This window comes from Neisseria canis (assembly GCF_900636765.1).
Taxonomy (GTDB): domain Bacteria; phylum Pseudomonadota; class Gammaproteobacteria; order Burkholderiales; family Neisseriaceae; genus Neisseria; species Neisseria canis.
On the sequence record NZ_LR134313.1, the window covers coordinates 1952059 to 2009395 of the forward strand.

The 57337-nt window shown below is 51.7% G+C and carries 58 protein-coding genes and 1 pseudogene (1 of these 59 cut by a window edge); 29 read left to right on the plus strand and 30 right to left on the minus strand.

The genetic code is table 11. The features are described 5' to 3' along the window. Positions 1-1235 carry the 5' portion of an efflux RND transporter periplasmic adaptor subunit gene (locus EL143_RS09280; RefSeq protein WP_085415880.1) on the minus strand. Its footprint begins 61 nt before the window's first position, so 1235 of the gene's 1296 nt are visible here — the first part of the coding sequence; its start codon is at positions 1233-1235; the stop codon falls past the left edge of the window. 229 nt (positions 1236-1464) lie between these two features. On the opposite strand from EL143_RS09280, the gene mtrR reads away from it, so the two are divergent. Together mtrR and EL143_RS09290 are read left to right on the plus strand one after the other, a co-directional pair. Next, positions 1465-2097, plus strand: coding sequence for a multidrug efflux system transcriptional repressor MtrR (gene mtrR, locus EL143_RS09285; protein ID WP_085415881.1), 633 nt, complete (start codon positions 1465-1467; stop codon positions 2095-2097). 84 nt (positions 2098-2181) lie between these two features. Beyond that, the gene (locus tag EL143_RS09290; RefSeq protein ID WP_126326724.1) at positions 2182-3189 is read left to right on the plus strand and encodes an IS5 family transposase; all 1008 of its coding nucleotides are present in this window, start codon (positions 2182-2184) and stop codon (positions 3187-3189) included. A 182-nt stretch (positions 3190-3371) separates the two neighbouring features. Here EL143_RS09290 and EL143_RS09295 read toward each other — a convergent pair whose 3' ends face one another. Continuing rightward, entirely contained in the window at positions 3372-3818 is a 447-nt protein-coding gene (locus EL143_RS09295; RefSeq protein WP_085416199.1) for a universal stress protein, read from the minus strand. Between the two features lie 136 nt (positions 3819-3954). Here EL143_RS09295 and EL143_RS09300 point away from each other — a divergent pair, with 136 nt between their 5' ends. The 6 genes from EL143_RS09300 to EL143_RS09325 all read left to right on the plus strand — a co-directional run bounded on the left by EL143_RS09300 (position 3955) and on the right by EL143_RS09325 (position 9411). Beyond that, positions 3955-4383 carry an acyl-CoA thioesterase gene (locus EL143_RS09300; protein WP_085416209.1) on the plus strand — a complete coding sequence of 143 codons (429 nt, stop codon included), beginning with the start codon at positions 3955-3957 and terminating at the stop codon, positions 4381-4383. A 48-nt stretch (positions 4384-4431) separates the two neighbouring features. Then, entirely contained in the window at positions 4432-4842 is a 411-nt protein-coding gene (locus tag EL143_RS09305; protein WP_085416198.1) for a hypothetical protein, read from the plus strand. Positions 4843-4865: 23 nt separating this feature from the next. Then, positions 4866-5756, plus strand: a complete 891-nt coding sequence (locus EL143_RS09310; protein WP_085416197.1) for a tyrosine-type recombinase/integrase — start codon at positions 4866-4868, stop codon at positions 5754-5756. 180 nt (positions 5757-5936) lie between these two features. Beyond that, on the plus strand, positions 5937-7265 hold the full coding sequence (locus tag EL143_RS09315) for a paraquat-inducible protein A (RefSeq protein ID WP_085416196.1): 1329 nt from the start codon (positions 5937-5939) through the stop codon (positions 7263-7265). Then, the gene (pqiB, locus tag EL143_RS09320) at positions 7258-8886 is read left to right on the plus strand and encodes an intermembrane transport protein PqiB (RefSeq protein ID WP_085416195.1); all 1629 of its coding nucleotides are present in this window, start codon (positions 7258-7260) and stop codon (positions 8884-8886) included. The genes EL143_RS09315 and pqiB overlap by 8 nt, the downstream gene beginning before the upstream one ends. Then, complete coding sequence (locus tag EL143_RS09325; RefSeq protein ID WP_085416194.1) at positions 8887-9411, plus strand: PqiC family protein; 525 nt, start codon at positions 8887-8889, stop codon at positions 9409-9411. It abuts the gene before it with no gap. Positions 9412-9596: 185 nt separating this feature from the next. Here EL143_RS09325 and dcd read toward each other — a convergent pair whose 3' ends face one another. The 3 genes from dcd to EL143_RS09340 all read right to left on the minus strand — a co-directional run bounded on the left by dcd (position 9597) and on the right by EL143_RS09340 (position 11740). Further along, complete coding sequence (dcd, locus tag EL143_RS09330; RefSeq protein ID WP_085416193.1) at positions 9597-10163, minus strand: dCTP deaminase; 567 nt, start codon at positions 10161-10163, stop codon at positions 9597-9599. Positions 10164-10378: 215 nt separating this feature from the next. Next, entirely contained in the window at positions 10379-10756 is a 378-nt protein-coding gene (locus tag EL143_RS09335; RefSeq protein WP_085416192.1) for a hypothetical protein, read from the minus strand. A gap of 84 nt (positions 10757-10840) precedes the next feature. Beyond that, a complete protein-coding gene (locus tag EL143_RS09340) occupies positions 10841-11740 on the minus strand; it encodes a recombination-associated protein RdgC (protein ID WP_085416191.1) in 900 nt (299 codons plus the stop codon). A 188-nt stretch (positions 11741-11928) separates the two neighbouring features. On the opposite strand from EL143_RS09340, the gene lpxK reads away from it, so the two are divergent. The 6 genes from lpxK to EL143_RS09370 all read left to right on the plus strand — a co-directional run bounded on the left by lpxK (position 11929) and on the right by EL143_RS09370 (position 15940). Beyond that, the gene (gene lpxK, locus EL143_RS09345) at positions 11929-12969 is read left to right on the plus strand and encodes a tetraacyldisaccharide 4'-kinase (RefSeq protein ID WP_085416190.1); all 1041 of its coding nucleotides are present in this window, start codon (positions 11929-11931) and stop codon (positions 12967-12969) included. Between the two features lie 2 nt (positions 12970-12971). Beyond that, positions 12972-13505: a DUF2059 domain-containing protein gene (locus tag EL143_RS09350; RefSeq protein ID WP_085416189.1), complete on the plus strand. Its 534-nt coding sequence runs from the start codon at positions 12972-12974 to the stop codon at positions 13503-13505. Positions 13506-13518: 13 nt separating this feature from the next. Beyond that, on the plus strand, positions 13519-13701 hold the full coding sequence (locus EL143_RS09355; protein WP_085416188.1) for a Trm112 family protein: 183 nt from the start codon (positions 13519-13521) through the stop codon (positions 13699-13701). Further along, on the plus strand, positions 13698-14456 hold the full coding sequence (gene kdsB / locus EL143_RS09360; protein ID WP_085416187.1) for a 3-deoxy-manno-octulosonate cytidylyltransferase: 759 nt from the start codon (positions 13698-13700) through the stop codon (positions 14454-14456). The genes EL143_RS09355 and kdsB overlap by 4 nt, the downstream gene beginning before the upstream one ends. A gap of 108 nt (positions 14457-14564) precedes the next feature. Beyond that, entirely contained in the window at positions 14565-15212 is a 648-nt protein-coding gene (gene adk / locus EL143_RS09365; protein ID WP_085416186.1) for an adenylate kinase, read from the plus strand. Positions 15213-15385: 173 nt separating this feature from the next. Continuing rightward, positions 15386-15940 (plus strand): YbhB/YbcL family Raf kinase inhibitor-like protein, encoded by a 555-nt coding sequence (locus tag EL143_RS09370; protein ID WP_085416185.1) that lies wholly within the window; start codon positions 15386-15388, stop codon positions 15938-15940. Between the two features lie 20 nt (positions 15941-15960). On the opposite strand, the gene EL143_RS09375 is transcribed toward EL143_RS09370, so the two are convergent. The 3 genes from EL143_RS09375 to EL143_RS09385 form a co-directional block, all read right to left on the minus strand. Continuing rightward, complete coding sequence (locus tag EL143_RS09375; RefSeq protein WP_232001277.1) at positions 15961-16773, minus strand: AraC family transcriptional regulator; 813 nt, start codon at positions 16771-16773, stop codon at positions 15961-15963. A 338-nt stretch (positions 16774-17111) separates the two neighbouring features. Next, positions 17112-18527, minus strand: coding sequence for a threonine synthase (gene thrC / locus EL143_RS09380; protein ID WP_085416183.1), 1416 nt, complete (start codon positions 18525-18527; stop codon positions 17112-17114). Between the two features lie 41 nt (positions 18528-18568). Next, entirely contained in the window at positions 18569-18949 is a 381-nt protein-coding gene (locus EL143_RS09385) for a hypothetical protein (protein WP_085416207.1), read from the minus strand. Between the two features lie 116 nt (positions 18950-19065). Here EL143_RS09385 and EL143_RS09390 point away from each other — a divergent pair, with 116 nt between their 5' ends. Together EL143_RS09390 and EL143_RS09395 are read left to right on the plus strand one after the other, a co-directional pair. Continuing rightward, complete coding sequence (locus tag EL143_RS09390; protein ID WP_085416182.1) at positions 19066-20370, plus strand: replication-associated recombination protein A; 1305 nt, start codon at positions 19066-19068, stop codon at positions 20368-20370. 106 nt (positions 20371-20476) lie between these two features. Further along, positions 20477-21565 (plus strand): endonuclease/exonuclease/phosphatase family protein, encoded by a 1089-nt coding sequence (locus tag EL143_RS09395; protein WP_085416181.1) that lies wholly within the window; start codon positions 20477-20479, stop codon positions 21563-21565. Between the two features lie 214 nt (positions 21566-21779). Here the strand turns inward: EL143_RS09395 and EL143_RS09400 are convergent, their stop codons facing one another. Further along, complete coding sequence (locus tag EL143_RS09400; RefSeq protein ID WP_085416180.1) at positions 21780-22037, minus strand: hypothetical protein; 258 nt, start codon at positions 22035-22037, stop codon at positions 21780-21782. A gap of 247 nt (positions 22038-22284) precedes the next feature. On the opposite strand from EL143_RS09400, the pseudogene EL143_RS09405 reads away from it, so the two are divergent. Together EL143_RS09405 and EL143_RS09410 are read left to right on the plus strand one after the other, a co-directional pair. Beyond that, positions 22285-22479, plus strand: a pseudogene (locus EL143_RS09405) (IS1595 family transposase); the annotation flags it as partial. Between the two features lie 89 nt (positions 22480-22568). Further along, entirely contained in the window at positions 22569-23546 is a 978-nt protein-coding gene (locus EL143_RS09410) for an IS30 family transposase (RefSeq protein ID WP_126326726.1), read from the plus strand. Positions 23547-23584: 38 nt separating this feature from the next. On the opposite strand, the gene lpdA is transcribed toward EL143_RS09410, so the two are convergent. The 7 genes from lpdA to metX form a co-directional block, all read right to left on the minus strand. Beyond that, on the minus strand, positions 23585-25375 hold the full coding sequence (gene lpdA / locus EL143_RS09415; RefSeq protein WP_085416178.1) for a dihydrolipoyl dehydrogenase: 1791 nt from the start codon (positions 25373-25375) through the stop codon (positions 23585-23587). A 93-nt stretch (positions 25376-25468) separates the two neighbouring features. Beyond that, a complete protein-coding gene (gene aceF, locus EL143_RS09420) occupies positions 25469-27106 on the minus strand; it encodes a dihydrolipoyllysine-residue acetyltransferase (protein ID WP_085416177.1) in 1638 nt (545 codons plus the stop codon). A 118-nt stretch (positions 27107-27224) separates the two neighbouring features. Then, positions 27225-29897, minus strand: coding sequence for a pyruvate dehydrogenase (acetyl-transferring), homodimeric type (aceE, locus tag EL143_RS09425; protein WP_085416176.1), 2673 nt, complete (start codon positions 29895-29897; stop codon positions 27225-27227). Positions 29898-30350: 453 nt separating this feature from the next. Next, a complete protein-coding gene (locus EL143_RS09430; protein ID WP_197719590.1) occupies positions 30351-30980 on the minus strand; it encodes a Smr/MutS family protein in 630 nt (209 codons plus the stop codon). Between the two features lie 62 nt (positions 30981-31042). Beyond that, the gene (locus EL143_RS09435) at positions 31043-31768 is read right to left on the minus strand and encodes an SDR family NAD(P)-dependent oxidoreductase (RefSeq protein WP_085416174.1); all 726 of its coding nucleotides are present in this window, start codon (positions 31766-31768) and stop codon (positions 31043-31045) included. Positions 31769-31770: 2 nt separating this feature from the next. Beyond that, positions 31771-32352, minus strand: a complete 582-nt coding sequence (metW, locus tag EL143_RS09440) for a methionine biosynthesis protein MetW (protein WP_009116745.1) — start codon at positions 32350-32352, stop codon at positions 31771-31773. Then, positions 32349-33488, minus strand: a complete 1140-nt coding sequence (gene metX / locus EL143_RS09445) for a homoserine O-succinyltransferase MetX (RefSeq protein WP_085416173.1) — start codon at positions 33486-33488, stop codon at positions 32349-32351. The genes metW and metX overlap by 4 nt, the downstream gene beginning before the upstream one ends. 104 nt (positions 33489-33592) lie before the next feature. Between metX and EL143_RS12390 the strand changes: the two genes are divergently transcribed. From EL143_RS12390 to EL143_RS09455, 3 genes are all read left to right on the plus strand, one after another. Then, the gene (locus EL143_RS12390) at positions 33593-33769 is read left to right on the plus strand and encodes a protein MIGRI (protein WP_169709815.1); all 177 of its coding nucleotides are present in this window, start codon (positions 33593-33595) and stop codon (positions 33767-33769) included. Between the two features lie 165 nt (positions 33770-33934). After that, positions 33935-34123, plus strand: coding sequence for a ribosome alternative rescue factor ArfA (locus tag EL143_RS09450; RefSeq protein WP_085416172.1), 189 nt, complete (start codon positions 33935-33937; stop codon positions 34121-34123). An 82-nt stretch (positions 34124-34205) separates the two neighbouring features. Then, a complete protein-coding gene (locus EL143_RS09455) occupies positions 34206-36119 on the plus strand; it encodes an ATP-binding cassette domain-containing protein (RefSeq protein WP_085416171.1) in 1914 nt (637 codons plus the stop codon). Between the two features lie 51 nt (positions 36120-36170). Here the strand turns inward: EL143_RS09455 and alr are convergent, their stop codons facing one another. The 4 genes from alr to EL143_RS09475 all read right to left on the minus strand — a co-directional run bounded on the left by alr (position 36171) and on the right by EL143_RS09475 (position 39211). Beyond that, positions 36171-37229 (minus strand): alanine racemase, encoded by a 1059-nt coding sequence (alr, locus tag EL143_RS09460; protein WP_085416170.1) that lies wholly within the window; start codon positions 37227-37229, stop codon positions 36171-36173. Between the two features lie 45 nt (positions 37230-37274). Continuing rightward, the gene (locus EL143_RS09465) at positions 37275-37835 is read right to left on the minus strand and encodes a pseudouridine synthase (RefSeq protein WP_085416169.1); all 561 of its coding nucleotides are present in this window, start codon (positions 37833-37835) and stop codon (positions 37275-37277) included. 135 nt (positions 37836-37970) lie between these two features. Beyond that, positions 37971-38453, minus strand: a complete 483-nt coding sequence (locus EL143_RS09470) for a DUF3465 domain-containing protein (RefSeq protein WP_085416168.1) — start codon at positions 38451-38453, stop codon at positions 37971-37973. A gap of 14 nt (positions 38454-38467) precedes the next feature. Further along, positions 38468-39211 carry a hypothetical protein gene (locus tag EL143_RS09475; protein ID WP_085416167.1) on the minus strand — a complete coding sequence of 248 codons (744 nt, stop codon included), beginning with the start codon at positions 39209-39211 and terminating at the stop codon, positions 38468-38470. Between the two features lie 83 nt (positions 39212-39294). Between EL143_RS09475 and EL143_RS09480 the strand changes: the two genes are divergently transcribed. The 3 genes from EL143_RS09480 to EL143_RS09490 all read left to right on the plus strand — a co-directional run bounded on the left by EL143_RS09480 (position 39295) and on the right by EL143_RS09490 (position 41389). After that, positions 39295-39546 (plus strand): NGO1151 family protein, encoded by a 252-nt coding sequence (locus EL143_RS09480; protein WP_085416166.1) that lies wholly within the window; start codon positions 39295-39297, stop codon positions 39544-39546. A 126-nt stretch (positions 39547-39672) separates the two neighbouring features. Next, complete coding sequence (locus EL143_RS09485) at positions 39673-40452, plus strand: basic amino acid ABC transporter substrate-binding protein (RefSeq protein WP_085416165.1); 780 nt, start codon at positions 39673-39675, stop codon at positions 40450-40452. Positions 40453-40543: 91 nt separating this feature from the next. Then, positions 40544-41389 (plus strand): 23S rRNA (adenine(2030)-N(6))-methyltransferase RlmJ, encoded by an 846-nt coding sequence (locus EL143_RS09490; protein WP_085416164.1) that lies wholly within the window; start codon positions 40544-40546, stop codon positions 41387-41389. Between the two features lie 58 nt (positions 41390-41447). Here EL143_RS09490 and ftsX read toward each other — a convergent pair whose 3' ends face one another. Next, the gene (gene ftsX, locus EL143_RS09495; protein ID WP_085416163.1) at positions 41448-42371 is read right to left on the minus strand and encodes a permease-like cell division protein FtsX; all 924 of its coding nucleotides are present in this window, start codon (positions 42369-42371) and stop codon (positions 41448-41450) included. Beyond that, positions 42371-43021 carry a cell division ATP-binding protein FtsE gene (ftsE, locus tag EL143_RS09500; protein ID WP_085416162.1) on the minus strand — a complete coding sequence of 217 codons (651 nt, stop codon included), beginning with the start codon at positions 43019-43021 and terminating at the stop codon, positions 42371-42373. The genes ftsX and ftsE overlap by 1 nt, the downstream gene beginning before the upstream one ends. Before the next feature lie 130 nt (positions 43022-43151). Between ftsE and EL143_RS09505 the strand changes: the two genes are divergently transcribed. The 5 genes from EL143_RS09505 (at position 43152) to rarD (ending at position 46804) form a co-directional block, all read left to right on the plus strand. Beyond that, positions 43152-43400, plus strand: coding sequence for a BolA family protein (locus EL143_RS09505; protein ID WP_085416161.1), 249 nt, complete (start codon positions 43152-43154; stop codon positions 43398-43400). Positions 43401-43415: 15 nt separating this feature from the next. Beyond that, positions 43416-43691 carry a hypothetical protein gene (locus EL143_RS09510; RefSeq protein ID WP_085416160.1) on the plus strand — a complete coding sequence of 92 codons (276 nt, stop codon included), beginning with the start codon at positions 43416-43418 and terminating at the stop codon, positions 43689-43691. Between the two features lie 165 nt (positions 43692-43856). Beyond that, positions 43857-45107: a UDP-N-acetylglucosamine 1-carboxyvinyltransferase gene (gene murA, locus EL143_RS09515; RefSeq protein WP_085416159.1), complete on the plus strand. Its 1251-nt coding sequence runs from the start codon at positions 43857-43859 to the stop codon at positions 45105-45107. 60 nt (positions 45108-45167) lie between these two features. Beyond that, positions 45168-45785, plus strand: a complete 618-nt coding sequence (locus EL143_RS09520; protein ID WP_085416158.1) for an NAD(P)H-hydrate epimerase — start codon at positions 45168-45170, stop codon at positions 45783-45785. Positions 45786-45892: 107 nt separating this feature from the next. After that, on the plus strand, positions 45893-46804 hold the full coding sequence (rarD, locus tag EL143_RS09525) for an EamA family transporter RarD (RefSeq protein WP_085416157.1): 912 nt from the start codon (positions 45893-45895) through the stop codon (positions 46802-46804). Positions 46805-46840: 36 nt separating this feature from the next. On the opposite strand, the gene trxA is transcribed toward rarD, so the two are convergent. The 8 genes from trxA to EL143_RS09565 form a co-directional block, all read right to left on the minus strand. Continuing rightward, positions 46841-47170 carry a thioredoxin TrxA gene (gene trxA / locus EL143_RS09530; protein ID WP_009116303.1) on the minus strand — a complete coding sequence of 110 codons (330 nt, stop codon included), beginning with the start codon at positions 47168-47170 and terminating at the stop codon, positions 46841-46843. 107 nt (positions 47171-47277) lie between these two features. Continuing rightward, positions 47278-48819 carry an ABC transporter ATP-binding protein gene (locus EL143_RS09535; RefSeq protein WP_085416206.1) on the minus strand — a complete coding sequence of 514 codons (1542 nt, stop codon included), beginning with the start codon at positions 48817-48819 and terminating at the stop codon, positions 47278-47280. After that, positions 48819-49841, minus strand: a complete 1023-nt coding sequence (locus EL143_RS09540; RefSeq protein WP_085416156.1) for an ABC transporter permease — start codon at positions 49839-49841, stop codon at positions 48819-48821. Before EL143_RS09540 ends, EL143_RS09535 begins: the two co-directional genes overlap by 1 nt. Positions 49842-49875: 34 nt before the next feature. Continuing rightward, positions 49876-50928 (minus strand): ABC transporter permease subunit, encoded by a 1053-nt coding sequence (locus tag EL143_RS09545; RefSeq protein WP_054619432.1) that lies wholly within the window; start codon positions 50926-50928, stop codon positions 49876-49878. Between the two features lie 66 nt (positions 50929-50994). Next, positions 50995-51204 (minus strand): DUF2788 domain-containing protein, encoded by a 210-nt coding sequence (locus EL143_RS09550; protein WP_085416155.1) that lies wholly within the window; start codon positions 51202-51204, stop codon positions 50995-50997. A gap of 5 nt (positions 51205-51209) precedes the next feature. Next, on the minus strand, positions 51210-52406 hold the full coding sequence (locus tag EL143_RS09555) for a CynX/NimT family MFS transporter (protein ID WP_085416154.1): 1197 nt from the start codon (positions 52404-52406) through the stop codon (positions 51210-51212). 94 nt (positions 52407-52500) lie between these two features. Next, positions 52501-53667 (minus strand): O-succinylhomoserine sulfhydrylase, encoded by a 1167-nt coding sequence (gene metZ, locus EL143_RS09560; protein ID WP_126326727.1) that lies wholly within the window; start codon positions 53665-53667, stop codon positions 52501-52503. Between the two features lie 413 nt (positions 53668-54080). Beyond that, positions 54081-57194, minus strand: coding sequence for a DNA translocase FtsK (locus EL143_RS09565; RefSeq protein ID WP_085416152.1), 3114 nt, complete (start codon positions 57192-57194; stop codon positions 54081-54083). Positions 57195-57337: the final 143 nt, after the last annotated feature.

Sequence of the window (57337 nt, forward strand, 5' to 3'; positions counted from 1 at the left end):
GATGCCGCCTGCGGCATTTTTTGCTGGTTGCCCGGTTGCCATTCCTTCGGCGTGACCTTCTTGGCCTGCATCATGCCTGCAATCGACAAGCCGTCCACAATCACTTTATCTCCCGCTTTCAAACCTGCGGTGATAATCCAATTGCTGCCATCCCTGCCGGACACGGTTACCTCGCGCGGTTCCATGCCGCCTTGGGCGTTCACTATCATAACCGTGTCTTTCTGTCCGCGCGTTACCGCCTGCTGCGGCACCACAAACGAATTGGCGATATTGGCTTGAGGAAGTTTCACGCGCACATACAGACCCGGCATCAACACATCGTCGGGATTGGGTACTTCCGCCCGGATGGTTACTTGTCCGGTGGTTTCGTTTACAGTCGGATCGGCAAAAATCAAACGCCCTTTATGCGGATATTCCGTACCGTTATCCAACAACACAGTTACCGGCACACTGCCTTCGACCATCTGGATTTTGCCGTCTGCCATCTGCTGCTTCATCTTCATAACGGCATCTGCAGACTGGGTAATGTTCACATACATGGGATCGGTTTGCTGAATGCGCGCTAAAACCGTAGCATCGCCTGCATTAACCAAAGTACCTTCAGAAACCAGAGCTTGGCCGACATAACCTGAAATCGGCGCAGTAATGCGCGAATAATTCACATTAATTTGGGCAGACTTAATCGCCGCTTTCGCAGATTTCACACTGGCTTGAGCCGCACGCTGCGCAGCCACGGCCGCATCAAATTCCTGTTTGCTTACCGCATCGGCCTGCACCAGCGGACGGTAACGCGACACATCCGAATTGGCTTTGGCCAGCGAAGCCTGAGCCGAAGCCAATTGCGCCCGCGCACTTTCCAAGCCTGCCTGGTAAGTGGCATCGTCTACCTGATAAAGTGCCTGCCCTGCGCGCACATAGCTGCCTTCTTTAAACAGGCGTTTTTTAATGATGCCGCCCACTTGGGGGCGCACTTCCGCCGAACGGCGCGATTCCAAGCGGGCCGGCAAATCTGTGCTGATGGTTTCGGTGGACGGCTGGACGGTTACTACGCCCACTACCGGGGCAGGCGGTTGCCCGCCTTTACCTTGCTGGACACCCTTATCTTGGCCTTTTGCCGTTTCTTCTTGCCCGGCATCCTGTCCCTGCTGGCCGCTGCAAGCGGAAACTGCCAACGCAACGGCCGCAGACAGTACTGCGATATGCTTGAGCTTTGTTCGTGTTTTATTTGAAGTCATGTATATATCCTGCCGTATAAATAAACCTAATTAAGCGCTTCTGTATTTGATAACAATAAGCATATAGTTGATTCGCATAAACCCACAAAAGGTTTAAAGGTTAATTTATGCAATATAATTAAAATTAATTTCCGCATTATACATACATGCTTGCATGTAATAAAGTTATTTTTTATAATCCCTCCCAGTCGCACCCCTACCTTTCTATTTTTCAAACAAAGTTTATTTCATGAAAAAAATCAAAGCAGAAGCCTTAAAAACCCGTGAGTATCTGATGCTTTCCGCGCTGGATACTTTCTATCAAAAAGGTGTATCGCGTTCTTCTCTCAACGAAATCGCTCACAACGCAGGCGTTACCCGCGGTGCGCTCTACTGGCATTTCAAAAACAAAGAAGATCTGTTCGATGCCCTTTTCCAACACATTTTCTCCGACATCAACCGCGAGCTGGAACAAGACATCCAAAACGGCTCCGTAGATATCTGGGCTTCCTTCCGCACGGCTCTGCTCAACGTATTCGACCGCATCGAAAACAACGAAATGCACAGAAAATTTTGCAATATCCTACACTTAAAATGTGAACACACCGAGCAGAACCAAGCGATTGTCAGCCTGATGAAAAGCTATCAGGATATGTGGCGGATCCAGCTTTCCGATACGCTCAATGCCTGTCTGAAACAAAAATCGCTGCCCGAAAACTTAAACATCGAACTGGCCGTTATTTACCTGAAATCCGTTATTTCCGGCCTGATCGACCAATGGCTGTTTTCTCCCGACAGCATCAAAATCAACGACATTGCTCCGGCAATCATAGACATCAGCCTGAGCAACCTTAAAGAAAACCCTTTGCTGCTCCGCAAATAAACCGCCAAAAAACAATGCCTGAGACCTTTGCAAAATTCCCCCAAATCCCCTAAATTCCCCACCAAGACATTTAGGGGATTTTTCATGAGCACCTTCTTTCAGCAAACCGCACAAGCCATGATTGCCAAACACATCGACCGCTTCCCCCTGTTGAAGCTGGAGCAGGTGATTGATTGGCAACCGATCGAACATTACCTCAACCGTAAAAGAACCCGCTACCTTCGAGACCACCGCGGTCGTCCCGCCTATCCCCTGCTATCCATGTTCAAAGCCGTTCTACTCGGCCAATGGCACAGCCTTTCCGATCCCGAACTCGAACACAGCCTTATTACCCGCATCGATTTCCATCTGTTTTGCCGTTTTGACGAACTGAGCATCCCCGATCACAGCACCTTATGCCGCTACCGCAACTGGCTGGCGCAAGACAACACCTTGGCCGAATTACTGGATCTGATTAACCGCCAACTGACTGACAAGGGTTTAAAAGTAGAGAAAGCATCCGCCGCCATCGTTGACGCCACCATTATTCAGACGGCCGGCGGCAAACAACGTCAGGCCATAGAAGTGGATGACGAAGGACAAGTAAGTAGCCAAACCACACCGAGTAAAGACAGCGATGCCCGTTGGGTGAAGAAAGACGGGCGATACAGGCTGGGCTACAAACAACATACCCGTACCGATGCGGAAGGCTACATTGAGAAACTGCACATCACTGCCGCCAATGCCCATGAGTGCAAACACCTGCTGCCTTTGTTGGAAGGCCTAGCCAAAGGCACGACTGTCTATGCCGATAAAGGCTACGACAGTATGGAAAACCGGCAACATCTGGAAGAACATCAGCTGCGGGACGGCATCATGTGCAAATCCCACCGCAACCGGCCGCTGACGGAAGCGCAAATCAAACGTAACCGACATTTATCGAAAACCCGATATGTGGTCGAACAAAGCTTTGGTACTCTGCACCGTAAATTCCGCCATGCCCGGGCAGCCTATTTTGGTCTGAGCAAAGTGAGTGCGCAAAGCCATCTGAAGGCGATGTGTTTGAATCTGTTGAAAGCAGCCAACAGGCTGCGTGCGCCTGCTGTTGCCTGAATAGCAGCTCGAATACCCGATAATCGGGTATCTGAGAAGAATAAAGGGTATTTAGGATGAAAAACAGCCGAAATTCTGTGTTTGGGTTTCGGCTGTTGGACAAAGGGGCTATTTTGCAAAGGTCTCTGCCTGTCTGAAAGCTTTTTCAGACAGGCATTTCTCTATAATAAATCACTACACACTTACTCAGGCATACGCACCAGCAATACCGGCACATCGGCCTTGCGCAACACTCCTTTCGCCACAGAGCCCAACAGCAGGTTCATCATGCCCGTATAGCCGTGCGTACCCATAGCGATCAGGTCGCATCCCGAATCTTCCACTTCATCCAGCACTATATCCTCGATTTTCTCGCCCGCATTCGACAGCACTTTGCTTTCAAAAGACACGCCCGAACCGGCTACCGCACGTTTCGCATCATCCAGTATTTGCCGGGCGGCTTCGCGCACTTTCTCGTTCAGCGCCTCGCCTTCCCAAACCATCACTTCTTCACGTTCCATCCTAAGCAGATCCACCACATGCAGCGCCAGAATCGAAGCGCCGCTCATTTTCGCAACCTTAACCGCCTCTCCCAAAGCATGCATAGAAGCAGCGCTACCATCCACCAAAGCACAGATTTTACGATACATAGCAAACCTCCTTTACAGTTAAGCACATGAAAAACTAATTCTTATGAAATTGAGCTTAACACAAAACTACCCTCACACCCCCCACTTAACTCAAATAAATGCTAATATTTCGGCCAAAATCACCTTGGAGCCGCAAATGCGCGTCATAACCATTGATTTACCGGCAACTTTTTCGTTTCAAACCCGCATTACCGTACAAGTCGGCGACCTGAACTACGGCAACCACCTCGCCAACGACGCCGTTTTGCGCCTATGCCACGAAGCCCGTATCCGCTGGCTGGCAGCGCACGGTTTTACCGAACTTGATGCGGGCGGCGCAGGATTGATTATGAACGAAGCTGCGGTGCAATATACCTCGCAGGCACACCACGGCGACGAACTGCTGGTTGAGCTTACCGCCGCAAACATAAGCCGAAGCGGCTTTACCCTGTTTTACCTGATCAGCCGCCCGACCGACGGCAGCACCATAGCCAAAATTCAGACAGGCATGGTGTGCTTCGATTATGCCGCACAAAAAGTCAGCCGGCTGCCCGAGCCGCTCCGCATGATTCTGATGCCTGTCTGAAAAATTTAAAACACAACACGCATACCTACGTACATAAGGAATACCATCATGAGAACCTACACCCCCGACAGCCCCGAAGCCATGGCCCGCATCGTGTGCATGTGCATCATGGCCGACAGCGACATCGACACCAGCGAATTCGCCGAGCTGCAGCCCGCGCTTTACGAAGCCATCGGGCTTAACCAGCAAGAGTTTATGACCGTGCTCGCCCATTATCTGGAAGACATCGTTTCCGATGCACAAGGCCAACGCATCAACCTGCTGCAACCCGAGCGAGTAAATGCCTTGCTGCAAGAAGTAAACGGCCGCAGCGAGCGCATCAACACACTGGCCACCGCACTGCGTATCTGCAAAAGCGACAATGCGCTCAACAACGCCGAACTCGCCCTGTTCCGCCACATCATGCAGCATTGGCAGCTCGATCTGACCGACCTCGAAATCGAAGTCAGCCTCGCCTAAATATTTTCAGACAGGCATTGTTTATGTCCCAACCCCTGCTCGATTATCAAGATGCCTACCTGAAAATCCTGCAACAGGCAGGTAAATCGGCGCACACACTCGATGCCTACCGCCGCGATTTGGCGCAGCTTGCGGCCTTACTGCCCGAAGATGCCCCCGCCGGGCTGCCAAGCCGCCGCCATTTTGTGGCCGCACTCAAAAAACTCTCCCGGCAAAACAGCCATCCGCGCAGCATGGCACGAAAACTTTCCGCTTGGCGGCAATATTGCGGCTGGCTGGTTCGGCAAGGCTTGCTGGAAAACGACCCTACCCACAGCCTCAAAGCGCCCAAACCGCCGCAGCGGCTGCCCAAAGCGGTGGAACAGGAAACCCTCAACCACCTGCTCGACAGCGACAGCGGCGACCAAACCCTCAAACTGCGCGACAAAGCCATATTTGAATTGATGTACGGCAGCGGCTTGCGCTTGAGCGAAATCAGCGGCCTGAATCTGGAAGACATCATGCCGGAAGCCGGCTGGGTGCGTGTGCTCGGCAAAGGCAGCAAAGAACGCAGCGTGCCTTTGGGCAACAAAAGCATCGCCGCATTACAAGCCTACCTTGCCTGCCGCCAAGCCGCTGCCGGCGAAACCGCCCTTTTCACCAACCGCAACGGACGCCGGCTCGGCCGCAGGCAAATCCAAAACCGGCTGCGCGACTGGGCGGCCGCACAAGGCAGCCCGCAGCATCTGTCGCCCCACATGCTGCGCCACAGTTATGCCAGCCACATCCTGCAATCCTCACGCAATATCCGTGCCGTGCAGGAATTGCTGGGGCACAGCAACCTTTCCACCACACAAATCTATACCAAGCTGGATTTCGACCATCTGGCGCAAATTTATGACGAGGCACACCCCAGAGCCAAACGCAAAAAATAAGCATAATGAATGCCTGTCTGAAAAAGCTTTCAGACAGGCATTCGCACGCTGTCAAAACCGAAGATGACTGTGTTGCTACCATGTAATTTGATTGGCCATCCCTCTCAAAACTGCCGCTATAAAAAGCCCCTTATACTGATTTAAGTTATAATACACGTTCATTTTTACCCACCCGCCGACATGTTGCGATACCGAAAAGTCGAAACTTACCAGCGTTTATGGCGGCTCAGAAGCTTCAAGCAACACGCCACGCTGCCCGAACACATACTGGACTGCCCCGAATGCGGGCTGCGTGTCGATGTGCCGCAGCTGCTGCAAGGGCAGGAATGCAGCTGCCCGCGCTGCGGCTACCGGCTGGCGCGCGTAGAGGCCAACCCTTTTCTTGCCCCGTTGTGTTTTGCCGTCGGCGCCCTGATCATCATGGCCGTTGTCTACACGCAGATGTTCATCACTGTAGAAATGCCAGGCGTGGGCGTATATTCGGCACTGTCGTTTCCCGAGATGGTGAAAACCCTGATTCTGCAAGACTTCGGCATATTGGCCGAAATCATGTTTATCTTAACTTTCGGCACACCTTTACTGTTCCTGCTGCTCTGCACCTACGTTTTTACCGCGCTGCACCTGCAAACCCACGTACCTGCCCTGCTCTACGCCACGCGCACCATGGTTCGCCTGCGCGAATGGATTATGGTGGATGTGTTTTTCATCTCCACATTGGTTGCCTACATCAAGCTGAGAAGCGTTGCGCTGGTTACTTTCGGCCCTTCGTTTTGGCTGATGCTGATATTCGCCATCCTGCTGATACGCACTTCCGTATCCGTACCCCAGCATTGGGTGTATTACCAGATTCACCGCTTAATCGGGCGCTCTCCGATTGAACCGCCGGACGACAGCCGGAACATTTGTTGCAGCCGCTGCCACTATTTCCGTCCTGTCGAAGAGCAAGAATGCGGCGTATGCGGCACTTCGCTTTTTACCCGCCGCCCCAAAAGCCTGAGTGTATCCGGCGCTTTTTTATTGGCTGCCATCATTTTATATATTCCGGCCAACACATTTCCGATTATGATTTCCTCCAACCCGACGGCATTGGAAATCAGCACCATCATGAGCGGCATTATCTATATGTGGGAAGACGGCGACCGCCTGATTGCCGTGATTATTTTCAGCGCCAGCATTGTTGTGCCCATCTTAAAGATAGTCAGCATGGCGGTATTGATTTTATCGGCCCGCTTCGGGTTGCCTGCCTCTATTAAAAAAATGTCGGTTGCCTACCGGATTACCGAATCCATCGGCCGCTGGTCGATGATTGATATATTTGTCATCATTATCCTGATGAGTGCGTTCCACACCCCGATGGCACGGGTTCTGCCCGGCCCTGCTGCAATTTATTTCTGCCTGGTCGTGCTGCTCACCATGCTTTCGGCGCATTTTTTCGATTCCCGCCTACTGTGGGACAAATACCGTCAGGACCAAACCGATTTATCCAGATTGAAACACGCTCATGAATGAACAATCCCCCAAGCCCATACCGGCCCGAGTGAAAAGAAACACCACATTTTCCTCTTTCGTGTGGATCGTACCGCTGCTTGCGCTGCTTACCGGCTCGTGGCTTCTCATCCAAAACATCCGCAAAACCGGCCCCGAAATCACGCTGTTGATGGACAGCGCCGACGGTATTGAAGTCAACACCACGGTAATTAAAGTGCTCAGCGTGGATGTCGGCCGCGTAACCCGCATCCGCTTAAGCGAAGACCGCAAAGGTGTGGAAATTACCGCACGGCTTAACGCCGATGCCAAAGACATGATGCGTGAAGACACACAATTCTGGGTGGTCAAACCGCGTATCGACCAAAGCGGCATTTCCGGCTTGAACACTTTGGTATCCGGCTCGTATATCGCATTTACTCCGGGCTCGTCTGAAAAAAGCGAAAGCGTATTTAAAGTATCCGATATTCCGCCCATCAGCGCTATCGGTCAAAACGGCCTGCGCCTGCATTTGGTGGGCGACAACAGCAAAATGCTGAACGTGGGCAGCCCGATTCTGTATGAAGGCTTCAATGTCGGCCAAATCGAAACCGCCAAATTCGATCCCGCCACCCAAACCGTTGACTATACCATTTTCGTATACAGCCCCAACGACAAACTGATCAATGCCAACAGCCAATTCTGGCTGGAAAGCGGCGTCAACATCCAAACCACCGGCAGCGGCATCAAAATCGACAGCGCGCCGATTTACACTTTATTATCCGGCGCCATCGCTTTCCGAACGCCCAAAGGTACCGGCCAGCCCGTATCGAACGAAGACACCTTCGAGCTTTACAACGACCTTGCCCAAATCGAAAACCTGCCTGACGAGCGCGCGATTTACTATGTCGCCTTTTTCAAAAACTCCGTGCGCGGCCTTAGCGCAGGTTCGCCGGTCGAATATAAAGGCATCAATATCGGCAGCGTAACCGACGTGCCCTATTTCGCACACAACGACAGCACCCGCCTGTTTCAAAACGGCTGGATTCCCGTGCGCCTGCGTATCGACCCGTCGCGCATCGAGACCAATGCCGAGCCGCAAAGCAGAGCCCATTGGCAAAGCCAGCTCCAGCAGGCACTCAACAAAGGGCTCAACGCCACATTGTCGAGCAATAACCTGATTCTCGGCAGCAAAATGATAGAGCTTACCGACGCGCCCTCCGATACCAAACTCAAGCCGTTTGCCGACTACAACGGCAACATCGTGATCGCCACACAAGGCGGCGGCGGTCTGGACGACCTTCAGGCCCAAATCGGCAAGCTGCTCGACAAATTCAACAAACTGCCGCTGGAAAACACCGTGGGCGAACTCAATACCAGTCTGAAAGAATTGAAGGCCACCCTCAATTCCGCCAACAAGCTTATCAGCAAGCCGCAAACCCAGCAGATTCCGGCAGAATTGAACAAAACGCTCGGCGAATTGCGCCAAACCCTGCAAGGCGTATCGCCGCAATCGCCTGTTTACCAAGATGTACAAAACACGCTGCGCAGCCTCGACAAAACCATGCGCGAAGCCCAGCCTGTGCTCAACACCTTGAAAGAAAAACCGAATTCATTGATTTTCAATCAAAATGTAAAAGACCCAATCCCGAAAGGAAGCCGCTAAATGAACAAACTGCTCGCCGCCGCACTTACCGCATTCATGCTGGGCGCATGCAGCACGCCCGTGGCCAGCCAATATTACACCCTGCCCGACAGCCAGTTCGAGCTGCCCTTGGGCAGCGGCAATGAAATTGCCGTGCAAGTTATCCTCGCCGAGCCGTTAAACAACGGCGGCCTCGTTTATCAAACCGATGCACTCAACCTCAATTTCGCCCGCAACAACCTGTGGGCCGCTCCGCTCGACCAGGCACTCGCCGCCAGCTTTGCCAACAAACTGAACCGGCAAAACCCGCAGCACCGCTATATCCCCGCCCATCGAACCAACAGCAGCCAAATCCTGAAAATCTACATCGAAGCTTTCAACGGCTCATACCGCGGCCACACCGTAGTGAAAGGCTACACCGTATGGCCCGACGGTAAAGGCCGCAACTTCAATATAGAAACCCCGCAGCAAGGCGACGGCTACCCTGCCATGATTCAGTCGCTCAACGAAGGGCTGCAAAACGCCGCCACGACTTTGGCTTATTGATATTGACGCAGACGCAAATATACAAATGCCTGTCTGAAAACCGTTTTTCAGACAGGCATTTGTTTGGCGGGAAGATAAGTTATGGTGAATCGACTAAAAACAGTACACCCGTCATGCTCGGGTCAAGCCCAAGTATGACGGTGTTGTTATGTAAGTGAGTTGATTACAGTCAGTTACCACATCAATCATGTTTTCGGCAAAGTTACACCCGTTTGCCCCATATATTTGCCGTTGCGGTCTTTATAGGACGTTTCGCACACTTCGTCGCTCTCGAAAAACAGCACTTGCGCCACGCCTTCGCCCGCGTAAATTTTGGCAGGCAGCGGCGTGGTGTTGGAAAACTCCAGCGTTACATAGCCTTCCCATTCCGGCTCAAACGGCGTAACGTTCACAATGATGCCGCAGCGCGCGTAAGTGGATTTGCCCAAGCAAACGGTTAACACATTGCGCGGAATACGGAAATATTCCACCGTGCGCGCCAATGCAAAAGAATTCGGCGGGATGATGCAGCAATCGTCTTCCACGGTTACGAAGTTTTTCGGATCAAAATTTTTCGGATCGACGATGGTGCTGTTGATATTGGTGAAAATCTTGAATTCGTTGGCGCAACGGATATCGTAGCCGTAGCTGGATGTGCCGTAAGAAATGATTTTCTGGCCGTTGACTTCTTTAACCTGATTCGGCTCAAACGGCTCAATCATACCGTGTTGCTCGCTCATACGGCGTATCCACTTATCCGATTTAATACTCATAATGCTTCCTTGTTTTCAAGCTCCGTATTAAGTTTACAACTTAATCGCAGCCTTTGTTCGGTTATTCAAATCGCAACCTGCCCACATTAAAACACGCTTCCGAAAAAAGCCCATAACGCACCCGCCAAAAGCATCAACGGAAAGCCGGATATGCTGAGCGCCGCCGCACCAAGCGCAGCAGAAAGCGGCGATCTTTTGAGGAATTGCGGTTTCCGCTAAACCGCAACCAGCGTCGCAATAAAAGCAATCAGGCTGGTCGTATAACTCACCATCACAGCAATGCCTTGCCCCATATCTCCGCAACACTCCTGAGGAGTCAGCAGCTGATACCAAAACAGCATCAAAACCTGCCAGCATGTAGCAATCACGGATGCCGCGGCAATTGCCGCCGGGCGCACCGAAGATTTGGCAAAACAGTAGGCAATATAGGCAGAAACCACCCACACAATGCTGATTGCGGAAAGCCAAACAATATCACTGATGCCGTATCCAGCGGGCGAGAGCACAAAAAAATGTACAACCGGCAAGAGGATAAAAGGCGCCCAAACGGCAATCCGGGCAATCTGTTTTTCAATGGGTCGGATATCCGGCATGGCTTACTCTAACACGGATTGTTGGGAACATTTTCCGCCGAAACAGGCAGTATGGCGTACAGCCTGATTCACGCACCTGCAATGCTATTCCTGCCAGCCTCCCAAATAGCCCACCAGCTCATCCAACATCGTGCTGACGGCTTCCGTCATCAAAATCTGCGAAGCAAAAGTAAGGCTGGCGGCATCATCGCCGTGACTTTCCGCTTCTTCCTGCATCACATCCAGATATTGAATCCGCTTGAGCGCGAAATCCTGCGTGAGGATAAAGGCGATTTGCTCACGCCACACCAAGCCGAGCTGGGTAACGGTTTTGCCGTTTTTCACATGCTGCACCACTTCATCCGCGGTCAAATCCTGTTTCGACACCTTTACCGTAGGCGCCACATCGCCCGTGCCTTTCAATTCGCAATCGCTGTCCAATTCAAAGCCGCCTTCGCAAGCCCCGCGCAAAAGCCATTCCGTCATCAGGCTGGAGGGCGATTGTTTGGTGTTCGGCAAACTGGCTTCCAAACCGCCCAGCGCCTCGCGCAATTTGGTTAACATGCTTTCGGCTTTGGCGGCAGAAGCGTTATTAACCAACAGATAGCCGTGTTTCGTGTCGAAAATTGCCTGTGTGCGGCTCGAACGGGTAAATGCGCGCGGCAGCAAATCATCGGTAATCTGTTCTTTTAATTCCTGTTTTTCTTTTCGGCCGACATTGCGTGCTTCATTGTTTTGAATTTCGGCTACTTTTTCGTCCAAAATATCGCGAATCACACCCGCGGGCAAAACTTTCTCTTCTTTTTTCAAAGCCACCCGCCAAGTGTAATCGGCAGGGAACACGGCTTCCGGCGAAAACGAAACCGGCGCGGCAAAGCCTTCGCTAAACCAGTCCAACCCCGTACAAGGCGCAAACCCTGCTTCCTCAAGCTTGGCCTCAAGCGTTTCCAATTCGGGCAACTTGTCTTGATTAAGGGGATAAAAACTGATTTGTTTGAACCACATGGCGCAGATTTCCTAAATAAAAGGGTTTATAAAATGCGCAATTATATAGCGAATCAGCTCCATCGTTCCAGCGCACGCCTGTCTGAATGTTTTCAGACAAGCATTCCTACCGGCAAGCCGCGCATAACATTGCCATTGCTCCAACCCGCGTTTAAAATTTGCCACCATCTTGTCAAACGCGAACCGTTATGCCGAAACTGCATCAGATTATCGAACACCACTGGCAACGCCCCAAACCGTGGCTCAGCTTCCTGCTAAGCCCTTTGTCGCGTCTGTTCGGCCTGATAGCGGCGCGCAGGCGGCAGCGCTACCTTTCCGCGAAAACCGCCAACGAAAAATTGGCCGTGCCGCTGGTAATTGTGGGCAATATCCACGCGGGAGGCGCCGGCAAAACACCCGTGGTTGCCGCTTTGGTAACCGAGTTACAACAGCGCGGTTTTCAGACAGGCATTATCAGCCGAGGCTACGGCAGGCAAAACAACGCAGTGCATGTGTTAACCCCCGACAGTACCGTCCAAGACGCAGGCGACGAGCCGCTGCTGCTCTACCGCCAAACCGGCGCGCCCACCGCCGTAGCCGCCAAGCGCGCCGAAGCCGGAAAAGCTTTATTGGCAGCTTATCCGAATCTCGATTTAATCGTGGCCGACGACGGCTTGCAGCACTATGCCCTGGCGCGCGACATGGAAATCATCGTGTTCCCCGCCGCCGATGCCGGCCGCCGTGATTTGGATCTGCTGCCCAACGGCAACCTGCGCGAACCTTTGTCCCGCCTTGCTTCGGCTGATGCCGTATTAATCAGCGGTGGCAGCGTACACACCCGTTTGCCATGCCTGTCTGAAAACCATCCTTTATTTTTCAGCCGCTTGGAAACACAGCCGATTTACCGCTTGGGCAATCCGCAGCAAAAGCTGAACCCCGGCGACACGGCAAACGCCAAGATCATCGCCGCCGCAGGCATCGCCAAACCCGAGCGTTTTTTCAACACCCTTACCGGCATGGGCCTGAAACTCAGCCAAACCCTAGCCCTGCCCGACCATGCCGATATTTCGCAGTTTGAATTTCCAAAAGCAGATATAATTGTGATTACCGAAAAAGATGCCGTAAAACTTTCAGACAGGCATTTGGAAAATGTGTGGGTTTTACCTGTTTGTGCGATAATCGAACCCGACTTGGCATCATTTGTGATCCAGCATCTACAATTACAACCATCCGGAGAGAGAGAGTTATAACCATGAAAAAAGCATTAGCCTTAACCACTTTTTTATTCGCCGCCAACTTCACTTATGCCGCCACCCCAAGCGATGCCTCGCTGGAACGCTTATTGGAAGTGCAGCAATTCGATAAGCTGATGGATGATTCGTTCAAAAGCATACCTGCAATCGCTTTCAATACCCCAATATTCAAACAAGCTCTTGCGAAAGTGCCTGTGGAAAAACAAGATGCAGTAAAAGCCAGAGCAGATCAATATATCCAACAAATGGTTAAAGATTTGGACAACAAAAAAACGCGCACCGAAATCCGCCGCCTGACCGTCCAAAACATCCGCACCATCTACACCCAAGAAGAAGTCGACACCCTGATCGCCTTTTACAGCACACCCATCGGCCAATCCATCAACGCTAAAACATCCCAATATATGGAAGCCGTGATGACCGCTGTTCCCGCCGTTTTCGAGCGTGATTTGGCCAAATTCGACCAAAAATACGGCCCGAAACTAAAACGCGACATCAGCCAAATCGTCTGCGGCAAAAACGTTTGTAATTAAGAAAGCAATCTCAATGGAAAAAAAATTCCTCGACATCCTAGTCTGCCCCGTCAGCAAAGCGCCCTTGGAATACAAAGCCGACTTGCAGGAATTGTGGTGCCGCCAAAGCAAGCTGGCCTACCCGATTAAAGACGGTATCCCCTACATGTTGGAAAACGAAGCTCGCACCCTAACCGAAGAAGAGCTGCACGCATGACCGAGTTTGTCGTTATCATCCCCGCCCGCCTTGCCTCTTCCCGCCTGCCGAACAAGGCCTTGGCCGACATTCACGGCAAACCCATGGTCGTACGCGTGGCCGAGCAGGCGCGCAAAAGCGCGGCAGGACGCATTATCGTCGCCACCGACCACCCCGACATTCAAGCCGCCTGCCAAGCGCACGGCATAGAAACCGTGATGACGGCCGCCAGCCACGAAAGCGGCACCAACCGCTTGGCGGAAGCCGCCGAAAAACTCGGCCTGCCACACGACACCATCGTCGTAAACGTGCAGGGCGACGAGCCCCTGATAGTGCCGGACCTGATTAACCGCACTGCTGAAATCCTGTTGGAAAACAATGCACAAATGGCGACCGCCGCGCATGAAATCCACAATTTTGAAGAATTCACGAACCCGAACGTCGTGAAAGTCGTCCTCGATAAAAACCACAACGCGCTTTATTTCAGCCGCGCCCCGATTCCCTATCCGCGCGACAGCATGCGCGAAGGCTCAACCGCCCTGCCGCAAGCCGCACCGCTGCGCCATATCGGTATTTACGCCTACCGCGCCGGCTTCTTGCAAAGCTACGCCCGAATGTCCGATTCGCCGATTGAGCATATCGAATCGCTGGAGCAGCTCCGCGTATTGTGGCACGGGCACCAGATTGCCGTAGGCATTACAAAAGAAGCACCCGCCGCAGGCGTTGATACGCAAGAAGATTTGGACCGTGTGCGCGCCGTGTTCGCAGAAAATTAACCCCTGATAGCCGTAAACCCGATAACACGGGCTTAAAAGCCCGATCATTGGGTTTCACAGCCATACTAACAAGCAACACATTAATTCAACATCCACAAAGGAACCCCCATGAAAGTATTACTACTCGGCGCTCCCGGCGCAGGCAAAGGCACCCAAGCCCAATTCATTACCGCCGCATTCGGCATTCCGCAAATCTCCACCGGAGACATGCTGCGCGCCGCCATCAAAGCCGGTACACCGCTTGGTTTGGAAGCCAAAAAAATCATTGACGAAGGCGGACTTGTGCGCGACGACATCATCATCGGCATGGTAAAAGAGCGCATCGCCCAAGACGATTGCAAAAACGGCTTTTTATTCGACGGTTTCCCTCGCACATTGGCGCAAGCCGAAGCCATGGTAGAAGCCGGTGTGGATTTAGATGCCGTGGTTGAAATCGACGTGCCCGACAGCGTGATTGTAGAGCGCATGAGCGGCCGCCGCGTACACCTGCCTTCAGGCCGCACCTACCACATCAAACACAACCCGCCCAAAGCCGAAGGCAAAGATGATGTAACCGGTGAAGACCTGATTCAGCGCGACGACGACAAAGAAGAAGTGGTGAAAAAACGCTTGGATGTTTACCACGAGCAAACCGAAGTGTTGGTAGGCTTCTACAGCCGGCTCACCGGCGAACACGCGCCCAAATACATCAAAGTTGACGGCACCCGGCCCGTTGAAACCGTAAAAACCGAAGTATTAAGCGCTTTAGGCAAATAATTCCGGCTTAATCAAACAATGCCTGTCTGAAAACCCATGTTGCTGGTTTTCAGACAGGCATTGTTTATATCTGAAGCCGTTTTCAAAACGGCACAGAGATTGAGCATAACGGCACATCTTTCAAGGTATTTCCTTTTTATACTGATTTTTCAATATATCCCAAAGGAAAAACCATGAAACAAACCTTATCGCTCGCTCTGATAATTGCTTGTTCTTCCGCCGCATGGGCCGACGGCTCCTTCACATTAACCGCAGACAACCTGCAAAACGGCCGTTTCTCTTCGCAACAGGTTTTAAGTAAAGATTACGGCTTTGGCTGCTCCGGTCAAAACCTTTCGCCCGCACTTTCCTGGAAAAATCCGCCCAAGGGCACCAAAAGCTTTGTGCTAACCGTTTATGACAAAGATGCACCCACAGGCTTGGGCTGGATGCATTGGGTGGTAGCCAATATCCCGGCGAATATCAGCAAGCTGCCCGCAGGTATTACCGCAGACGGCAAAAACTTACCGGAAGGCGCCTTGCAAACCCGTACCGATTTCGGCCCCGGCGGATATGGCGGCGCATGTCCGCCGGAAGGCCGGAAACACCGTTATGAAATCACACTAACTGCTTTAAAGGTAGACCGCCTTCCCAATGTAACAGCCGACGCATCGCCGGCTCTGGTCGGCTTCTTAACCAAAGCCAATGCTTTGGGCAAAGCGGCGATTACCGTCGAACACCAAAGATGAATCAATCTGCAGGCGGCTCTTCAGCCGCCTTTTTCCTGCTGCTTTCGGATGGCCGAGGGTGCAAAACCAAAACGCTCCCTAAAGCGTGCCGTAAACCGCGAAGGACTTTCATAACCCACCGCATAGGCAATTTGCGAAACGGGCTGTTCTGTTACCTGAAGCAGGGTCAGGGCATGTGTCATCCGAATGTCGGTCAGCAAACGGCGGAACGAAGTCTGGTCTTCTGCAAGCTTGCGCCGCAATGTGGCTTCGCTCACATTCAATTGCGCCGCTATTTCCTGTGCCGTCCATTCGCGCCCAATGTCGGTTGCGATGATTTGGGTTATCTTTTGCACCGGCCCGATACGCTGATAAGGCAGAAAGCCGGTGCCGTAATGCTTCAACCATGCCAATAATTCCTGTAAGCGGGTTTGTACTACCATATCCGGCACATGCCTGTCTGAAACCGCATGAGCAGCTTGTCGGAATGATGTGGAAAAATCTGCATTTTTCGGCAACAGATATACATCGTTCGCAGCCCCGGCCTGGCCGTATTGTTCGGTAAACTGCTCAATCATTCTTTGTTCCAAAGTAATCCACTCGGCCTGATAATAGCCGGCTTGCGCATCCGGTTCGTTTAACACATCAAAAGACTGCCATCTGGCCAAAGCCACCGCTTCCCCCGCCCGCACAATTTGCTCTTTGCCTGCCCAGCGCAAAATCTTTTTACCGTAATGCACCTGTACAATCGTTGCTTCATGTATGGCAATGCGCCTATACAGCAGCCGGTTGTATTGGATGACCGTACCCGTGTGGGCCAAATATTCCCGCGAAGCAATATTCCTTTCCGGCATATTATAAAGATCTCCTTATTGTAAATTTAAGCCGTGTTATACGTTAGCTTGCGTAGCGGTTTTTTGAAGAAAAACTTGCAAATATAGTCAATTCACTTAATTTTAATACAAGGCAGCAACGCCATAGTAAAAGTTAAGTGGATTGACTATACAAAGCAAAAAGCACAACAAGATTGAATATCTTGCGGATAGTTTTGCCTCGGCAAATGCAGATTTTGCTCCAAAATACCGCCCGGCAGGCAGTACAAGCTAATGCCTGTCTGAAAATCTGCTACGCCGATTTCTGCGGCGCCAAAGTTTTCAGACAGGCATTTTTCATTCGACCCCAACCGGGGCGTTTACGCTTTTTCCAAAGTTTCCCTAATAATCATTTTCACCACATCGGGATTATTCGGCACCACCTGCACGCGCTGCGGCAAATCTTCCAAGCCGTTCAAACCGGCCGGACGCGGGATAACCACATTGCCGACTGCTTCTTTGATGGTGTCGGCAAACTTGGCCGCCAGCGCGGTTTCCAAACACACGATGGTTTCGCCCGCTTCGCGCAGCTCGCGCGCTACTTTCACGCCGTCTGCCGTGTGCGGGTCGAGCAGCTCGCCATCGGTTTCATACACGCTTTTAATCACCGCCAACCGGTCTGCGTGCAGGCTTCTGCCGGAAACAAAACCGTATTGGTTTCGGATTTTATCGAGCATAAAATTCAGGTCGAAGCCTTTGCCTTTGCCCACTTCCGCCCACAAGGTTTCGATTTCCGAGGCATCCCTATCCATCAAATCGAACACAAAGCGCTCGAAATTGGAGGCTTTGGAAATATCCATTGAAGGGCTGCTGGTTACATAAGTGTGCTCGGCGCTGCGCGGCAGGTATTCGCCGGTTTTGAAAAACTGGTCGAGCACATTGTTTTCATTGGTGGCCACAATCAGGCGGTGAATCGGCAAACCCATTTGGCGGGCGATATGGCCGGCGCATACATTGCCGAAGTTGCCCGAAGGCACGCAAAAGCTCACTTTTTCCGCGTTCGACCGGGTGGCTTTGAAATAGCCTGCAAAATAGTAAACGATTTGCGCCAGCACGCGGCCCCAGTTGATGGAATTGACCGTGCCGATATTGTAGGCCTCTTTAAACTTAGCGTCGTTTTGAAGCGCTTTTACAATATCCTGGCAATCGTCAAACATGCCTTTCACAGCGATGTTATGGATGTTTTCGTCTTGCAGGCTGAACATCTGCGCACGCTGGAATGCGCTCATTTTACCTTCGGGCGACATCATAAACACATTTACGCCCTGCTTGCCGCGCAAAGCATATTCGGCCGCCGAGCCGGTATCGCCGCTGGTGGCGCCGACGATATTCAGCTTTTTACCTTCTTTGGCCAGCACATATTCAAACGCATTGCCCAAAAACTGCATGGCCATGTCTTTAAACGCCAGCGTCGGGCCGTTGGACAAAGCTTGGATTTTGATGCCGTCTTTAAGGGTGCGGACAGGGGTGATTTCAGGATTGCCGAATGTTTCTGCGGTGTAGGTTTTATTGATAATGCTCTTTAAATCTTCCGCCGGAATATCGGTGGCAAACAGGCTCATGATTTGAAAGGCCAGCTCAGGATAGCTCAAGCTGCGCCATTGTTCCAAAGTTTCGGCGCTGATTTGCGGGTAGCTTTCGGGCAGCATCAGGCCGCCGTCGGGTGCGAGGCCCATCAATAAAACTTCGCTGAACTGTTTGTTTGCGGTATTGCCGCGGGTGCTGATGTATTTCATGATTCTGTTTCCGGATTCCGTTGTGGGGTTTGTGCTTTGGTTTATTTGCTAAACAAACGTTTGGTGCAGGCGGTAACGGTTTTGGCCGTTACGCCGGCGATAACTTGGGTGCGGCCTGATTGTGTGCCCAATTGCAGCAGATCCGTGGCGGTAAGCTGATTCGGCGCTTCTTGGGTAACGCAACCGCAGATTTTGTCTTCCCATTCACGCTGTTTTTCCGCGGTCATCGCCAAAGCCACTATGCGCCATTCGTTGCGGTTATTCAATTCCACGCGGCATTGGTTGTCGAGCCAGGTGTTAAGCAGCGCATTGCTCACTCCGGCAGCGCTGTCTGTGTCGGCATTGCCGCCCAGCAGGCTGCCGTCGGCAGCGCAGGCGCTCAAAAAAAATGCTGTTGATGCGATTGCTAATGTTTTTTTCATGGTTTCTCCTTCGGCAATGGGCAAACAGTTAAAGAATGTCGGCGCATATTGTACCGCAAGTTGCATAGTGAGGTTATATAATGGTCATGCCTGTCTGAAAAAAGAAAGAAACCGTTATGTCTGATTTGTTTGCCCGCCAGCCCGAAGCGCCTTTGGCCGAACGCCTCCGCCCCAATTCTTTGGAAGATGTTATCGGCCAGCAGCATTTAATCGGCGAAGGCAAGCCGCTGAGAGTGGCGGTAGAGGGCGGCAAGCCGCATTCGATGCTGCTCTGGGGGCCGCCCGGGGTGGGCAAAACCACGCTGGCGCGCATTTTGGCGCAAAGTTTCAACGCTTTGTTTCTGCCCGTATCCGCTGTGTTTTCGGGCGTGAAAGATATCCGCGAAGCCATTGAAAAAGCAGAAATTGCCTTGCAGCAAGGCCAAGCTACGATTTTGTTTGTTGATGAAGTCCACCGTTTCAACAAAGCCCAGCAAGACGCCTTTTTGCCGCATGTGGAAAGCGGCCTGTTAACCTTTATCGGCGCCACTACCGAAAACCCTTCGTTTGAAGTGAATCCTGCCCTTTTGAGCCGGGCACAGGTCTATGTGCTCGAATCTTTGAGCGCAGAGGATTTGCAAAAGCTGATTGATAAAGTAATGGCGCTGCCCGAATACCGCAGCATGGGCTTGGAGCAGGAAGCGGCCCGGCTGCTCATCCAAACGGCCGACGGCGACGCCCGCCGCCTGCTTAACCTGCTCGAACAACTCTTGCGCGCGGCACAAACCCAAAACATCACCGTTCTGACGCCCGATTTTTTAGCCAACAGTTTGGGCGCGCAAATCCGCCGTTTCGATAAAGGCGGCGAAAGTTTTTACAATCAGATTTCAGCATTGCATAAATCCGTGCGCGGTTCGCACCCCAACGCCGCGCTGTATTGGTTTTGCCGTATGCTCGACGGCGGCACCGACCCGCGCTACCTGTCGCGCCGCATTATCCGCATGGCCTGGGAAGACATCGGTTTGGCCGACCCGCGCGCCATGCAGATAGCCAATGAAGCCGCGCTCACCTACGAACGCCTGGGTTCGCCCGAAGGCGAGCTGGCGCTGGCCCAAGCCGTGCTCTATCTCGCGGCGGCGGCAAAATCCAACGCAGGCTACAACGCTTACAACCAAATGCGCCAATTTGTAAAACAAAACGCCAGCCATGAAGTGCCCGTCCACTTGCGCAACGCGCCCACAAAATTGATGAAGGAAATGGGCTACGGCCGCGAATACCGTTATGCCCACGACGAGCCGCACGCCTATGCCGCCGGCGAAACTTATATGCCCGAGAGATTGACGGAACCGGATTTTTACCGGCCCGTACCGCGGGGTTTGGAAATCAAAATCGGCGAAAAACTCGAATGGCTCAAGTCTCTCGACCAAGACGCCGAAAAATAACATGCCTGTCTGAAACTTTCAGACAGGCATGTTCAGAAATATTTGACCCGGCTCAAAAAATCATTAAGATGATGCTTTCATCCAGAATCCACTGCCTATTAAGTTTATGAGTTTAACCGACTGGTCGTTGTTTGCCTTACTTTGCTTTCCCATTATCGCCACTTTATTGCCGCTTTTGCCTTTCAACCATTGGACCGTGCGCATATTCGACTTTCCGCGCCTGCAAATTGCGTTTGTCAGCTTGGTCTGCATTTTTTTAGGCTGGGTACTGCAAGATTCCGATCATTGGCTGCTGCGCACTATGGAAATGCTCAACCTGCTGTGCATGGCTTATCAAATTTGGGAAATCTCAGCCTACACACCTTTAAGCCGCAAACAGGTCAAACGCTATCGCGGTGAGAGCGACCAACGCAGCATCTCCCTGCTTACCAGCAACGTACTCACGCCCAACCGCCGCGCCGATAAATTGCTGGCTCTGGTTGAAAAATGGCAGCCGGACGTCGTGTTGACATTAGAAACCGATTTATGGTGGGAGCAGCAGTTGGCGCAGCTGGAAGAAAGCTATTCCTACACCGTTAAAATCCCGCTCGACAACCTCTACGGCATGCACCTATACAGCCGGCTGCCGCTGAAAAATGTCGAAGTGCGCCATTGGGTTCAAGAAGACATTCCCTCCATTTTTACCGAAGCCCAACTCCCTTCCGGCGAATGGATCCACCTATACTGCCTGCACCCCATGCCGCCTACGCCCACCGAAAGCGCCACGTCCACCAACCGAGATGCAGAATTGCTGCTGGTCGGCCAAGAAATCACACAAAACGACAAACCCGTGTTGGTATTCGGCGATTTGAACGACGTTGCCTGGTCTGCCACCTCACGCCTCTTCCAAAAAACCAGCGGCCTTCTAGACCCCCGCGTCGGCCGCGGCCTATACAGCACCTTCCATGCCCAATGGCCCTTGATGCGCTGGCCTCTGGATCATATTTTTCACAGTAGCGATTTTATGATGCGGGAAATCAAAGTATTATCCGACATAGGCTCAGACCACTTTCCTGTTTACGGCAGCTTCCAATACCATCCCGCCGTCGAAGCCGTTCAGGAAGAGCCGCAAGCCGATGCAGAAGACCACGAAGAAGCCCAAGAAAAAATCGACGAGGCCGATCCGGAGAAAAAAGTTATTCGGGAAAAATATTAAAGTTAACAACAACCCAACAAAATGCCTGTCTGAAACCATTTTCAGACAGGCATTTTGTTTATAGGCTGCAAGCTGATTAACAACTGAACTCAAAACATTCAGTTATCTCTAGCTTTAAACATATGATATTAAAAGTTTAAATTGTAACCACTCTTAAAAAAACAGACCGGATATTAGCGGTTACGCCTTGCTTCTTAACACTATAAATCCATGATTATAAATAACCTCTGGTATACGCGGCCATTTTGCCCGCTGCTTCGCAAACGTTGCTGATATGGCAGCAAGCTTCAGATGCCAAACCCGATAAAATCAGTTTTTCGTCAGCAGGTAGATCTCTAATGCGCGGCGCGACCAACTCGTATAGGTTAAGCATGAATAAAGTTAAGGCGGTATAGCCTGTCCCGCTATTGACAACAGAATGGGTTTTAACGTTTGAATTTTGCGCTTGTGGCGCGGTTTGAATGTTTTGCATTTTGAATGCTCCGTTAATTTTTGAGAGTTTGAGAATCCCATTAGGGGGCGGTGCTCTCTCTGGTATTAACGACATCAGCCTGCGCCTTACGGTTGGCAGACACCGCCATAACTTGACTTGATAGGCCATCTGAAAATGTGGCCGCTCAATGTGAAATTTTGGCGCGAAAAAATCAGCGTTTACCCTGCTGATTTGGGCGTTAATTTTTGGGGCTGAAGTAGATTAGCAGTCATGATAGGCTGCCAAAATGAAGATAACCCACTGTAAGCTAAAGAAGATTCTGCAAAGAAAACTGCTTGAATATTTTGTATTGGAAGTAACCGCACGTTCGGCTGCCGATATCTTGGATATTCAGCCCAATACGGCCATTCTCTTTTACCGCAAAATCCGTCTTGTTATCAGACATCATTTGGCTTTGGAAGCAGATCAGGTTTTTGAGGGCGGCGGATTCGGATTTGAAGTGCAACTTTCCATAACAGAAAAAGGCCGGTATGCGGTAGCATACGGCCTTTCCTGCAAGAAAGATTGCATATGAGCTACACACAACTGACCCAAGACGAACGATACCACATCCAATACCTGTCCCGCCACCATAGCATCAGCGAAATCGCCAAACGGCTTAACCGCTATAAAAGCACCATCAGCCGCGAAATCAAACGGCACTGCCCACAAGGGCAGCAATACAGTGCCGAAAAAGCCCAACAGCAAAGCCGGCTTACCAAACAGCGCAAAAGAAAGCCCTATAAGCTCCATTCGCAGCTGATCCAACACATCGACACCCTCATCCGACTCAAACTCAGTCCCGAACAAGTGTGCGCCTATCTGTACAAACACCACCAAATCACGCTCCGCCACAGCACCGTCTATAACTACCTGCGCGACGACAAAAGCAACGGCGGCACTTTGTGGCAGCATCTCAGAATAGCCGGCAAATCCTACCGTAAACGCTACGGCAGCACATGGAGCAGAGGCAAAGTACCCGACCGCACAGGCATTGAAAACCGACCCGCCATCGTCGACCAAAAATCCCGTATAGGCGACTGGGAAGCCGACACCATCGTCGGCAAAGATCAGAAAAGCGCATTACTGACACCGGTCGAGCGGGTTACCCGCTACACCATCATCTGCAAGTTGAAGAACTTCAAAGCCAAAGACACTGCCAACGCCGTCATCAAGGTATTGAAGGCGCATAAAAACAGGGTACACACCATCACCATGGATAACGGCAAAGAATTCTACCGACACATCCGAATAGCCCAAGCATTGGAGGCAGAAACCTATTTTTGCCGCCCCTACCGTTCTTGGGAGAAAGGGCTGAATGAAAATACCAACGGACTCATCCGCCAATATTTCCCCAAACAAACCGATTTCCGCAACATCAGCCATCGGGAGATACGCAGGGTTCAAGATGAACTGAACCATAGGCCAAGAAAAACACTTGGCTATGAAACGCCAAGTGTTTTATTCTTGAATCTGTTCCAACCTCTACTGCCTGAGTGTTGCACTTGAAATTCGAATCTAAGAGCCTTTGCAAATAAGCCTACGGCTTATTTTTTCTTTTTCTGCGGCGGTAAATCGGTGCAAACGCCTAAGGCCACTTCGGCTGCCATGCCGATGCTTTCTCCTAAGGTCGGATGCGGGTGGATGGTTTTACCGATATCCGCCGCATCACAGCCCATTTCAATAGCCAAGCAGACTTCTCCGATCATATCGCCGCCGTTCGGGCCGACGATACTTCCGCCGATAATCTTGCCGCTTTCTTCATCGAAAATCAGCTTGGTAAAGCCTTGATCGCAGCCGTTGGCAATCGCGCGGCCGGATGCCGCCCACGGGAACACGGCTTTGGTGATTTTCAAACCGTTTTCTTTGGCGGAAGTTTCGGTTACGCCCACCCAAGCCACTTCTGGCGAAGTGTAGGCTACGCCGGGAATCACGCGGGCATCGAAATAGGCTTTGTGGCCTGCGCAGTTTTCAGCGGCCACATGACCTTCGTGCACGGCTTTGTGCGCCAACATAGGCTGGCCTACCACATCGCCGATGGCATAGATATTGGGCACGTTGGTACGCATTTGTTTGTCGACTTCAATGAAGCCGCGGTCGGTTACAGCTACTCCGGCTTTTTCGGCATCAATCAATTTGCCGTTTGGCGCGCGACCTGCGGCAACCAGCACCAAATCATAGCGCTGCGGCTCTTTCGGTGCGTTTTCGCCTTCAAAGCTCACATAAATGCCGTCTTCTTTTGCATCAACGGCTACGGTTTTGGTGTTGATCATGATGTTGTCGAAGCGGTATTCGTTCTGCTTCTGCCAAACTTTTACCAAATCACGGTCTGCGCCCTGCATCAGGCCGTCCATCATTTCCACTACATCCAGGCGGGCGCCCAAAGTGCTGTACACCGTACCCATTTCCAAGCCGATGATGCCGCCGCCGATAATCAGCATTTTTTGCGGGATTTCTTTCAGCGCCAAAGCACCGGTAGAATCGACAATGCGCGGATCTTGCGGAATAAACGGCAGGTTTACCACGCGGCTGCCGACTGCGATGATGCAGTTTTTAAACGCCACTACTTTTTTGCTGCCGGTTTCGGTAGACTGTTCATATTCCTGGCTTTCGGTTAATGCAACTTCAATATGGTTTGCATCTAAGAATTTACCGAAACCCTGAATGATGTCCACTTTGCGGGCTTTCGCCATGCCTGCCAAGCCGCCGGTAAGTTTGCCGATCACTTTGTCTTTGTAAGCGCGCAGCATGTCGATATCTACTTCCGGCTCGGGATAAGAAATGCCGTTGTCCTTCAGGTGGCGCACTTCATCCATTACTGCCGCATTGTGCAGCAAGGCTTTAGACGGAATACAGCCTACATTCAAACATACGCCGCCTAAGGTGCTGTATTGCTCGATAATGGCTACTTTCAAGCCTTCGTCGGCTGCGGCAAATGCAGCGGAATAGCCGCCCGGGCCGCCACCCAACACTACAACATCATATTCCGCATCGGAAGCACCGCTAAATTGCGCTGCTTGCGGAGCCGGGGCGGCTGCTTTGGGCGCTTCTTGTACCGCTTCCGGCTTACTTTCGGTTTTTGGGGCTTCGGCAGAGGCTGCCGCCGCTTCGACAACCGCAATCACGCCGCCTTCGGAAATTTTGTCTCCCACTTTAACTTTGACTTCTTTCACCACGCCGGCTGCTTCAGCGGGAACATCCATGGTGGCTTTGTCAGTTTCCAAAGTAATCAGTGTATCTTCCAAGGCAATTGTGTCGCCTGCTTTAATTTCTACGGCGATGATGTCTACATTTTCATGCCCGCCGATGTCGGGCACTTTGAGTTCGATTAAGCTCATTCTTTAAACCTTTCTGGAAAGCAACCGGTATTTTACCGGCTGCTTCGGTAGTCTTTTCAGACAGGCATTGTTTGAATGCCTGTCTGAACGGCGTTACAGTGTAATGCGGCGGAAATCTTTTAACAGACTTGCCAAGAACACGGTAAAGCGCATACCGGCCGCACCGTCGATTACGCGGTGGTCGAACGACAGGCTCAACGGACACATCAGGCGCGGTTCAAAGGCAGACCCGTTCCATACCGGTTTCATTTGTGATTTGCACACGCCCAAAATGGCTACTTCAGGTGCGTTCACAATCGGTGTGAAGCCGGTGCCGCCGATACCGCCCAAGCTGGAAATGGTAAAGGTTGCCCCTTGCATTTCGTTGGGCTTGAGCTTGCCTTCGCGGGCTTTTTTACTCAGTTCGGTTAAGTCTTGAGAAATTTCTTTCAAGCCTTTTTTATCGGCATCTTTAATTACCGGCACAACCAAGCCGTTGGGCGTGTCGGCTGCGAAGCCGATGTTGTAGTATTTTTTCAATACCAAGTTGTCGCCATCCAAAGATGAGTTGAATTCCGGGAAAGCTTTCAAAGCAGTTACGGAAGCTTTGATGATAAACGCCAACGGCGACAATTTCACACCCTCGCGCTCCCATTCTTTATTCAGCTGTTTGCGGAACTCTTCCAGCTCGGTCATATCGGCTTCATCGTTCACGGTAACATGCGGAATCATCACCCAGTTGCGGGACAGGTTTTGACCAGAAATTTTCTTGATGCGGGAAAGCTCTTTTACTTCGATTTCACCGAATTTGCTGAAATCGACTTTCGGCCACGGCAGCAAGTCCAAACCACCGCCTAAAGAAGGTGCAGCCGGAGCGGCTTTGCCAGCGCCGCCTTGCATGGCAGCTTTAACGAAGGCTTTGATGTCTTCGCCGACAATACGGCCTTTCAAGCCCGTACCGGTAACCAGACCCAAATCCACACCTAATTCGCGCGCCAGTTTACGGGCAGACGGGCCTGCGTGTGCTTTGGCAAATGCGGCTTCGTTAACCGGCGTGTTGCCGAATGCGGCAACCGGTGCGGCAGAAGCTGTTTGCGGTGCAGGAGCGGCTGCGGCCGGTGCAGCTGCAGGAGCCGGTTCGGCTTTTTTCTCTTCGGCTGTTTGTTCCGCAGGCGCTGCGGCAGCTGTAGAACCGCCGGCAGCTTCAACTTCTACAATAACGGTGCCTTGAGAAACTTTATCGCCCACTTTGATATGAACGGCTTTAACTACACCGGCCGCAGTTGACGGCACATCCATAGTGGCTTTGTCGGTTTCCAGGGTAATCAGCGTGTCGTCCACGGCAACGGTATCGCCGGCTTTTACTTCTACCGCAATCACATCCACGTTCTCATGGCCGCCAATGTCGGGGACTTCCACTTTAGCCACGTTGCCGCCGGTTGACGGTGCAGGTGCGGCTTGTGCTGGGGTAGCTGGAGCCGTTTCTTTTGCCGGCGCTGCTTCAGCGGCACCGGTAGCTTCAACCAATACAATTACGCTGCCTTCAGATACTTTGTCTCCCACTTTTACTTTCACTTCTTTCACCACGCCAGCGGTATCGGCAGGCACATCCATAGTGGCTTTGTCGGTTTCCAAAGTAATCAGGGCATCATCTACGGCAACGGTATCGCCGGCTTTTACTTCTACCGCAATGACATCCACATTCTCGTGTCCGCCAATGTCGGGTACTTTGATTTCTACGATTTGACTCATCGTGCTTATCCTTTAATTTAGTTGTGAAGCAAGGTTCGCAACTTAATTATCTTGTTAGAACCATTCAAAATCCTTTTTTCAGACAGGCATTGCGATATGCCTGTCTGAAAACCACTGCTTAACGCTCCCAGCTGGGTACAGTGTCGGTTTTGATGCCGTATTTCTCAATAGCTTGCTGAACAACCACTTTTTCAATCTTGCCTTGGTCGGCCAAAGCATTCAAAGCGGTAACAGCAATGTTGTAGCTATCTACTTCAAAGAAGCGGCGCAGGTTGGCGCGCGAGTCGCTGCGGCCGAAACCGTCGGTACCCAAAACGTGGAAATCGTTTGGAATGTAGGCACGGATACGCTCGGCAAAGCCGCGGATGTAGTCGGTAGCCGCAACAACAGGGCCTTCATGACCTTGCAGCTGTTGGGTAACAAACGGCAGTTTTTGTTCTTGCAACGGATGCAGACGGTTATGGCGCTCAACTTTCATAGCGTCGCGGTGCAGCAGGTTGAACGACGGGCAAGACCAAATGTCGGCTTCTACGCCGAAGTCGTTTTTCAGCAGCTCGGCTGCTTTAATCACTTCGGTCAGAATGGTACCGGAACCCATCAATTGAACTTTCTTATCGCTTGCACCACCGGCTTTGAACAGATACATACCTTTCAGGATTTCTTCTTCAATGCCTTCGCGTTGCGGCATGGCCGGATGCGCGTAGTTTTCGTTCATCACGGTCAGGTAATAGTACACGTCTTCCTGATTAACATACATGCGGCGCAAACCGTCTTGAATGATCACGGCCAATTCGTACTGGAAGGTCGGATCGTAGCTCATACAGTTCGGAATCAGATCGGCCTGAACTTGGCTGTGGCCGTCTTCGTGTTGCAGACCTTCGCCGTTCAAAGTTGTACGGCCGGAAGTACCGCCCACCAAGAAGCCGCGTGCGCGCATATCGCCCGCAGCCCAAGCCAAATCGCCGATGCGTTGGAAGCCGAACATTGAGTAATAGATATAGAACGGAATCATGGCGTAGCGGCTGTTTGCATAGCTGGTTGCGGCTGCAATCCAGTCGGCCATCGCACCGGGTTCATTAATACCTTCCTGCAAAATCTGACCGTCAACCGATTCTTTATAGAACATCAGTTGGTCTTTATCTTGCGGGGTATATTGCTGGCCTTTCGGATTCCAAATACCGTATTGGCGGAACATGCCTTCCATACCGAAAGTGCGGCTTTCGTCCGGAACGATCGGCACGATGCGTTTGCCGATTTGCTTGTCTTTCAGCAAAGTTGACAGAATACGCACGAATGCCATGGTGGTAGAAAACTCGCGGTCGCCGCTTGCTTCAAGTTGCGCGTCGAATGTTTCCAAAGCAGGAATCGGCAAAGCTTCTTTATTCGGATTACGCTGCGGCAGATAACCGCCCAAAGCATTGCGGCGTTCGCGCAGGTATTGCATTTCGGGGCTGTCTTCCGGGAAGCGGTAATAAGGCAGGTCGCCGCTTTCGATTTGCTCGTCGGTTACCGGGATGCCGAAACGTGTGCGGAATTGTTTCAGGGAAGCCACGTCCATTTTTTTCGCTTGGTGGGCGATGTTTTGGCCTTCCCCTGAAGCACCCATGCCGTAGCCTTTAATGGTTTTAGCCAAAATCACTGTCGGGCGGCCGTCCGGGTTGTTTACGGCTTCGTAGTAAGCGGCATAAACTTTATGTGGATCGTGGCCGCCGCGATTCAAGGCCCAAATTTCTTCGTCCGACATATTCGCCACCATGGCTTTTAATTCGGGCGTATTGAAGAAATGCTCGCGTACATAAGCGCCGTCTTTGGATTTGTAGGTTTGGTAGTCGCCATCCAAACATTCGTTCATACGCTGTTTCAGGGCGTTGTTGGTGTCGTTGGCCAACAAGCCGTCCCAGCGGCCGCCCCAAATCACTTTCAATACGTTCCAGCCGGCGCCGCGGAAGTTGCCTTCCAGTTCTTGGATGATTTTGCCGTTACCGCGCACAGGGCCATCGAGGCGCTGCAGGTTACAGTTGATAACGAAGATCAGGTTGTCCAAGCCTTCGCGTGCTGCCAAAGAAATGGCGCCTTGGCTTTCCGGCTCGTCCATCTCGCCGTCGCCGCAGAATACCCATACTTTACGGCCTTTGGTTTTGGTTAAACCGCGTGATTCAAGGTATTTCAGGAAACGTGCCTGATAAATCGCCATCAACGGACCTAAACCCATAGATACGGTGGGGAATTGCCAAAAATCGGGCATCAAATAAGGGTGCGGATAAGAAGACAGACCGTCTGCATCTGCTTCTTGGCGGAAATTGTTTAATTGCTCTTCGGTTAAACGGCCTTCCACAAATGCGCGTGCATAGATACCGGGAGCAGAGTGGCCTTGGATAAACACCAAATCGCCTTCTACGCCGTCTTTCCCTTTGGCATGCCAGAAGTGGTTGAAGCCGACGTCATACAGAGTCGCAGCAGATTGGAAAGAAGCAATATGGCCACCCAGTTCCAAATCTTTTTTGCCTGCCCGCAATACCATTGCGGCGGCGTTCCAACGGATGATAGAACGGATACGGTGCTCCAATTCATGATTCCCCGGAGATTTCTGCTCTTTGCCTACCGGAATCGTGTTCAAATATGCGGTAGTTGCGTCAAACGGCATATGCACGCCGCGGCGGCGGGTGTATTTCACCAGATTTTGCAAGAGGAAGTGCGCGCGTTCGGTACCTTCGTGCTCCAAAACCGAGCTTAATGCGTCTAACCATTCCTGGGTTTCAATAGGATCAACGTCTTGAATTTGGGTGGACATAATGACAATCCCTTTCAGTTGAGTTAATTAAAGAAGCTTGTTAATTGCGAATCCAATAATTTTCGTTTTCGAAAATTAAGCAGAATTTCAAAATCTAAAAGCAACCGTTACTTATGTATTTCATCTAAGAAAAACAATGGTTTCAGACAGGCATCAAAGTTGCAGCCGACCTAAATATTCCATTGTATTACCTCTAGATATAAGCGTATTCCCGAATGCTAACAGCAATCATCTTACAAGGCAAACAGCTTCATTTGCCTTAAAACAAATTTTCGGCATTTAAATTCTATTTTTGTTTTCTTTCATGTTCAAATTGGAATAATAAAGCGCCCAATATTGAAATATTTTAATCACATCGGCCATTGAAATATTCGCAAATGAAACGGGTAAAAAGCCTGCAGGCTGTATTTGCCGGCTCATTGCCAAGTGTTAAAAAAGTTAAAGGCAAGTTTTTTATCTGCCGTTTTTTTCATCAGGATCGCGCCATTGGCGCTTCAATAAAAACCTTACCGCACCGTCATTTCCTTTGCGCGGTTCCACATAGGCCAGCACATCGGGATGCTGCATCAACCACCGGCGCACCAAATTTTTAAGCACCGGCTGATAGCCTGATGAGCCAAGGCCGCTGCCGTGGATGATTTCGCCGCACACGCCGCGCTTTTTGGTGAATTCGATAAACTCATTCAGTACCTGCTGCGCTTCTTCCTGCGTGTAACCGTGCAAATCCACATCAGCAACCACCGGATAATGACCGCTTTGCAAGCGCTTGATGTCGTTGCTGCCTTGCCCGTTTTTACTGAATTTATCGGGCACTTCCAGCCATTGTCCTTCGCCTACATAAAAATAGTTTTCTTGTTCGAGGTGCAAATCCTCCTGTTTGCGCGGTTTGATGGGCGAGCTGTCGCGCGGCGGCACATAGCGGTTTCGGCTTTTCAGAGGTTGGACATCGCTCATCATTTTGGCGAAATCCACTTCTTCTTCCGCTTGTTTACGCGCGGCTTTTTCTTGTTCGGCTTTCGCTTCTGCTTCCTGTTTGACCTGTTTTCCCAAGGCTTTTAGGGTGGCTTGAAAATCTTGTTTCATTATTTACTCTGTTCGATAGCATGAAAGTTTTCAGACAGGCATGATGCCTGTCTGAAAAATGGTTACGGATTTTGCCTTACATCGGCTAAAGCTTCTGTTCCGAAACACTCGTCATCAATAATAGCTGCTATTTTTGCGGCAGTTTCCTCCGGCATGCTCAAACCGCCTTTTTCTTTTAAATCGAGAAACCGTTGCAGCATCGGAAAATCATCGGCATCGCAAGCGCGGATGGCTGCCTGCATGTCGGTATCGACCACACCCGGAGCGACGGATAAGGCGCGGACATTCGGATCGGCTTCAATATTTACGCACCTCGCATGATGATCAAGCGCAGCTTTGGTGGCGCCGTATACGCTCCAACCCGGATAAGCATTTCTGCCGGCGCCGCTCGATATGTGAACGATTTTCATACAGGCATCCGACGGTTTGTGTGCGGCAATATGGTTGGCCAGCAGCAACGGTGCGGTAACATTAAGCGCCACCGCCTGCATGATTTCTGCTGCATTTTGCCTGCCCAATGTGGCGCTCGGCGCCGTTGTACCTGCATTATTAATCAACACGATATTATCGGCACCGTTTAAAAAACGAGTTAAGCCGCCCTGCTCCAACCATAGGCTCAAGTTTTGATCGTTTGATAAATCAATTGCTTGCTGCTGCAGATTTTCAGACAGGCATTCCGGCAGCAGCTTACGCGACAAGCCGAAAACGGGACGGTTTTTGTTGAGATAAAGCTCGGTTAGGGCTTTTCCCAATCCCCTGCTGTGGCCGGTGATAATCACTTTTTCCATATTCAGCCTACCCGGTAAAAAGCCAGGCTGCCGAGCAGATTAGGCAAAGTGTTGACACGCTTGCCTTTGGTCATCACGGCGCGCTCCAAAATATGGATGCCGTTTTTCACGCACAGCAGTTCGAAATCGACGATGGTGCAGAAATGGATATTCGGCGTGTTATACCATTGGTACGGCATGCGCTCGGATACGGGCATATGGCCGGTTAAACCGAGCTGAACGCGGTTGCGCCAATAACCGAAATTCGGAAAAGATACGATAGCTTGCTTGGCTACGCGCGTGAGGTCGCGCAAAATATTTTCCGTATTCTGCATGGCTTGGATGGTTTGGCTCAACACCAGGATATCGAAGCTGTTGGAATCGAAATCCTGCAAGCCCTGCTCCAAATCGGCCTGTATCACGTTGATACCGCGCTCCATGGAAGCAAGCACGCCTTCGGTGTCGATTTCCACACCGTAGCCGCTGCAATGTTTGTTTCGCACCAATGCTGAAAGCAGTTCGCCTTTGCCGCAGCCTAAATCCAAAACCCGGCTGTTTTCAGGAATCCAATCGTAAATCAGTTGCAGGTCATCGCGCAGATTCATGCTTGCAACTCCTTGTAAACATTATTTATATAAGCGCGCATGGCGCGGACATAAGGCTCGTCGGTCATCAAAAAAGCATCGTGGCCGTGATACGACTCCACTTCTATATATTGCACGCTTTTTCCTGCTCTGACCAAATGTTTCACCAAAGCCCGCGAACGCTCCGGCGCAAAGCGCCAATCCGTGCTGAAACTGGCAACGAAAAATTTGGCTTTTACATGGCTTAATGCTGCCGACAAATCATTGCCGTATTCATCGGCAGGAGCGAAATAATCCAAAGCTTTGGTCATACGCAGATAAGTGTTGCCGTCGAAACGTTCGGCAAATTTATCGCCTTGATAGCGCAGGTAAGATTCGATTTCAAACTCAACATCATAGCCGTATTGGTAGCCGTCGCTGCGCATGCTGCGTCCGAATTTTTTGCCCATGCCTTTTTCGGCCAGATAAGTGATGTGCCCCATCATGCGGGCAATGCGCAAACCGCGGCGGGGAATGGTGTTGTGGCGGCGGTAATGGCCGTTGTGGAAATTGGAATCGGTGATAATGGCTTGGCGCGCCACATCGTTAAACGCAATATTTTGCGCAGACAAACGCGTGGCCGAGGCAATTACCAAAGCGTGGCGCACGCGGTCGGGGAAATCAATCGTCCATTGCAACGCCTGCATACCGCCCAAGCTGCCGCCCACAACCGCCGCCCATTGTACGATACCCAAATAATCGGCCAGCATCGCTTGGCTTTTAACCCAGTCTTTCACCGTTACCACAGGAAAGTCGGCACCGTATTCCTCGCCGGTTTCAGGGTTTTTGCTCAAAGGCCCGGTGCTGCCGTGGCAGCCGCCGAGATTGTTCAAGCCGACCACAAAAAAACGGTTGGTATCAATCGGCTTGCCGGGGCCGACCATATTGTCCCACCAGCCGGGCGCTTTATCCTGTTCGCTGTGGTATCCGGCCACATGGTGGTTGCCCGACAAAGCATGGCAAATCAAAACGGCATTGCTTTTGGCCTCGTTGAGCGTTCCGTAAGTTTCAATCATCAAATCGAAACGGGGCAGCGTTTGGCCGCTTTGCAGGAGCAAAGGTGATTCAAACGGGATTTTCTGCGGGCTGACCAGCCCGACACTGTTGGCACGGTTCATAAGGCAGGCATATTTTCGGAAAAGCGTTTATTATAGCGGCTTCGCCTGCTTTGTGCATTCAGACAGGCATTTTCAAACCGGCGTTTTTCAGACAGGCATTAATCATGATCGGGCGGATCTTACGCATTGTTTTGTTGTTTTCGATTGCAGCGCTTATCATCAACCGCCTGTTTGGCAGGAAACAGAAACGCGCGCTCAACGATATTGTTCGTTTAACGGCTTGGGTGGTGTTGGTTGTAACCACATTGGCTTTTCTGATGCACTTATCCTTCGGCATCTGAAGCCGCATGTTCACATATTTCGCTTCCGACAATCTGTTACGGTTATCCAATTGCGCTGCTGCAATGCCTGTCTGAAAAACTTAGGTTATAATAATGCCTAAATGCCTGTCTGAAAAAAGACGATTCAGACAGGCATCTACCGTAAAACTTCAAAAAGGAATATCCATGCCTAGAAAAACAGAAATCAACAAAGGCAAAATCAAAGACAATGCCTTAAAAGCGTTGGTTAAATCCAATTTATTCCAGCCCAAAATCCACAAGCCGAAAAAAGGCAAAGGGTCTTACAGCCGCAAAGGCAACAAGCAATCAGGTTTTTTGATAAGCAAAAAACCTGATTTTTTTATGCCTGCCTGAAAAATCGTTTACCCGTCATACTGTTCCAAGCGGGTACTTTCACTTAAAATAGCCGCTTTTGTTTCATCACCTGCCAAACACCATGAATATTCTGCAATTAGAAAACTGCTCTTTCGCCGTCGGTCATGTTGCATTGCTGGCCAACACTTCGTTCCAGCTTGATACCGGAGAAAAAGTCGGCCTTATCGGGCGCAACGGTGCGGGCAAGTCTTCCTTGCTGAAAATTCTGGCAGGCGTGCAAAAGCCCGACGACGGGCAGCTGATCGTGCAAAACGGCCTGAAAACCGTGTATGTGCCGCAGGAAAGTTTCTTCGATGCGTCGGCCACGGTGTTTGATGTGGTTGCCGAAGGTTTGGGCGATCTGCGCGACCTATTGCGCCGCTACCACCAAATCAGCCTGCGTTTGGAAAACGAGCAGTCGGAAGCCTTGCTCAAAGAGCTGAATACCCTGCAAACCGAATTGGAAACGCTTGACGGCTGGCAGTTTGACGCCGCCATCAAGCAAACCGTCAGCGAATTAGGCCTGCCTGAAAACGAAACCATAGCCAACCTTTCCGGCGGCCAGAAAAAACGCGTCGCGCTGGCGCAGGCTTGGGTGCAGAAACCGGACATCCTGCTTTTAGACGAACCCACCAACCACCTTGATATAGATGCGATTATCTGGCTGGAAAACCTGCTCCGGCAATTTAGCGGCAGCATCATCGTGATCACGCACGACCGACGCTTTCTCGACAATATCGCCAACCGCATCGTCGAACTGGATCGCGGCATATTACGCTCATATCCCGGCTCTTTCTCTAAATACAGCGAGAAAAAAGCGCAAGAATTGGCGGTGGAAGCCGAACACAACCGCTTGTTTGATAAGTTTCACGCCCAAGAAGAAGCGTGGATACGCAAAGGCATCGAAGCGCGCCGCACCCGCAACGAAGGCCGCGTGCGCCGTTTGGAAGAACTGCGCCGCCAGCGTGCCGAGCGCCGCGAGCGGCAAGGCCAAGTCAATTTCAAACTCAGCAGCGGCGAGAAAAGCGGCAAAATCATTGCCGAATTGGAACACGCAGGCTTCAGCTACGGCGATAAAGTGATTATGAACCCGTTTTCCACCGTGATTCAGCGCGGCGACAAAATCGGCTTAATCGGCCCGAACGGCATCGGAAAAACCACTTTCCTCAAGCTGATTTTAGGCGAATTGCAGCCGACCTACGGCAAAATCCGCTTGGGCAGCAAACAGGAAGTGGCTTATTTCGACCAATTCAGAAGCGCGCTCAACGAAAACGACACTGTGTTTTACACGCTCGGGCAAGGCAATGATTATGTGGAAATCGGCGGCAAAAAACGGCATGTGATGGGCTATCTGGAAGACTTCCTGTTTCATCCCGCCCGCGCCCAAAGCCCGGTTTCTTCGCTTTCCGGCGGCGAACGCAACCGTCTGCTGCTTGCCAAGCTGTTTACCAAACCCGCCAATATTCTGGTGCTCGACGAACCGACCAACGATTTGGACATCGACACGCAGGAGTTACTGGAAGAATTGCTGCGCGACTATCAAGGCACGGTGTTTCTGGTGAGCCACGACCGGATGTTTCTTGATAATGTGATTACGCAAAGCATTGTTTTCGAGGGTGAAGGCCGCCTGAAAGAATACATCGGCGGCTATCAGGATTATCTGGATGCCAAAGCGCGCGAAGAAGCCATCCAAACCGCAACTGCAAAAACAGCCGGCGCAACCGAACCGGAAAAAAACACGCGCGCCAAACAAAACCGCACGGTCAAACTTTCCTATAAAGAGCAACGCGAGCTTGATGCGTTGCCTGACGAAATCGCCGCGCTTGAATCCGAGCAGGCCGAATTAACCGCGCAGCTTTCCGACCCCGAAATCTTCAAAAACTACGAAAAAGCCGCCAAGCTGCAAACGCGTTCGGAAGAAATCGAAATGCTGCTGCTGGAAAAGCTGGAACGCTGGGAAGCTTTGGAAAACAAGCAAAACGGTTTCTCACAATAAACAATGCCTGTCTGAAAAGCTTTTCAGACAGGCATTGTGCTCATCAAATAATCAATCTATATAAACAAACTTGGCGCGCTTCACATTACACAAAAGCTCGTAAGCAATCGTGCCCGCGCTTTGCGCCACTTCGTTAACATCTATCTTATCGCCCCACAGCTCCACTTCGCTGCCGATGGCGCCGTCCGTGCCGTTCAAATCAACGGTAATCATGTCCATAGACACACAACCGATAATCCGGCTGCGCACGCCGTTTACCGCAACAGGACTGCCGGTTGATGCCCGTCTCGGATAGCCGTCGGCATAACCGCAGGCAGTCAGGCCGACGCGGGTTGAACGCTTGGTATAGAAAGTGGCACCATAGCCCACCGGCTCATGCGGCTGCAAAACGCGCTCGTCAAACACTTTGGTCGATAAACGCATCACCGGCTTGATACGCGTATCATGCTCCAAAAACGGATCCACGCCATATAAAGCAAGCCCTGCACGCCCCCAATCCCGCCGCGCCGCCGGATAAGCCAGCATTGCGGCAGAGTTGGTCAGACTTTCTTCGCCTTCCAAGCCCTGGCAGGCGGCGTCAAAAGTTTCGATCTGTATGTCGGTCATGCCGCTGTCTGCATCGTCGGCGCAGGCAAAATGGCTGAATTTCACAATATCCGACACTTTCGGGCTTTGTTTCAAAGTGTAGTAAGCCGGCGCGTAATTGTGGGGGAAAAAACCGGCACGGTGCATGCCCGAATCCATTTTCAGCCAAACTTTAACCGGCTCTTTCCAATCATGGTTCAACAAGGCCTCAAGCTGCCATTGGCTGCCCACAACCGGCCACAAGCCGTGTTCATCCACCAAATCGTATTCGGCCGCATCAAACACACCTTCCAGCAGCACAATCGGGTTATCCACTCCGGCTTTCCGAAGCACCAAAGCTTCTTCGATACACGCTACGGCAAAACCGTCGGCCAAATCTTCCAGCGCCAAAGCGCACCGCACCGCACCATGCCCGTAGGCATCCGCTTTCAAAACCGCCAAAAGCTTACCGCCGTGGATTTGCTTTAAAGTGCGGTAATTATCGCGCAAACGGTTTAAATAAATTTCTGCCCGCAAAGGCCGCATTTGAATATTCCTTAAATGATTAACAATGAAACAAGGCCGCCCGAATTATGGCAGCCTGTCTGAAAACTTCCAAGCACCTAAGTCAAGATTCTCGTCAAACAAATTAATCCTGCCCACCGCCACGCGCACCAAACGCAGGCAAGGATAGCCCGCCTTAGCGACCATCCTGCGCACCTGCCTGTTTTTTCCTTCACTGATTTTCACTTCCAGCCAAAAATCTGGCACTGTTTTGCGCATCCTTATCGGGGGATTGCGCGGCCAAAGCCGAGCCGTTTCTTCCGCTTCCATCACGCGCACTTTGGCAGGCCGAGTTACAAAGTCGCCCAAATCCACCCCTTTGCGCAAAATATCCAGCTTGCTTTCGTCGGGTTGCCCTTCGACTTGCGCCCAATATGTTTTTTCCAGCTTGAATTTAGGCTCCGTTATCCGCGCCTGCAAATGCCCTTCATCGGTAAGCAAAAGCAGGCCCTCGCTATCGGTATCCAGCCTTCCTGCCGGATAAAAGCCTTTTGCATCAATATAATCTTTCAGCGATTGATGTTTTTCATGCGGGCTGAACTGGCAGATAACGCCGTAGGGTTTGTTGAAAATAATCAGGTGTGACATTGCAGATTGCGGCTATAAGCAGATAAAACGGCAATATTTTACCTTAAATCCGCTTCGGCAAACCCGCTTGATAACATAATGCTCTTTCGCACAATTCTGTATTAGCGCCGAAGTGAATTAGGACTTACCACAGAATCATTGGTAAACAATCCCTTGGTGTTTCAACCAGCCGTCGGGGTGGCGTTTGGCGGGGTCATGATGCGTCCAATGAATCACGCCGCCCTGTTCGCTCCACTCGTATTCACCGTAAAAACCGACCGTATCGCCTTTTTTCAATCCGGGAATTTTGGGCGCCAGGTCGATATTGTGGGCAACGAGTAAAGTTTGACCGCTGTTTAGCTTGAGAATGAAGCGTTGGTGGCGCGAGCCTTTGTTATCATCCGGCAATGTTTTTTTAACCGTGCCGCTGCCTTCGATTTGCAGGTTGCTTCTGCGGTTTTGATAAGCCTGCCGGAGAATGTGTTCAAAATTTTGCCGGTTCCCGGCTGCGTCCGTTTGATGATGCGTATGGCTTGGATTGATATCCGAAGCGGGTTGTTTGGGCGTTGTGTTGAAATGCTGCCAGCCGAATAGGGCAAGGGCAGCAACGGCTGCGATAATTATCGTGTTTTTATTCATTTTTCAGACAGGCATCAGCGTTTGTATTTTAAATCGTAGCGTATGTCTTTCATCACGCTTGCTAAATTATGGTCGAGCACTTCTTTAACCAAGCCGGGTGTTTCTTTTGCAAGCGTTTCTTGGATTTGATAAGTAAGCACTGCGGTTTGTTTCTGCACGGCAGTGCGTATCATGCCGGAAACGGCATCGGTCAGGTGCGGCAATAATTTGGCCGTAAGCCGCTCGAGCAATTCTTTTTCAGACAGGCATGTAACCGGCTGCTTGGGCGCGACTTGCGGATTGATAACATTAATGCTTACCGGAATATTTTCAGCGGCAATCGGCGGGGTATCTTTGTCAAAAATTTCCTTTTGCTCAACGGCTTGCTCTCCGCCGCTTTGGCGTTTGGGATTAAGCCATACGGTGTGGGTACTTTCGATGGCGCTTTCCTCCGGATCGCCCTGTAAAGCGGCCTGCGCGGCAATCCAGTCTTCCTGCAATAAAACGGCGGTATCCTCTACCGGCTGGTCGGCTGAAAATTCTGCATTGATTTCTTCTTGCCACTCGCGCAGATATTCTCTTAACGCACGCTCCCGCGCTTCGGTTTGCGCAAGGTTTTTCATGGCAGGCTGAGGCTGGATGGCGCTGCTAATCTGGCGCGCCCCTGATAACGGCTGGCCGCTGTTTTGACGGCGGAGTTCTTCGAGTTTACGTTCCCATTCTTCCTGCTGGCCTTGAGGAAGGTGTTGATGTGTCGGATTGAATCTTTGATTGTTCATTACTTTAAATGCTTTCTTTGCTGGCGTTTCAAGGCTTATAATTAGTGTCCTTATTTTATCAGATTATTTTCTAAGGAAACATGATGAGCAGCTTGGAACAAAGGATTGAATTTTTAGAGGAAGCCAATGAAGTGGTGCGCATGCAAAACCGTGTGCTTTCAACCGCTTTGGAAGGGCTTATTCGCGCATTGCCGTCCGATATGGCTCAGGATGCGGTGGAATCCATCCAATTGGCTTTTGAGGATGCGCTGGCCGAATTAAGCTATGAAGACAGCCCGCATATTGATTTGTTTCACGACGTAACCTACTCTTTCTTTAGGGAAAAAGAGCATTAACACACCCCGAATGGCTATGCCTGTCTGAAAAAATGTCACTTTATGTAAAGTCATGATAAAATGCTCCATTCAATAGAATCTTCTATCTGGCTTTTCCATTATTTATCTTGAAACAGGATCACGATCATGAATATGAAAAAATGGCTTGCTGCTACATTAATGTGTTCGGCTTTGGTATTGAGCGGCTGCGGCGGACAAAGCCAAAACGGCGGCCAACAAAAAGCGGATAAAGTTTACCGTGTAGCCACGAATGCGGAGTTTGCGCCGTTTGAATCGCTGGATGCCCAAAATAATGTGGAAGGTTTTGACGTTGATTTGATGAACGCTATGGCTGCGGCAGGCAATTTCAAAGTGGAATACAAACACCAGCCGTGGGACAGCCTGTTCGCCGCATTGGGTAACAGCGATGTGGATATTTTGGCCTCGGCCATCACCATCACCGACGAACGCAAGCAAACCATGTCGTTTACCGATCCTTACTACAAAATTACCCAAGTGATTCTGGTACCGCAAGGTAAAAACATTAAAAATGTTGATGATTTGAAAAAAGCCAATAAGGTAGGTGTGATTACCGGCCAAACCGGAGATTTTGTTATTTCCAAGATGTTGGGCAAAGACAGCGCGAAGATTGCGCGTTTCGATACATTGCCTTTGGTAATCAAAGAGATGGAAAGCGGCGGGTTGGATGCCGTGGTTACGGATAGCGCGGTAGTCGGCAATTATCTGAAACACAACCCCAACAAAGGCTTCACTGTGGTAGAAGCGCCTGACTTCACTGAAGAAAACTATGGTTTTGCCGTGCGTAAAAACGATGAAGAAACGCTCAAAATGCTGAATGATTCTCTGAAAAAAGTGCGCGAAAGCGGTGAATACGAAAAAATCGAAAGCAAATATTTTGCCAAATAAGCTTTTGCATCTCTCTTCGATTTAAAGCAGAATGCCTGTCTGAAACATTCAGACAGGCATTATTTATCAACCCATTCATTTTTCCCGGATTATGCTCAGTTACCGCCACGCTTTCCACGCCGGAAACCATGCCGACATACTCAAACATTTCACGCTTTGGCTGGTGTTGGACTATTTCAATAAAAAAGACAAACCCTATTGGTATATCGACACACATAGCGGCGCAGGTGTTTACAACCTTGCCGCCGAACAGGCGCAAAAGGTAGGGGAATACCGGCAAGGTATCGCCCGTTTGCGCGCCGCTTCCGGCTTGCCTGAGGCATTGCAGCAATTCAATGCCTGTCTGAACAAGCTTTTGCCTGATGAAAACCTGTATTGCGGCTCGCCTCTTTTAGCAGCGGCAACTTTGCGCGAAAGCGATAAAATGCGCTTATTTGAGCTGCATCCGGTAGATTTTGCGCTTTTACAGAATAATGTTCGGGAATGGAAATTGGGCAGGCGCTGCATTACCAGGCAGGAAAACGGCTATCAAGGTTTGATTTCCCTACTTCCGCCCCCTACCCGGCGCGCCGTGGTATTGATTGATCCGCCTTATGAAGAAAAACAGGATTACGAGCGCGTGCTACAAACGCTGAAAGAGGCGCAAAAGCGCTTTGCGGAAGGTTGCTATCTGGTTTGGTATCCCTGCCTTTCCCGCGAAGAAAGCCGGAAGCTGCCGAAAGCTTTAACGAAACTTTCACCCGAAAACTATTTAAATGTGCAGCTTCATGTGCACGCCCCGCGCGCTGACGGTTTCGGCATGCACGGCAGCGGCATGTTTGTCATCAATCCGCCCTACCTTTTGGCCAAACAGCTTACCGATACCCTGCCCGGTTTATGCAAACTTTTAAAACAAGATGACCGGGCGCGGTTTGAATTGGATTATCGGATTGCATAATATGAAAATGCCTGTCTGAAACACTTTTCAGACAGGCATTCTTCTTTCTCAAACCCATTTAAGATTTCTTGGCCTTAAAACCCAGCAAATGCTGCTGCGTCGCCAACCATGCACCGCCCATACCGAGCGCGGTAACCACCAGCAAAACCAGCAAAATTTCTGGGAAGGTAAAAAAGCGCCATTCAATGTTCACACCATAAGGTTTGAATATCTGGTTTACCAAAGGCCGGCTTGAAGTCATGAGCCAAGCGCACAAAACCAAACTCACACCGGCGGCCAGCAGGCTTTGCCATGCAGCCTGATAAAGAAACGGGCGTCGGATGAAAGATGAAGGCGCACCCAAAAGCTTGGTAATTTCAATCTCTTCTTTGCGGCTCAGAATCTGCAAACGGATGGTGTTATGCGCTACAAGCACAAAGGCCAAACTCAAGGTAACAGCCAGAAAATAAAAGATTTTCCGAATGAAATCGTTTACCTGATACAGCGTTTGCATCCATTCCGCATCAAGTTCCGCACTTTCCACCATCGGAAATTGGTTCAAATCATTCTGCAAAGCCTTCATCTGCGCAGGAGCCGGATGGCCTTGCGGCGTTACGATAAACACATCGGGCAAAGGGTTTTCGTCCAGCATCGACACCAAATCCTGCCCGCCCATGCTTTTCTGCAATTCGTCCAAACCCTGCTGCTTGCCGACAAATTCATATTTTTCAATCCGTTTATCCTGCGATAAAAGCTTACGCACCTCTTCATTGTCGCCTGTATCCGCGCCCAGCTCCATATAAAGCGTAATCTGCGGTGCTTCATTCATTTTGCCGATTAATGCCTGCGCACTCTGCACACCCAAATAAAGCGACAAAGGCAAAGTCATGGCAATAGAGAGCATGATCAGAATCAAAAACATACCGAAAGGTTGGCGGATAAATTGCGCGGCAGCACTTTTGGCCGATTCTGCATGCAGCGAAAAATAATGTTTGAAATTCATTATGCAAATCTCCCTTGATGCAAACGCAGAATCCGGTGGCCGTAATCCGCCATCAGGCTTTCATCATGAGCCGCCACGATAACCGTGGTGCCCGCCTCATGGAATGTTTTAAACAATTCCATAATATCCAAAGCATAAGCGCGGTCTAAGTTGGCCGAAGGCTCGTCGGCAATCAGCAGGCTGGGCTGGTGCACCACGGCTCGGGCGATACACAGCCTCTGCTGTTCGCCGCCCGACATGGTAATCGGATCGGCTTTTTCCTTGCCCGCCAATCCCACTTTTTCAATTGCAATCATCGCCCGTTCTTCCGCTGCTTTCACGTCATAGCCGGTAATCCGCAGCGGCAGAATCACATTTTGCAGCACGTTGCGGTCGTAGAGGATTTTATGGTCTTGGAAAACAATGCCGATGTGTTGGCGCAGAAAGCCGAGTTGGTTATCGGAAAGATCGCCGATATTCTGATTATTCATCCAAACCTTGCCTTCGGTAGGCTTGGTAATTCCGGCAATCAGCTTGAGCACGGTTGACTTGCCCGCTCCCGAATGCCCTGCCAGAAAAATCATTTCTCCTTTATTGATTTGAAAGCTCAGATTTTGGATTGCTGCGAATCCGCCCGGGTAGATTTTAGAGACTTGTTCGAATCGTATCATGATGGTTATCTATGTTATTTAAGCCAATATAATATTTAAACCAATATCCGACCGATTATACAATAAGGCCGACTCAAACCGACCATCTGTTTTATAATTGCGAGACAAATCCAAGATAAAAGGAAACACAATGCTAACCCCCGATCAAGTGAAGCAGATGATTGCCGATATCGCCCCGTGCGAACACATCGAAGTAGAAGGCGACGGCCACCATTTTTTTGCCACCATCGTTTCCAGCCGGTTCCAAGGCAAAGCACGCTTGGCGCGCCACCGCATGATTAAAGACGGCCTGGCCGAAAAGCTCGCTTCCAACGAACTGCACGCCCTTTCCATCCAAACTGCCGCCACGCCTGAAGAATGGGCGGCCAAAGGCAACTGAAAAAGGGCTCAAGCAATGATCGACAAACAAACTTTCCTGCAAGCTTTCATCGTTCATTTGCAAGTCAATCAAATCCCGTTTAAAGAAAAAAGCGACCATATCCATTTATCGCAAAGCAACCAGCGTTTTTTTCTGGAAATGATCGCCTACGAAAACGGCACATTCGAAACACTCATCACCGATTTGGGCAACGGCTCTTTTGCCAAGCGCGAACAAGGGGAATGGGTGGATGCCAACGATTTGAAAGCGCGGCTGCTATCCTATCAGGATATTCTGAATAAAGCCCGTTAATCCGAACCCATGCCTGTCTGAAAATATTCAGACAGGCATTGCCAACCCATATCCCAAAACCGCCTTTATCTTTTATAATTCCCCATTCGGCGCCATAAGCCATAACATTCATTCCCAAGCAGCCGAAACGAGCTGCCGCCCCTATTATTTCGAAAGACCAAAACTGTGGATAAACTCAAAATCTCCGCCAACGGCCCGTTAAACGGCGAAATCACCGTATCCGGCGCCAAAAACGCCGCCCTGCCGCTGATGTGCGCAGGCTTGCTCACCGCAGGCACTTTGCGCCTGAAAAACGTACCCATGCTGCGCGACGTGAAAACCACCCAAAAACTGCTGCAAGGCATGGGCGCGCGCGTGCTGACCGACAATGTGCACGAATTTGAAATCAACGGCGGCACGGTCAACAACACCGTCGCCCCGTATGAATTGGTAAAAACCATGCGCGCTTCGATTCTGGTGCTCGGCCCCACGCTGGCGCGCTTCGGCGAAGCCCAAGTGAGTTTGCCCGGCGGCTGCGCCATCGGTTCGCGCCCCGTCGACCAACACTTGAAAGGCTTGGAAGCGATGGGCGCGGAAATCACCATCGAACACGGCTATGTGAAAGCCAAAGGCCGCTTGAAAGGCGCGCGCGTGGTGATGGATGTGGTTACCGTGGGCGGCACCGAAAACCTGCTGATGGCCGCCACTTTGGCCGAAGGCACCACCATTCTGGAAAACTGCGCCATCGAGCCGGAAGTGGTGGATTTGGCCGAATGCTTGGTTAAAATGGGCGCGAAAATCAGCGGTATCGGCACGCCGACCATGATCGTCGAAGGCGTGAAAGAATTGCACGGTTGCGAGCACAGCGTTGTGCCCGACCGCATTGAAGCAGGCACTTTCCTGTGCGCCGTCGCCATGACCGGCGGCAAAGTGGTGTTGCGCAACGCCGCACCGAAAACCATGGAAGTGGTGCTGGATAAACTGGTGGAAGCCGGTGCCGTTATCGAAGCGGGCGACGACTGGATTTCCATCGACATGCGGCAACGTCCCAAAGCCGTGGATATCCGCACCATGCCTCACCCGGGTTTTCCCACCGACATGCAGGCGCAGTTTATGGTGATGAACGCCATTGCCGAAGGCAATGGCAAAGTGGTGGAAACCATTTTTGAAAACCGCTTCATGCACGTGCCTGAATTGAACCGCATGGGCGCGAACATTACCGCCGAAGGCAATACCGCGATTGTGAAAGGCGTGGAAAGATTGTCCGGCGCCACCGTGATGGCCACCGACCTGCGCGCTTCCGCCAGCTTGGTGATGGCGGGCTTGGTGGCCGACGGCGAAACCATCGTCGAGCGCATCTACCACCTCGACCGCGGTTACGAGCATATCGAAACCAAACTCGGCAAAGTGGGCGCGAAAATCGAGCGTATCAGCTGATATATTGCCGCTGAGCGGTAAACCGCTGTTTTCCTAACACCCCAGGTTCAGGAGCATGCCATGAAAGTTTACACAGCAGAAGAAATGCGCCGACACGAGCAAATGGCCGTGGATAAAGGCATCAGTTTTGCACAACTTATGGAAAATGCCGGCAGCGCGGCGGCAGACGATCTGCTCAAACGTTTTCCCCAAGCCGGCAGCGCACTGATTGTATGCGGCAAAGGAAATAACGGCGGAGACGGCTTGGTTATCGCCCGCATCTTGCAAGCGGCAGGCTGGCAGGCAGACATTGTGTTTGTGTTGGGCAACGAATTGTCGCCGCTGGCAGAATCCAACCGCCAAAAGCTGCTTAATCTGCACGGCATCGAATTTGCCGAACTCAATGCCTGTCTGAAAAAGCCTTATGATTTGATTATCGACGGCATTTTCGGCACCGGTTTTACCGGCTCGCTGCCGCAGGCAGTGGCAGAAACCTGCCGCAGCTTAAACGCCATGCTGGGCGCCAAAATCGCGCTGGATATTCCCACCGGTTTGAATTGCGACACAGCCGAGGCCGATGCCGACACCTTTCGGGCCGACATTACCTACACGTTTGCCGCCTACAAACCCGCGCATCTTCATGATGCCGGCAAAGCCTATTGCGGCGAAACCCTATGTTTGGATATAGGAATTGAGTAATACACCGCTGCAAGACCCATCATAAGCAGCATCCGATGCCTGCCTGAAAACCAACGCCGCCTTTTCAGACAGGCATTGCCTTTAACCCAAAGATTCCGACCACTCATATGCACACGACAAACCGCCACACATCCGACGACGAGCGCAAAGGCTTATGGTATGCGCTGGGCTGCTATTCCATCTGGGGGCTGTTCCCGATTTACTGGTATCCGCTCAACCAATCGGCCATAGGCGCGGATCAGATTCTCGCGCAGCGCATTGTTTGGTCGGCCGTCTTCGCCCTGCTGATGCTGCTTATATTCAAGCAAACAGCTGCCGTGCGCGCCGCCTTCAAAAATCCGAAAATTTTGGGTCTGCTCATGCTTTCCTCGTTTCTGATCGGCATCAACTGGCTGGTTTACCTGTGGGCGATTGTCAACCATCATGTGCTGGATGCCAGCCTCGGCTATTTCATCAACCCTTTGTTCAACGTATTGCTCGGCGGCCTGATTTTTAAGGAGCCGTTAAACCGCGCTCAAAAAGCCGCCGTTGTGCTCGCCCTGATCGGCATTCTTTGGCTGGCGCTGCCTGCAGGGCAGATTCCGTGGGTGGCCCTGCTGCTTGCCTTCAGCTTCGGCGGCTACGGCCTGATACGCAAACTCGCCCCCATGGAGGCCTTACCCGGCTTGGCTTTGGAAACTTTGCTTATCGTGCCTTTCGCGCTGGCTTATTTGGCCTGGTGCCATACACAAGGCACATTGGTTTTCGGCGAACTCAACACCCTGCAAATTTCCCTTCTGCTCGGCTCCGGCGCCATCACCACCATACCTCTGCTGTTTTTCGCCGCCAGCGCCAAACGTATACCCTTATCATTGCTCGGCATCTTGCAATACGGTGTACCGACTTCACAGTTTTTTATCGGGCTGACTTTGTTTGGCGAGAGCTTCGATTTCAACCGCTTCATCGGCTATTTATGGGTATGGGCCGGCGTGGCCGTGTTTCTGCTTGCCGGCTGGCGGGCAAGAAAAATGCCTGTCTAAAAAGTTTCAGACAGGCATTTCAAACGCTATTTCACATTAGCCGATAGAAGCATTCACAAACGCCACCAACTGGCCTTTAGCCAATGCGCCCACTTTAGTGGCAACGCTTTGGCCGTTTTTAAACACCATCAGCGTCGGAATACCGCGCACGCCGAATTGCGCAGGCGTTTGCTGGTTGTCGTCAATATTGATTTTTACCACTTTCACTTTGCCTTCAAACTCAGCCGCCACTTCGTCCAAAATCGGCGCAATCATTCTGCAAGGGCCGCACCACGGCGCCCAAAAATCCAGCAAAACCGGCACATCTGATTTCAAAACATCTTGCTCGAAAGAAGCATCGGTAGCGTGTACGACTAAATTGCTCATATTTTTTCCTTTTCTTTTGGAAACACAGCCATGAAAAATCCCGTTTCACAGCCGCTACGTGAATAAAACTAACCTGTTAGTGAGGATAAGGCCGCCGGGCTTAAATTTCAAGCCTTATTATGCGCTAATAGTTTTTTCGTATAGTCGTTATCAGGATTTGCAAACACCGCCCCGCAATCACCCTGTTCCACCACCGCGCCGTCTTTCAACACCATCACGCGGTGCGACAAAGCATTGATCACCGCCAAATCATGGCTGATGATAATCAGGCTCAAGCCATGCTCCTGCTGCAAATCGCCCAAAAGCTTCAAAATCTGCTGTTGCCATTGCACATCAAGCGCACTGGTCGGCTCGTCGAGCACCAAAATTTTCGGGCGCACAATAATCGCGCGCGCAATTGCCAGCCGCTGACGCTGCCCGCCGGAAAACTCGTGCGGGTATCGCTCCAGAATATCACCGTGCAAACCCACCGTTTGCAGCACCTCAAGCACCCGTGCCTTTTTCTGATCCGCATCCAACTCAGGCTCATACACATTCAAAGCCTCGGACACTATTTCCAACACATTCATGCGCGGGTTAAATGCGCCGAACGGATCCTGAAACACCATCTGCGTTTCGCGCCGCAAATCGGGCCGCCAAGCTTCTCCCCGGATTTTCAGGCTGCCTTTTGCAGGCATCAGCTTTACCAAAGCCTTGGCCAGCGTGGTTTTTCCGCTGCCGCTCTCGCCGATTACGCCCAGCGTTTCACCGCTTTTCAAGGTGAACGACACCGGTTGCAGCAACACTTTTTCCCGCTTTTTAAACCAGCCCGCCCGCTCGCTGACCGACACGCTGACTTGCTTTGCCTCCATCACCGTTTCCGCGTTTTCAGACAGGCATTGCACTCTGCGCTCGGGCACGGCGTTCAGCAACATTTGCGTATATTCATGCTGCGGCCGCGCAAACACTTCCGCCACGCTGCCTTGCTCGACCACACGCCCGTGCTGCATTACCACCACATTATCGGCAAAGCGGCGCACCAAGTTCAAATCATGGCTGATGTAGAGCAGCGTCATATTTTTCGATTGCTGCAAGCGCCCGAGCAAATCCAAAATCTGCGCCTGCACCGCCACATCCAGCGCCGTGGTCGGCTCGTCGGCAATCAGCAGCTTCGGCTCCGCCGCCACCGCCATCGCAATCATCGCCCGCTGCCGCTGCCCGCCGGAAAGCTGAAACGGGTAGGCAAACGCTTTTTTTTCAGGGTCGTGAATGCCCGTTTCCGCAAGCAGCCCAACCGCCCTCGCCCACGCCTGTTTCTTATCCAATCCCAAATGCAGTGTCAACACCTCGGCAATTTGCGCACCCACGCGCATCACAGGGTTCAGCGCCGTCATCGGCTCCTGAAACACCATGCCGATTTCCCGCCCGCGCAAACGCCGCAGCTGCCGTTCGCTGCAATCAAGCAGGTTTTCGCCGTTAAATTTCAGGCTGCCGCTCAACGACACATCCGGATGCAAACGCATAATCCCCTGCGCCAACACCGTTTTACCGCTGCCGCTTTCGCCCACAACCGCCGTTTTGCTGCCCTGTTTGACGGTGAGATTGATGTCGTAAAGCACTTGTTTGCCGGGGAAAGAGGCATTTAGATTTTCAATTTGCAGAATATTCATCATCCCCTCGCCCTCACATCAAACGCGTGCCGCAGCCCTTCGCCTATCATTACCAATAAAAGCAGCATCACGGTCAGGGTGCCGAATGCAGACAGGCCTATCCACCAAGCGTCGAGATTGTCTTTGCCTTGTGCCAGCAGTTCGCCCAAGCTCGCTTGCGAAGCGGGCACGCCCAAGCCGAGGAAGTCGAGGCTGGTAAGGGCGAGCACGCCGCCGGATATACGGAAAGGCAGGAAAGCGAGCACGGGGGTTAGGCTGTTGGGCAGAATGTGGCGCCACATGATGGTGCGGTCGGGCACGCCCATGCTTTTGGCAGCCAGCACATAATCAGCCTGCCGGTTTTTAAGAAATTCGGCGCGCACATAGTCGGATAAGCCCATCCAGCCGAATAAGGAAAGCAGAAACAGCAGCACCAGCAGGCCGGGGTTAAAAAATGATGAAAGGATAATCAGCAGATAAAGCTCGGGCATGCCGCCCCAGATTTCCATAAAACGCTGCATCAGCAAGTCGGTTTTGCCGCCGAAATAGCCCTGTACGGCGCCGGCCAACACGCCGATGGTGGTGGTAACTGCGGTCAGCACCAAAGCAAACAGCAGGGAATCGCGGAAGCCGTACACCAATCTTGCCAATACGTCGCGGCCGCGATCGTCGGTGCCCAGCAGGTGGTTGGCGGAGGGCGGCGCGGGATCGGGCAGCGTGTCGAAGTCGTTTAAGGTGTTGGCGGCGTAGGGATTCACCGGATAAACCGCACGGTTGCCGCCACCGGTGATGTTGTGTTTGATAAGCGGGTCGAGATAGTCGGCGGCGGTGTCGAAATCGCCGCCGAAATCTTTGTCGTGATAGGTTTTGAAAATGGGAAAGTAGTGGCGGCCTTCGTAGCTCACCCACAAGGGCTTGTCGTTGCTCCACAAGGGTGCGAGCAAGGCGGCGGCAAAAAGCAGCAGCAGGATAATCAGGCTGATGCTGCCGCGCTTGTGTTTTTTAAAGGATTGCCAGGCTTTTGCGGCTAAGATGTTTCGCATAAGTCTCCGTTTTGGTCTATGCCTGTCTGAAAGGCTATTTCCGGCCGCCGAAATGGATGCGCGGGTCAACCCATGAATAGGAAATGTCGGTAAGCAGCTTGGCCAAGAGCCCCATCAGGGTAAACACATAGAGCGTGCCCATTACCACGGGATAATCACGTTTCATCACGGATTCGTAGGAAAGCAGGCCGAGGCCGTCGAGCGAAAACAGGGTTTCAATCAGCAGGCTGCCGGTGAAAAATGCGCCGATAAATGCGGCGGGAAAGCCGGTTACCAGCGGAATCATGGCGTTGCGGAAGATGTGTTTGGTGAGAATGTGTTTTTCAGACAGGCCTTTGGCGCGCGCGGTGTACACATATTGGCGGCGGATTTCTTCGAGAAACACGTTTTTGGTCAACACGGTAACCACAGCCAGATTGCCGGCCACCGAAGCGGTTATCGGCAGCGTGATATGCCAGAGGTAATCTTTGATTTTGCCCGCGGTGCTCAGTTCGTCCCAATTGCTGCCGGTTAAGCCGCCTTGCGGAAACCAAGCGAAAAAACTGCCTCCGCCAAACAGCACCAGCAGCACCAAACCCAACACAAAAGCGGGCACGGTGTAGCCCACCAGAATTACGATGCCGCTCAAAGCATCAAAGCGCGTGCCGTCTTTTACCGCGCGCATAATGCCCAAGGGCACGGAAATCAGGTAGGTAAGAAAAAACGTCCACAGCCCCAAGCTCATGGAAACGGGCAGTTTTTCTTTCACCAGTTCCAACACGGTTTGATGGTGGAAAAAGCTTTCGCCCAAGTCAAAGCGGGCAAACTTCGCCACCATTTCGCCAAAGCGCTGCAAAGGCGGCTTGTCGAAACCGTAGAGCGCATTCAGCTTCGCCATATCCTCGGCGTTTAGGCGGTTGCCGCTGCGGTTGATGCCCACGCCGCTGCCCTGCGCCGCTTCGCTAATCATGCCCGCGCCGGTCAGCCGGTCAACCATTTGGTCTACCGGGCCGCCGGGCACAAATTGGATGATGGCAAACGTAATCGCCAAAATCCCCAAAAGCGTGGGAACCAGCAGCAGCAAACGCTGGATGATGTATCGGAGCATACAGCCAATCCTTGTTAACCAAATGCCTGTCTGAACACGCCTCAGGGTTTTCAGACAGGCATCTGCTTAGTTTTTATTGAGCAAAATCATTTCGACCAGCACGTTTTTAAACACAAATCCGAGCACGCCCAAGCCCAATACCAAAAAGAGCATAAACATGCCGAATTTACCCGCTTTGGATTTTTTGCCCAAATCCCACACAATAAAGCCCAAAAAGACCACCAACACGGTCAGGCCGATGCGCAAAGACCAAGTTGAGAACTCCGCTTCAGTCATTATCCTTATCCTTTCTTGATTCCGGCCGCCTCGCGCAATGTAACCGGTCGGGCGCAATACCAGCCGCAAGCGCATTTTACCAGCATCAACAGGGTCATAACAGCCAGCGCCATATTCCATGATTGTGTTTTGTCAAACAGCCAGCCGGCGCCCACAGGCCCGGTTGCCGCCAACAAATAGCCCACTGTTTGCGCCATACCCGAAAGCATGGCCGCTTCGGCCGCCGAATCGGTGCGCTGCACGAATAAAAGCAAGCACAAAGTAAACGTACCCGCCACGCCCGCGCCGAGGCAGAACACCCATAAAGCCGTTGCATAAGGCAGCAGCCAAAGCCCCGCCATGCCGATTAAACTCAAAAATGTTACCGACAGCACCAACAAGCGCTGGTTACGCATTCTCACGGAAAACGTGGTTACGCAGAAAATCGCCGGTAAAGCCGCCATCTGCATCAACATTGCATAATATCCGGCTTCGTCGGCGCTCACGCCCCGGTCGGCCAGAATGGTGGGCAGCCAGGCTGAAAACGTGTAATACAGCAGTGACTGCATGCCCATCAAAATGCTGATTGCCCAAGCAAGCTTATTGCGCCACACAGACACCACCTGCTCCTGCTCCGCCGCGCCCGCCACCGGCATATGCCCCTGCTTCACACGCAAAACCAGCCACACCGCCAAAGCCAGCATCACCGGCAACACCCACATATTCAAAGACATCTGCCAGCCCACGCGGTGCGCCACAGGCACGGCAACAGCCGCAGACAAAGCCGCGGTCAGGCTCATGGTTACGCTGTAAAGCGCAGTAAACCGCCCCACATGCGAAGGCAGGCTGCGCTTAATCACGCCGGAGACCAACACGTTGCCCATCGCAATGCCCACCGACAAAATCAGCGTACCCGCCAGCATCAATACCGGCGACATGCCCGCCGTGCGCAACACAATCCCTGCGCCCAAAGCCAAAAGTGCGCCGATCAGCACTTCTTCAAAACCGAAACGCCGCGCCAGCGGAGCGGCAAACGGCGAACAAAAAGCAAACACCAACACAGGCACCGTGCCGATAATGCCCATCAGAGTGCTGCCGCTGCCCATGTCCGCCTGAATCATTTTCACCAGCGGCCCCATCGACACAATGGGCGTGCGCAGGCAACAGGCTATCAGGAAGATAGCGGCGATGGTAAGCAAAGTATATTTTTTGGCGGCAGACATGATGAAAGCTTTCAGACAGGCATAATGTTGATTAATAAAGCGTGTTTGAATATTTTCAGACAGGCATATCAGCTATGCCTGTCTGAAAACCGCATCACGACAATGCTTGTTTCAAATCGTTAATCAAATCATCGGGATGCTCCAAACCCACCGATAAGCGTACCAAGCCTTCTCCGATACCGGCTTCGCGCTTTTCTTCCGGCGCCATTTTGCCGTGTGTGGTTGTCCACGGGTGGCAGATGGTGGAGCGCACATCGCCCAAGTTGGCCGTTCTGGAAAAAATTTTCACGGAATCAATTACTTTCCATGCAAGCTCGGCATTTTTTACTTCAAAGCCAATCACAGTGCCGCCCGAAGCCTGCTGTTTTTTCACCAAATCTGCCTGCGGATGGTCGGCAAAACCGGCGTAATACACTTTTTCCACCTGCGGCTGCACGCGGAGCCAATCTGCAATCTGCGCAGCATTGCGGCTTTGCTCGTTCATCCGCACGGCCAGAGTTTCCAAACCGCTGAGCAGCACCCAAGCATGAAACGGCGACATCGAAATGCCGGCGGCATTCATATAAACCTGAACCTGCTTCATCAATTCAGCGCTGCCTACCACCACACCGCCCTGCACCCTGCCCTGGCCGTCGATGCCCTTGGTGGCCGACTCCACCGACAAATCGACACCGAAACGCAAAGGCTGCTGTAAAGCAGGCGTACACAAGCTGTTATCCACCACCAAAAGCGCGCCTGCGTCATGCGCCACTTTGGCAAGTGCCTCCAAATCGGCCACTTCGCCCAAGGGATTGGAAGGCGTTTCCAAAAACAGGATTTTGGTATTCGGCTTCAATGCGGCCCGCCATTCGGCCACATCGGTGGGCGAAACCAGCGTTACCTCAATGCCGAAGCGCGTAACATGGTTCATGATAAAGCCCATAGTGGTGCCGAACAGGCTGCGGCTGGCAATCATATGGTCGCCTGCGTTGAGAAAAGTCAACAAAGCTGCCTGAATCGCAGCCATGCCCGTAGCCGTCGAAACCGCTTGTTCCCCACACTCAAGATAAGCCATCCGTTTATTGAACGCGCTCACGGTCGGGTTGGCCGTGCGGCTGTAGGTATAACCGCTCTGCTTTCCTGAAAACAAGGCTTCGGCGGCGGCCGCATCCTGCCACATAAAGCTGCTGGTTAAAAACAGGGCTTGGTTGTGTTCGTTAAATTCGGTTTGCTCTTTAGCGCCCCGTATGGCCAGGGTTTGGGGGTGAAGCTCACTCATGATTGTTTTCCTTTATTCTTTTCTTTACAAAAGGGAGCAACGATTTTGCGCTTATTTTAAGGCGATTTCAAGGCACTTTGCGGCAGACAGAAAGGAAAATAACCGCGCGCGCCTGACGCAGGTTTTGCAATTGTCATTAAAATCATCAACAAGGCTTGAAAAGCGGGTAGTCGAATATAGCCAACCAACTTACATAATAAAAATACCTTCATACTCGGGCTTGACCCGAGTATCTCCTAAAGTTAGCGGAACTCAAGATACTCGGGTCAAGCCCGAGTATGACGAACGTACTATTTTTAAATTGATTCACTTATCAATAAGAAAAATCGGCCGGCACACAACAATGCCTGTCTGAAAATGCTTTTCAGACAGGCATTGTTGACGAATCAGGCACAATGAACCGATATTGCAAGCCGTCAATCCAAATGCGCCGAGCTTTGCGCCAGAATCGTACGCTTGCCGTTTGGTTCGGCAGCTGAGATCACACCGTTTGCCTCCATCATATCAAACAGCGTGGCGGCACGGTTATAACCGATCCGCAAGTGGCGCTGGAGGTTGGAAATGCTCGGTTTTTGCGTTCTGAGAATGGTTGCCACCGCTTCATCATAAAGCTCGTCGCGGTCGTTATTTCCGCCCGGCGCGTTGCTGAATACATCGTCGCCGCCCACTCCTGCGCTCAAAATATCATCAATATAATCCGGCTCGCCGAATTGTTTCAGATATTCCGCTACGGCATGCACTTCGCTATCTTGAACAAATGCGCCGTGAACGCGCTTGGGATAACCCGTGCCCGGCGGCAGAAACAGCATATCGCCCTGCCCGAGCAGGTTTTCCGCACCCATTTGATCGAGGATGGTACGGCTGTCCACTTTGCTCGACACTTGGAAGGCAATGCGGGTGGGAATATTGGCCTTGATCAAACCCGTAATCACATCCACACTCGGGCGCTGGGTGGCCAAAATCAGATGAATGCCCGCCGCACGTGCTTTCTGGGCAAGACGGGCAATCAATTCTTCGATTTTCTTGCCCGCCGTCATCATCAAATCGGCAAACTCGTCCACCACCACCACGATAAACGGCAGTTTTTCCAGCGGCTCTGGGTCATCCGGCGTGAGGGTAAACGGATTGGTGATTTTCTCGCCCCGAGAGGCAGCTTCTACAATTTTCTGGTTGAACCCAGCCAAATTGCGCACGCCCAAATGGCTCATCAGGCGGTAGCGTTTTTCCATTTCGTTCACACACCAATTCAGCGCGTTGGCCGCCAGCTTCATATCGGTTACCACCGGCGCCAGCAAGTGCGGAATGCCCTCGTAAATGCTCAATTCCAGCATTTTCGGGTCAATCATAATCATGCGCACGTCTTCCGGCGATGCTTTAAACAGCATGGAAAGAATCATGGCGTTCACGCCCACCGATTTGCCGGAACCTGTCGTACCCGCTACCAGCAGGTGCGGCGCTTTAGCCAAATCGGTTACAACCGGCTGGCCGGTAATGTCCTGCCCCAAAGCCAATGTCAGCTTGGAGCTGCTGTCGCGGAAAGCGGCCGAATTGAAAATTTCACTCAACCGGATTACTTGGCGGCGCGGATTGGGCAGCTCCAAACCCATACAGGTTTTGCCGGGTATGGTTTCCACCACGCGGATTGACGCCACGCCGAGCGAGCGGGCAAGGTCTTTTTCCAGATTCAGCACGGCATTGCCGCGCACGCCGACATCCGGCTCGATTTCATACCGCGTAATCACAGGGCCGGCATAAGCATCCAGCACCTTAACCTTCACCTTAAACTCGGCCAGTTTTTCTTCGATGGTAATGCTGTTTTCCAACATTGCCTCTTCACTCTGCGTTGCGGCGGCATCAAACTGCGGCGGCAACAGCAAGGATACATCCGGCAAAATCATGCCTGTCTGAACATGTTCTGCATGGTGCTCATGCTGTGGCACCATACCGGAAGCTTGTTCAAGCACTGGATTTTCAGACAGGCCCGTATCATTTTGGCTGTCGGTTTCATAACTTTCCGGCACTTGGTTGCTGCCAGCCTGCAAGGCGACAGGCTCCGTTATTTCCGGCGCGGATTCACTGATTAAGCGCTCGCGAATCAAAGAATCCGGTGAATCGGTAATATGCGCATTCACAACCGGCGCAGCAGCCTGCACGGGGTGGCTATCGCGGTTAAACACCGGCGGCTCGGGAATATCCACAACCGGTTTGGGTGTTTCGGGAACGGGCGGCGGCTCCACTACCGTAGCATTCGGCGCCGGCGGGGTACTGATTGCCGGCTGCTGCGCAGGCTTTTCAACATTGCGGGTTTTATAAAGAGGTACGGCAGCAGGTTTGTTCAAACCCGCCGCCACCATCGGACGCGGGCGCTGAACTTGCGTTACCTGCGCTTGCTCGATGCGCGTGGTTTCCGGTATTACGCTTTCATGCCCAGTACTGCTGGCCCGTCGGAAACGCCGCCCTGCGGGCAAGCCGTTGCGCACGCTGTTGAAAAAGATTTCTTCCAAAGGAATAGTATCCGGATTCTGATGGCCGGGATGTTCCGAAAGGGCTTGCGCGTGGCGGCGGTTATAGTGGGAAACACGCTGCCATTGCAGATTGGTTTGAATATCGGTTTCGTTAATCACCGTATGTTTTGAGGGCAGATGGCGCATTTCATGCGCTTCGGGGCGGTAGTTTTCGATATAGAGCTTGTTAACTTCAGCCAGTGTACGGGCGCGGGTGCGCACCACGGCAGGATCGTCCAATGTGATGGTTTTACGCGGCTCGGACGAGGCGGAATCTTGATAACCGGCGGCTTGTTCAAATTGCGGGCGCTCGGGTTCGTCTATCCACGGACTGCGGGTAGCTTCTTCAAGCGTAATCACGGGCAAGTCGGGAGCGGGCTTGTGCGGCTTACGCAACATTTTCGGATCCATATCGAAATCCACAATGTCAGGAACGGCGCGCGGCATTGCCAAACCGCTTTCAAACCCATCAAACGCCGTCATGTGCTTGGAATGCGAAAAGGCCGACTGCTCTTCTTCATGCTCGGCCAGATAAGAAGCAATCGAAAGATGGTTGCTGGAAGTACGCACAGGGTTGCGGCCGAGCATTTGGCGCAAACGGTCTGCCGCTTGCGTGCTGCTGTCCATATCGGGCACTTCGGCAAAGCCGGATTCCCTGTTCTGCATGTCTGCGAAAATAGGCAATTCATCCAGTTTGCCTTGCTCTTCAGGATCGAGTTTTCCCATCAGCGCATCCAGCTTGCGCACCCGTTTGGGCGCAACTTCCCTCAGTTTTTCCACCGTGCGCTCGTATACGGCCTGGCTTTCTTCTGCAGCTTTGCGGGTATCGCGGCTGTTTTGCAGATTGGGGCCGGCACCTCTGATTTCTTTGGCCTCTTTAACATTATCGGGCAAATCTGGACGCTCGTTTTGGTGGCGGCGGAGATAAGTCATCTCCATCTGCCACTCGCGCTCCTGACGGTGGCGGAACCATAACAGCCCGCCTATCGCCGCGATAAGAATAATGAGTAAAACAGTCCATAACATACAAAAGCAGCCTTCGCTTGATTTTCTGCAAAGCGGCTATTTTAGCGTGTTTTTAGGTTTTGCGCAGCGGTGCTGTGTGCGGCAGTATTCTTTCAGACAGGCATTCTTTTAGTATAATGCGCGCATCTTGAAGATAAGGTTGG

Bases quoted from the DNA above. Each gene is read 5' to 3' on its own strand.
- EL143_RS09310 (WP_085416197.1), top strand. From the start codon at position 4,866: ATGTCCCAACCCCTGCTCGATTATCAAGATGCCTACCTGAAAATCCTG.
- EL143_RS09520 (WP_085416158.1), top strand. From the start codon at position 45,168: ATGAAAGTTTACACAGCAGAAGAAATGCGCCGACACGAGCAAATGGCC.
- EL143_RS09505 (WP_085416161.1), top strand. From the start codon at position 43,152: ATGCTAACCCCCGATCAAGTGAAGCAGATGATTGCCGATATCGCCCCG.
- pqiB (WP_085416195.1), top strand. From the start codon at position 7,258: ATGAATGAACAATCCCCCAAGCCCATACCGGCCCGAGTGAAAAGAAAC.
- thrC (WP_085416183.1), bottom strand. From the start codon at position 18,527: ATGAAATACATCAGCACCCGCGGCAATACCGCAAACAAACAGTTCAGC.
- EL143_RS09395 (WP_085416181.1), top strand. From the start codon at position 20,477: ATGAGTTTAACCGACTGGTCGTTGTTTGCCTTACTTTGCTTTCCCATT.
- EL143_RS09295 (WP_085416199.1), bottom strand. From the start codon at position 3,818: ATGTATCGTAAAATCTGTGCTTTGGTGGATGGTAGCGCTGCTTCTATG.
- EL143_RS09545 (WP_054619432.1), bottom strand. From the start codon at position 50,928: ATGCTCCGATACATCATCCAGCGTTTGCTGCTGCTGGTTCCCACGCTT.
- dcd (WP_085416193.1), bottom strand. From the start codon at position 10,163: ATGAGTATTAAATCGGATAAGTGGATACGCCGTATGAGCGAGCAACAC.
- EL143_RS09480 (WP_085416166.1), top strand. From the start codon at position 39,295: ATGAGCAGCTTGGAACAAAGGATTGAATTTTTAGAGGAAGCCAATGAA.
- kdsB (WP_085416187.1), top strand. From the start codon at position 13,698: ATGACCGAGTTTGTCGTTATCATCCCCGCCCGCCTTGCCTCTTCCCGC.
- ftsE (WP_085416162.1), bottom strand. From the start codon at position 43,021: ATGATACGATTCGAACAAGTCTCTAAAATCTACCCGGGCGGATTCGCA.
- aceF (WP_085416177.1), bottom strand. From the start codon at position 27,106: ATGAGTCAAATCGTAGAAATCAAAGTACCCGACATTGGCGGACACGAG.
- metW (WP_009116745.1), bottom strand. From the start codon at position 32,352: ATGAATCTGCGCGATGACCTGCAACTGATTTACGATTGGATTCCTGAA.
- EL143_RS09355 (WP_085416188.1), top strand. From the start codon at position 13,519: ATGGAAAAAAAATTCCTCGACATCCTAGTCTGCCCCGTCAGCAAAGCG.
- EL143_RS09370 (WP_085416185.1), top strand. From the start codon at position 15,386: ATGAAACAAACCTTATCGCTCGCTCTGATAATTGCTTGTTCTTCCGCC.
- aceE (WP_085416176.1), bottom strand. From the start codon at position 29,897: ATGTCCACCCAAATTCAAGACGTTGATCCTATTGAAACCCAGGAATGG.
- lpxK (WP_085416190.1), top strand. From the start codon at position 11,929: ATGCCGAAACTGCATCAGATTATCGAACACCACTGGCAACGCCCCAAA.
- EL143_RS09555 (WP_085416154.1), bottom strand. From the start codon at position 52,406: ATGTCTGCCGCCAAAAAATATACTTTGCTTACCATCGCCGCTATCTTC.
- EL143_RS09315 (WP_085416196.1), top strand. From the start codon at position 5,937: ATGTTGCGATACCGAAAAGTCGAAACTTACCAGCGTTTATGGCGGCTC.
- EL143_RS09430 (WP_197719590.1), bottom strand. From the start codon at position 30,980: ATGAAACAAGATTTTCAAGCCACCCTAAAAGCCTTGGGAAAACAGGTC.
- EL143_RS09290 (WP_126326724.1), top strand. From the start codon at position 2,182: ATGAGCACCTTCTTTCAGCAAACCGCACAAGCCATGATTGCCAAACAC.
- EL143_RS09485 (WP_085416165.1), top strand. From the start codon at position 39,673: ATGAATATGAAAAAATGGCTTGCTGCTACATTAATGTGTTCGGCTTTG.
- EL143_RS09490 (WP_085416164.1), top strand. From the start codon at position 40,544: ATGCTCAGTTACCGCCACGCTTTCCACGCCGGAAACCATGCCGACATA.
- EL143_RS09540 (WP_085416156.1), bottom strand. From the start codon at position 49,841: ATGCGAAACATCTTAGCCGCAAAAGCCTGGCAATCCTTTAAAAAACAC.
- EL143_RS09410 (WP_126326726.1), top strand. From the start codon at position 22,569: ATGAGCTACACACAACTGACCCAAGACGAACGATACCACATCCAATAC.
- EL143_RS09375 (WP_232001277.1), bottom strand. From the start codon at position 16,773: ATGCCGGAAAGGAATATTGCTTCGCGGGAATATTTGGCCCACACGGGT.
- EL143_RS09390 (WP_085416182.1), top strand. From the start codon at position 19,066: ATGTCTGATTTGTTTGCCCGCCAGCCCGAAGCGCCTTTGGCCGAACGC.
- EL143_RS09465 (WP_085416169.1), bottom strand. From the start codon at position 37,835: ATGTCACACCTGATTATTTTCAACAAACCCTACGGCGTTATCTGCCAG.
- metX (WP_085416173.1), bottom strand. From the start codon at position 33,488: ATGAACCGTGCCAACAGTGTCGGGCTGGTCAGCCCGCAGAAAATCCCG.
- EL143_RS09340 (WP_085416191.1), bottom strand. From the start codon at position 11,740: ATGTGGTTCAAACAAATCAGTTTTTATCCCCTTAATCAAGACAAGTTG.
- EL143_RS09305 (WP_085416198.1), top strand. From the start codon at position 4,432: ATGAGAACCTACACCCCCGACAGCCCCGAAGCCATGGCCCGCATCGTG.
- ftsX (WP_085416163.1), bottom strand. From the start codon at position 42,371: ATGAATTTCAAACATTATTTTTCGCTGCATGCAGAATCGGCCAAAAGT.
- EL143_RS09325 (WP_085416194.1), top strand. From the start codon at position 8,887: ATGAACAAACTGCTCGCCGCCGCACTTACCGCATTCATGCTGGGCGCA.
- EL143_RS09300 (WP_085416209.1), top strand. From the start codon at position 3,955: ATGCGCGTCATAACCATTGATTTACCGGCAACTTTTTCGTTTCAAACC.
- EL143_RS09385 (WP_085416207.1), bottom strand. From the start codon at position 18,949: ATGAAAAAAACATTAGCAATCGCATCAACAGCATTTTTTTTGAGCGCC.
- EL143_RS09450 (WP_085416172.1), top strand. From the start codon at position 33,935: ATGCCTAGAAAAACAGAAATCAACAAAGGCAAAATCAAAGACAATGCC.
- EL143_RS09455 (WP_085416171.1), top strand. From the start codon at position 34,206: ATGAATATTCTGCAATTAGAAAACTGCTCTTTCGCCGTCGGTCATGTT.
- EL143_RS09400 (WP_085416180.1), bottom strand. From the start codon at position 22,037: ATGCAAAACATTCAAACCGCGCCACAAGCGCAAAATTCAAACGTTAAA.
- rarD (WP_085416157.1), top strand. From the start codon at position 45,893: ATGCACACGACAAACCGCCACACATCCGACGACGAGCGCAAAGGCTTA.
- EL143_RS09335 (WP_085416192.1), bottom strand. From the start codon at position 10,756: ATGCCGGATATCCGACCCATTGAAAAACAGATTGCCCGGATTGCCGTT.
- adk (WP_085416186.1), top strand. From the start codon at position 14,565: ATGAAAGTATTACTACTCGGCGCTCCCGGCGCAGGCAAAGGCACCCAA.
- EL143_RS09565 (WP_085416152.1), bottom strand. From the start codon at position 57,194: ATGTTATGGACTGTTTTACTCATTATTCTTATCGCGGCGATAGGCGGG.
- EL143_RS09435 (WP_085416174.1), bottom strand. From the start codon at position 31,768: ATGGAAAAAGTGATTATCACCGGCCACAGCAGGGGATTGGGAAAAGCC.
- alr (WP_085416170.1), bottom strand. From the start codon at position 37,229: ATGCGGCCTTTGCGGGCAGAAATTTATTTAAACCGTTTGCGCGATAAT.
- EL143_RS09510 (WP_085416160.1), top strand. From the start codon at position 43,416: ATGATCGACAAACAAACTTTCCTGCAAGCTTTCATCGTTCATTTGCAA.
- EL143_RS09350 (WP_085416189.1), top strand. From the start codon at position 12,972: ATGAAAAAAGCATTAGCCTTAACCACTTTTTTATTCGCCGCCAACTTC.
- lpdA (WP_085416178.1), bottom strand. From the start codon at position 25,375: ATGAGCTTAATCGAACTCAAAGTGCCCGACATCGGCGGGCATGAAAAT.
- mtrR (WP_085415881.1), top strand. From the start codon at position 1,465: ATGAAAAAAATCAAAGCAGAAGCCTTAAAAACCCGTGAGTATCTGATG.
- trxA (WP_009116303.1), bottom strand. From the start codon at position 47,170: ATGAGCAATTTAGTCGTACACGCTACCGATGCTTCTTTCGAGCAAGAT.
- EL143_RS09550 (WP_085416155.1), bottom strand. From the start codon at position 51,204: ATGACTGAAGCGGAGTTCTCAACTTGGTCTTTGCGCATCGGCCTGACC.
- EL143_RS09535 (WP_085416206.1), bottom strand. From the start codon at position 48,819: ATGAATATTCTGCAAATTGAAAATCTAAATGCCTCTTTCCCCGGCAAA.
- EL143_RS12390 (WP_169709815.1), top strand. From the start codon at position 33,593: ATGATCGGGCGGATCTTACGCATTGTTTTGTTGTTTTCGATTGCAGCG.
- EL143_RS09470 (WP_085416168.1), bottom strand. From the start codon at position 38,453: ATGAATAAAAACACGATAATTATCGCAGCCGTTGCTGCCCTTGCCCTA.
- EL143_RS09475 (WP_085416167.1), bottom strand. From the start codon at position 39,211: ATGAACAATCAAAGATTCAATCCGACACATCAACACCTTCCTCAAGGC.